This window comes from Micromonospora sp. PLK6-60, assembly GCF_019890675.1.
GTDB lineage: Bacteria > Actinomycetota > Actinomycetes > Mycobacteriales > Micromonosporaceae > Micromonospora.
On the sequence record NZ_JAIOAA010000012.1, the window covers coordinates 111,953 to 159,219 of the forward strand.

The 47,267-nt window shown below is 74.2% G+C and carries 48 protein-coding genes, 2 tRNA genes and 1 pseudogene (1 of these 51 cut by a window edge); 25 read left to right on the plus strand and 26 right to left on the minus strand.

The features are described 5' to 3' along the window. A protein-coding gene (locus tag K7640_RS21565) for a DEAD/DEAH box helicase (protein ID WP_222956685.1) crosses the window boundary here: on the plus strand, positions 1-1,093 show its 3' portion. The gene continues 290 nt to the left of window position 1, outside the view; only the last 1,093 of its 1,383 coding nucleotides appear in the window; its start codon lies off the left edge, out of view; it ends in the stop codon at positions 1,091-1,093. A 57-nt stretch (positions 1,094-1,150) separates the two neighbouring features. Here K7640_RS21565 and K7640_RS21570 read toward each other — a convergent pair whose 3' ends face one another. The 4 genes from K7640_RS21570 to K7640_RS21585 are packed head-to-tail and all read right to left on the minus strand — an operon-like array spanning position 1,151 to position 4,310. Further along, the gene (locus tag K7640_RS21570) at positions 1,151-1,597 is read right to left on the minus strand and encodes an Rrf2 family transcriptional regulator (RefSeq protein WP_222956686.1); all 447 of its coding nucleotides are present in this window, start codon (positions 1,595-1,597) and stop codon (positions 1,151-1,153) included. Between the two features lie 4 nt (positions 1,598-1,601). Further along, positions 1,602-2,486, minus strand: a complete 885-nt coding sequence (locus K7640_RS21575) for an ABC transporter permease (protein ID WP_222956687.1) — start codon at positions 2,484-2,486, stop codon at positions 1,602-1,604. Then, the gene (locus tag K7640_RS21580; protein ID WP_222956688.1) at positions 2,476-3,255 is read right to left on the minus strand and encodes an ABC transporter ATP-binding protein; all 780 of its coding nucleotides are present in this window, start codon (positions 3,253-3,255) and stop codon (positions 2,476-2,478) included. Before K7640_RS21580 ends, K7640_RS21575 begins: the two co-directional genes overlap by 11 nt. Further along, the gene (locus K7640_RS21585; protein WP_222956689.1) at positions 3,252-4,310 is read right to left on the minus strand and encodes an ABC transporter substrate-binding protein; all 1,059 of its coding nucleotides are present in this window, start codon (positions 4,308-4,310) and stop codon (positions 3,252-3,254) included. Before K7640_RS21585 ends, K7640_RS21580 begins: the two co-directional genes overlap by 4 nt. A gap of 207 nt (positions 4,311-4,517) precedes the next feature. On the opposite strand from K7640_RS21585, the gene K7640_RS21590 reads away from it, so the two are divergent. Genes K7640_RS21590 through nudC form a run of 3 tightly spaced genes read left to right on the plus strand, consistent with a single transcriptional unit; the run spans position 4,518 to position 8,112 of the window. Next, positions 4,518-5,828, plus strand: a complete 1,311-nt coding sequence (locus K7640_RS21590; protein ID WP_222956690.1) for a pitrilysin family protein — start codon at positions 4,518-4,520, stop codon at positions 5,826-5,828. After that, positions 5,825-7,156 carry a pitrilysin family protein gene (locus K7640_RS21595; RefSeq protein WP_222956691.1) on the plus strand — a complete coding sequence of 444 codons (1,332 nt, stop codon included), beginning with the start codon at positions 5,825-5,827 and terminating at the stop codon, positions 7,154-7,156. Before K7640_RS21590 ends, K7640_RS21595 begins: the two co-directional genes overlap by 4 nt. Further along, positions 7,153-8,112: an NAD(+) diphosphatase gene (gene nudC, locus K7640_RS21600; protein ID WP_222956692.1), complete on the plus strand. Its 960-nt coding sequence runs from the start codon at positions 7,153-7,155 to the stop codon at positions 8,110-8,112. The genes K7640_RS21595 and nudC overlap by 4 nt, the downstream gene beginning before the upstream one ends. Before the next feature lie 157 nt (positions 8,113-8,269). On the opposite strand, the gene K7640_RS21605 is transcribed toward nudC, so the two are convergent. From K7640_RS21605 to K7640_RS21615, 3 genes are all read right to left on the minus strand, one after another. Further along, a complete protein-coding gene (locus tag K7640_RS21605) occupies positions 8,270-8,536 on the minus strand; it encodes a hypothetical protein (protein ID WP_222956693.1) in 267 nt (88 codons plus the stop codon). A gap of 233 nt (positions 8,537-8,769) precedes the next feature. Then, entirely contained in the window at positions 8,770-9,006 is a 237-nt protein-coding gene (locus tag K7640_RS21610; RefSeq protein WP_222956694.1) for a DUF397 domain-containing protein, read from the minus strand. A 71-nt stretch (positions 9,007-9,077) separates the two neighbouring features. Continuing rightward, positions 9,078-10,055 (minus strand): helix-turn-helix transcriptional regulator, encoded by a 978-nt coding sequence (locus K7640_RS21615; protein ID WP_222956695.1) that lies wholly within the window; start codon positions 10,053-10,055, stop codon positions 9,078-9,080. A gap of 140 nt (positions 10,056-10,195) precedes the next feature. Between K7640_RS21615 and K7640_RS21620 the strand changes: the two genes are divergently transcribed. Beyond that, positions 10,196-11,485, plus strand: coding sequence for an MFS transporter (locus K7640_RS21620; protein WP_222956696.1), 1,290 nt, complete (start codon positions 10,196-10,198; stop codon positions 11,483-11,485). Between the two features lie 71 nt (positions 11,486-11,556). Here the strand turns inward: K7640_RS21620 and K7640_RS21625 are convergent, their stop codons facing one another. Beyond that, on the minus strand, positions 11,557-11,799 hold the full coding sequence (locus tag K7640_RS21625; RefSeq protein ID WP_222956697.1) for a mycoredoxin: 243 nt from the start codon (positions 11,797-11,799) through the stop codon (positions 11,557-11,559). An 88-nt stretch (positions 11,800-11,887) separates the two neighbouring features. Between K7640_RS21625 and K7640_RS21630 the strand changes: the two genes are divergently transcribed. The 3 genes from K7640_RS21630 to K7640_RS21640 all read left to right on the plus strand — a co-directional run bounded on the left by K7640_RS21630 (position 11,888) and on the right by K7640_RS21640 (position 14,939). Beyond that, positions 11,888-14,056 (plus strand): ATP-dependent DNA helicase UvrD2, encoded by a 2,169-nt coding sequence (locus K7640_RS21630; RefSeq protein ID WP_222956698.1) that lies wholly within the window; start codon positions 11,888-11,890, stop codon positions 14,054-14,056. A gap of 124 nt (positions 14,057-14,180) precedes the next feature. Then, complete coding sequence (locus tag K7640_RS21635) at positions 14,181-14,432, plus strand: hypothetical protein (protein ID WP_222956699.1); 252 nt, start codon at positions 14,181-14,183, stop codon at positions 14,430-14,432. A 141-nt stretch (positions 14,433-14,573) separates the two neighbouring features. Next, positions 14,574-14,939 (plus strand): WhiB family transcriptional regulator, encoded by a 366-nt coding sequence (locus tag K7640_RS21640; protein WP_222956700.1) that lies wholly within the window; start codon positions 14,574-14,576, stop codon positions 14,937-14,939. A 302-nt stretch (positions 14,940-15,241) separates the two neighbouring features. Here K7640_RS21640 and K7640_RS21645 read toward each other — a convergent pair whose 3' ends face one another. The 3 genes from K7640_RS21645 to K7640_RS21655 form a co-directional block, all read right to left on the minus strand. Then, a complete protein-coding gene (locus K7640_RS21645) occupies positions 15,242-16,588 on the minus strand; it encodes an AarF/ABC1/UbiB kinase family protein (protein ID WP_222956701.1) in 1,347 nt (448 codons plus the stop codon). A gap of 57 nt (positions 16,589-16,645) precedes the next feature. Continuing rightward, the gene (locus K7640_RS21650; protein WP_222956702.1) at positions 16,646-17,695 is read right to left on the minus strand and encodes a ThiF family adenylyltransferase; all 1,050 of its coding nucleotides are present in this window, start codon (positions 17,693-17,695) and stop codon (positions 16,646-16,648) included. Between the two features lie 217 nt (positions 17,696-17,912). Next, positions 17,913-18,080 (minus strand): DUF5679 domain-containing protein, encoded by a 168-nt coding sequence (locus K7640_RS21655; RefSeq protein WP_007464795.1) that lies wholly within the window; start codon positions 18,078-18,080, stop codon positions 17,913-17,915. A gap of 499 nt (positions 18,081-18,579) precedes the next feature. On the opposite strand from K7640_RS21655, the gene K7640_RS21660 reads away from it, so the two are divergent. Beyond that, positions 18,580-19,110, plus strand: a complete 531-nt coding sequence (locus K7640_RS21660) for a M48 family metallopeptidase (protein ID WP_222956703.1) — start codon at positions 18,580-18,582, stop codon at positions 19,108-19,110. A gap of 214 nt (positions 19,111-19,324) precedes the next feature. Beyond that, positions 19,325-19,927 carry a hypothetical protein gene (locus tag K7640_RS21665; RefSeq protein ID WP_222956704.1) on the plus strand — a complete coding sequence of 201 codons (603 nt, stop codon included), beginning with the start codon at positions 19,325-19,327 and terminating at the stop codon, positions 19,925-19,927. A 200-nt stretch (positions 19,928-20,127) separates the two neighbouring features. On the opposite strand, the gene K7640_RS21670 is transcribed toward K7640_RS21665, so the two are convergent. Continuing rightward, positions 20,128-21,357, minus strand: coding sequence for a zinc-dependent metalloprotease (locus K7640_RS21670; RefSeq protein ID WP_222956705.1), 1,230 nt, complete (start codon positions 21,355-21,357; stop codon positions 20,128-20,130). A 186-nt stretch (positions 21,358-21,543) separates the two neighbouring features. Between K7640_RS21670 and K7640_RS21675 the strand changes: the two genes are divergently transcribed. The 7 genes from K7640_RS21675 (at position 21,544) to K7640_RS21705 (ending at position 28,089) form a co-directional block, all read left to right on the plus strand. Beyond that, a complete protein-coding gene (locus K7640_RS21675; protein ID WP_222956706.1) occupies positions 21,544-22,557 on the plus strand; it encodes a PDZ domain-containing protein in 1,014 nt (337 codons plus the stop codon). A 125-nt stretch (positions 22,558-22,682) separates the two neighbouring features. Next, on the plus strand, positions 22,683-25,688 hold the full coding sequence (locus tag K7640_RS21680) for a UPF0182 family protein (RefSeq protein ID WP_222956707.1): 3,006 nt from the start codon (positions 22,683-22,685) through the stop codon (positions 25,686-25,688). A gap of 189 nt (positions 25,689-25,877) precedes the next feature. Then, entirely contained in the window at positions 25,878-26,387 is a 510-nt protein-coding gene (locus tag K7640_RS21685) for an RNA polymerase sigma factor (RefSeq protein ID WP_222956708.1), read from the plus strand. Continuing rightward, complete coding sequence (locus K7640_RS21690; protein WP_222956709.1) at positions 26,377-27,282, plus strand: hypothetical protein; 906 nt, start codon at positions 26,377-26,379, stop codon at positions 27,280-27,282. Before K7640_RS21685 ends, K7640_RS21690 begins: the two co-directional genes overlap by 11 nt. Before the next feature lie 106 nt (positions 27,283-27,388). Further along, positions 27,389-27,462, plus strand: a tRNA-Met gene (locus K7640_RS21695). A gap of 193 nt (positions 27,463-27,655) precedes the next feature. Beyond that, positions 27,656-27,729, plus strand: a tRNA-Met gene (locus tag K7640_RS21700). Between the two features lie 111 nt (positions 27,730-27,840). After that, the gene (locus K7640_RS21705; protein WP_222956710.1) at positions 27,841-28,089 is read left to right on the plus strand and encodes a hypothetical protein; all 249 of its coding nucleotides are present in this window, start codon (positions 27,841-27,843) and stop codon (positions 28,087-28,089) included. A 64-nt stretch (positions 28,090-28,153) separates the two neighbouring features. On the opposite strand, the gene K7640_RS21710 is transcribed toward K7640_RS21705, so the two are convergent. Further along, positions 28,154-29,482: an ABC transporter substrate-binding protein gene (locus K7640_RS21710; RefSeq protein WP_222956711.1), complete on the minus strand. Its 1,329-nt coding sequence runs from the start codon at positions 29,480-29,482 to the stop codon at positions 28,154-28,156. A 155-nt stretch (positions 29,483-29,637) separates the two neighbouring features. On the opposite strand from K7640_RS21710, the gene K7640_RS21715 reads away from it, so the two are divergent. Then, positions 29,638-30,471, plus strand: coding sequence for a phosphoribosylaminoimidazolesuccinocarboxamide synthase (locus K7640_RS21715; RefSeq protein WP_222956712.1), 834 nt, complete (start codon positions 29,638-29,640; stop codon positions 30,469-30,471). A gap of 20 nt (positions 30,472-30,491) precedes the next feature. Here K7640_RS21715 and K7640_RS21720 read toward each other — a convergent pair whose 3' ends face one another. After that, positions 30,492-31,388 carry a hypothetical protein gene (locus K7640_RS21720; protein WP_222956713.1) on the minus strand — a complete coding sequence of 299 codons (897 nt, stop codon included), beginning with the start codon at positions 31,386-31,388 and terminating at the stop codon, positions 30,492-30,494. 19 nt (positions 31,389-31,407) lie between these two features. Further along, on the minus strand, positions 31,408-31,701 hold the full coding sequence (locus K7640_RS21725) for a hypothetical protein (RefSeq protein ID WP_222956714.1): 294 nt from the start codon (positions 31,699-31,701) through the stop codon (positions 31,408-31,410). Positions 31,702-31,787: 86 nt separating this feature from the next. Between K7640_RS21725 and K7640_RS21730 the strand changes: the two genes are divergently transcribed. Then, positions 31,788-32,228, plus strand: a complete 441-nt coding sequence (locus tag K7640_RS21730) for a hypothetical protein (RefSeq protein WP_222956715.1) — start codon at positions 31,788-31,790, stop codon at positions 32,226-32,228. Between the two features lie 116 nt (positions 32,229-32,344). On the opposite strand, the gene K7640_RS21735 is transcribed toward K7640_RS21730, so the two are convergent. The 4 genes from K7640_RS21735 to K7640_RS21750 all read right to left on the minus strand — a co-directional run bounded on the left by K7640_RS21735 (position 32,345) and on the right by K7640_RS21750 (position 35,430). Beyond that, positions 32,345-32,794, minus strand: a complete 450-nt coding sequence (locus tag K7640_RS21735) for a YbaB/EbfC family nucleoid-associated protein (protein WP_222956716.1) — start codon at positions 32,792-32,794, stop codon at positions 32,345-32,347. Positions 32,795-32,877: 83 nt separating this feature from the next. After that, positions 32,878-33,297, minus strand: a complete 420-nt coding sequence (locus K7640_RS21740; protein WP_222956717.1) for a DUF3592 domain-containing protein — start codon at positions 33,295-33,297, stop codon at positions 32,878-32,880. A gap of 146 nt (positions 33,298-33,443) precedes the next feature. Continuing rightward, positions 33,444-34,928, minus strand: a complete 1,485-nt coding sequence (glpK, locus tag K7640_RS21745; RefSeq protein WP_222956718.1) for a glycerol kinase GlpK — start codon at positions 34,926-34,928, stop codon at positions 33,444-33,446. A 25-nt stretch (positions 34,929-34,953) separates the two neighbouring features. Then, entirely contained in the window at positions 34,954-35,430 is a 477-nt protein-coding gene (locus K7640_RS21750) for an ATP-binding protein (protein WP_222956719.1), read from the minus strand. Between the two features lie 117 nt (positions 35,431-35,547). Between K7640_RS21750 and macS the strand changes: the two genes are divergently transcribed. Then, positions 35,548-36,699, plus strand: a complete 1,152-nt coding sequence (macS, locus tag K7640_RS21755) for a MacS family sensor histidine kinase (RefSeq protein WP_222956720.1) — start codon at positions 35,548-35,550, stop codon at positions 36,697-36,699. A 35-nt stretch (positions 36,700-36,734) separates the two neighbouring features. Then, positions 36,735-37,376, plus strand: coding sequence for a response regulator transcription factor (locus tag K7640_RS21760; RefSeq protein ID WP_222956739.1), 642 nt, complete (start codon positions 36,735-36,737; stop codon positions 37,374-37,376). A 4-nt stretch (positions 37,377-37,380) separates the two neighbouring features. Here the strand turns inward: K7640_RS21760 and K7640_RS21765 are convergent, their stop codons facing one another. From K7640_RS21765 to K7640_RS21775, 3 genes are all read right to left on the minus strand, one after another. Further along, positions 37,381-37,953 (minus strand): DUF5709 domain-containing protein, encoded by a 573-nt coding sequence (locus tag K7640_RS21765; RefSeq protein WP_222956721.1) that lies wholly within the window; start codon positions 37,951-37,953, stop codon positions 37,381-37,383. 80 nt (positions 37,954-38,033) lie between these two features. Then, positions 38,034-38,756, minus strand: coding sequence for an ATP-binding protein (locus K7640_RS21770; RefSeq protein ID WP_255609655.1), 723 nt, complete (start codon positions 38,754-38,756; stop codon positions 38,034-38,036). A 59-nt stretch (positions 38,757-38,815) separates the two neighbouring features. After that, a complete protein-coding gene (locus K7640_RS21775) occupies positions 38,816-39,814 on the minus strand; it encodes an SDR family oxidoreductase (RefSeq protein WP_222956723.1) in 999 nt (332 codons plus the stop codon). 212 nt (positions 39,815-40,026) lie between these two features. Between K7640_RS21775 and K7640_RS21780 the strand changes: the two genes are divergently transcribed. Next, positions 40,027-41,229 carry a glycosyltransferase gene (locus K7640_RS21780; protein ID WP_222956724.1) on the plus strand — a complete coding sequence of 401 codons (1,203 nt, stop codon included), beginning with the start codon at positions 40,027-40,029 and terminating at the stop codon, positions 41,227-41,229. Here K7640_RS21780 and K7640_RS21785 read toward each other — a convergent pair. From K7640_RS21785 to aroA, 4 genes are all read right to left on the minus strand, one after another. After that, positions 41,184-42,122, minus strand: a complete 939-nt coding sequence (locus tag K7640_RS21785; RefSeq protein ID WP_222956740.1) for a hypothetical protein — start codon at positions 42,120-42,122, stop codon at positions 41,184-41,186. The genes K7640_RS21780 and K7640_RS21785 overlap by 46 nt on opposite strands. A 60-nt stretch (positions 42,123-42,182) precedes the next feature. Further along, positions 42,183-42,998: a histidinol-phosphatase gene (hisN, locus tag K7640_RS21790; protein WP_222956725.1), complete on the minus strand. Its 816-nt coding sequence runs from the start codon at positions 42,996-42,998 to the stop codon at positions 42,183-42,185. Positions 42,999-43,059: 61 nt separating this feature from the next. Continuing rightward, positions 43,060-44,184 (minus strand): ribosome small subunit-dependent GTPase A, encoded by a 1,125-nt coding sequence (gene rsgA / locus K7640_RS21795; RefSeq protein ID WP_222956726.1) that lies wholly within the window; start codon positions 44,182-44,184, stop codon positions 43,060-43,062. Then, on the minus strand, positions 44,154-45,455 hold the full coding sequence (gene aroA, locus K7640_RS21800; RefSeq protein WP_222956727.1) for a 3-phosphoshikimate 1-carboxyvinyltransferase: 1,302 nt from the start codon (positions 45,453-45,455) through the stop codon (positions 44,154-44,156). The genes rsgA and aroA overlap by 31 nt, the downstream gene beginning before the upstream one ends. A 102-nt stretch (positions 45,456-45,557) precedes the next feature. Between aroA and K7640_RS21805 the strand changes: the two genes are divergently transcribed. The 3 genes and pseudogenes from K7640_RS21805 to K7640_RS30335 all read left to right on the plus strand — a co-directional run. Then, complete coding sequence (locus K7640_RS21805) at positions 45,558-46,268, plus strand: SOS response-associated peptidase (RefSeq protein ID WP_222956728.1); 711 nt, start codon at positions 45,558-45,560, stop codon at positions 46,266-46,268. A gap of 204 nt (positions 46,269-46,472) precedes the next feature. Beyond that, entirely contained in the window at positions 46,473-46,865 is a 393-nt protein-coding gene (locus K7640_RS21810) for a WhiB family transcriptional regulator (RefSeq protein ID WP_222956729.1), read from the plus strand. 241 nt (positions 46,866-47,106) lie between these two features. Beyond that, a pseudogene (locus K7640_RS30335) lies at positions 47,107-47,267 on the plus strand (alpha/beta hydrolase); the annotation flags it as partial.

Here is a 47,267-nt window from a genome sequence, read left to right on the forward strand (position 1 = left end):
CGCCCCGTACGCCCGGGCCCTCGGGCTGCGCTGCGCCACCGTCGTCGGCGGCCTGTCGTTGCAGCGGCAGGCGGACGCGCTGCGGGCCGGCGCCGAGGTGGTCGTGGCGACCCCCGGCCGGCTGCACGACCTGATCAACCGGGGCGACGCGCGGCTCGGCGAGGTCGAGATCACCGTGCTCGACGAGGCCGACCAGATGGCCGACATGGGCTTCCTGCCGCAGGTGACCAAGCTGCTGGAGCAGGTCGCCCCGAACGGCCAGCGGATGCTCTTCTCGGCCACCCTGGACGGTGGCGTGGACCGGCTGGTCCGCCGCTTCCTCAGCAACCCGGTGTCGCACTCGGTGGACCCGGGCACCGCCACGGTCACCGCGATGACCCACCACGTGCTACACGTCGACGCGGCCGACAAGCCCGCCGCGCTCACCCAGATCGCTGCCCGCGAGGGCCGCACCATCCTGTTCATGGGCACCAAGCACCGGGCCGACCGGCTCGCCCGCCAACTGCTGTCCAAGGGGGTACGCGCCGCGGCGCTGCACGGCGGCAAGTCCCAGCCGCAGCGCACCCGGATCCTGGAGCAGTTCCGCACCGGGCAGGTGACCGCGCTGGTGGCCACCGACGTGGCGGCCCGCGGCATCCACGTCGACGGCCTGGACATGGTGGTCAACGTGGACCCGCCGACCGAGGCGAAGGACTACCTGCACCGGGGTGGGCGTACCGCCCGGGCCGGGGAGTCCGGCACCGTGGTCACCCTGGTCCTGCCCGACCAGCGCCGGGACGTGTCCCGGCTGATGAGCGTGGCCGGCATCAAGCCGCAGTCGACCCAGGTGCGGCTCGGTGATCCGGCGCTGTCCCGGGTCACCGGGGCCCGGGAGCCGTCCGGCGTGCCGGTGACCATCGCCGTCCCGCAGCCGGCGGCCGCGCGTGGCACGGCCGGCGGCGGTCGGCGCACCAGGAGCACCCCGCACCCGGCCGGCAGCCCGCGGGCCACCGGCGTGGCGCGGGCCGGGGACGGCACCGACCAGGGCGGACGGGCGTCGCACGGCGCCGCCGGCCGGTCCCGGCGTCCCCGCCGCCGCCCCCGCACCGCCTGACCGGGCTCGACCCGGAAGCCACCTGCCGGCCCCGGCCGTTCGCCGGAGCCGGCAGGGTCAGTGGCTGGCCGGGTGGTCCCGGCGGACCAGCAGGTCGGCCAGGGAGGTGCGGTCGACCACCACGCCGATCGCCCCGTCCACGGCGAGCCAGACGTCCCGCAGCCCGGCGGCCACGCCGTGGTAGCCGGCGTCCTGCGCGGGCAGGCCGCGCACGGTGGTCAGCGCGCCGCCCACGGCACGCAGCACGTCGCCGACGGTGATCTCGGCGGCGGGCCGGGTGAGCGCGTACCCGCCCTCGGTGCCGCGGTGGCTGTGCAGCAGCCCGGCCCGGCGCAGGTCGAGCAGGATGCCCTGGAGGAAGCTGAGCGGGATGTCCTGCGTCTCGGCCAGGGTGGCCGCCTTGACCAGCTCGCCACCCGAGCCGGGCTGACCGGGGTCACCACCGGCGTCGGCGACGGCGAGCATGGCCCGGACGGCGTAGTCGCTGCGCGCGGAGACGTACACGGGTTCAGTTGCCGGCCTGGTCGAGGACGCCCCACCGGCGTCGGATCGCCTTGTCGGCGGCGCCGAACGCCGCGTCGACCAGCAGACCCACCACCAGGATGACGATCATCGTGGAGAGCAGCCACGGTGCGTCGGAGAGTTCGCGGGAGTAGGTCAGCTGCGCGCCCAGCGAGGTCTGTGAGATGCCGACGACGATCAGCTCACCGGCCATCAGGCTGCGCCAGGAGAAGGCCCAGCCCTGTTTGAGGCCGGCCACGATGGCCGGCAGGGCGGCCGGCGCGACGACGTACCGGTAGAGGTTGAGGCCCCGGGCGCCGAGGTTACGGCCGGCCCGGACCAGCAGCGGCGGCACGTAGTCGACCCCGGTGATCACCCCGTTGGCGATGGACGGCGCGGCGCCGAGCACCACCACGAAGAAGATCGCCTTCTCGCTCAGCTCGAACAGCAGGATCGCCAGCGGGAACCAGGCGATCGACGGCATGGTCTGCAAGGCCGTGATCATGGAGCCGATGGCGGCGCGGAGCACCCGGAACCGGGCCACCGCGAGGCCGACCAGCAGACCGACCGCGACCGAGAAGACGTAACCGACGGCGGCCCGGCGCAGCGTCGTGACCAGACCGTCCCAGAGCTGCGGGCCGCGGATCTGGCGGAGGAGCTCCTCGCCGACGGTGACCGGCCCGGGCAACGAGTACGAGGGCTTCCAGCCGGCCCAGACCACCACCTGCCAGAGCCCGATCGCGAGCGCGAGCGCCGCGACCTTCGGCCAGGTGGCGGCCCAGATCCGGCTGGCCCGGGTGGTTGCCTTCTCCTGACCGGCGATCTCCAGCGCGTCCAGGCCGGAGATCTCCGCGTCGCTGCGCGGCGTGGTGGCGAGGGTGTCACTGGCCATGGCGGCCCACCTCCGTACGGAGCCGGTCGGTGACCTCGGCGGCGATCGCGGCGATCTCCGGGGAGTCGATGCGCCGGGGCCGGGGCACGTCGACCTCGGTGGAGTAGATGATCCGGCCGGGTCGGCTGGAGAGCAGGATGATCCGGTCGGCGAGCCGGGCCGCCTCCCGGACGTTGTGGGTCACGAAGAGCACGGTGAGCTTGCGCTCGGACCAGATGCGTTCCAACTCGTCGTGCAGGATGTCGCGGGTCATCGCGTCGAGCGCGCCGAACGGCTCGTCCATCAGCAGCACCGGGGTGTCCAGGGCGAGGGTGCGGGCCAGCGCCACCCGCTGCCGCATGCCGCCGGAGAGCTCGTGCGGGCGCTTGCGGCCGAAGTCGGCCAGGTGCACCGTACGCAGCAGTTCGGCGACCCGTTCCCGGCGGGCGGCCCGGGACAGGCCGCGCAGCTTGAGCGGCACCTCGACGTTGCCTTCGACGGTGAGCCAGGGGAAGAGCGCGGACTCCTGGAACATCAGCCCGGGGTTGACCCCCTCGCCGACGTCGATCTGCCCGCCGCTGGCCCGGTCCAGGCCGGCGACCAGGTTCAACAGCGTGCTCTTTCCGCAGCCCGAGGCGCCGACCAGGCAGACGAACTCGCCGGGCACCACGTCCAGGGAAACCCCGTCGAGGGCGAGTACGGCGTGCTCGCCGCGCCCGTACACCTTGGTCACGCCGCGCAGCGCGACCTGGCCGGTCGCGCTGCGCGGGGTCGTCGTGGTCGACGTCATGGCTGGGTGACTTCGGGCTTGCCCTGGGCCTTGAGCACCTCGTTGAGGTACGACAGGTCGTAGAGGCCGTTGAGGTCCACCGGCTCGGTGAGCTGGACGGCGACCGCGTGGTCGAGGCCCGTCTTGAGCGAGGAGGCGATCGGGTCGTTGGTGAACTCCAGCGTCGGCCACGCCTGCTTGATCAGCTTGATGTCCAGCGGCTTACCGGTGATCTTGCCGATGTGGTCGGAGATGGCCTGCTGGGACTCGTCCGACTTGGTGTTGACGAACTCGTTGGCCGCGACCTGGCCCTCGACCAGCTTCTTCACCACGTCCGGGTGGGCCTTGAGGAACTTGGTGGAGACGATCAGGTTGGTGATGACGAACTTCTTGTCCGGCCACAGGTCCCGCTCGTCGACCAGCACCTTGCCGCCGGCGTTGACCAGCCGGGAGACGAACGGCTCGGGCACCCAGGCGCCGTCGATGGTGCCGCTGGAGAAGGTCTCCACCGTCTGCGCGTTCTCCTGCGGGACGACCTTGACGTCGCCGCCGCCCTCCTTGGTGGTGGTCAGGCCCTTCTCCTTGAGCCAGTAGCGCAGCGCGACGTCCTGGGTGTTGCCGAGCTGCGGGGTGGCGATCTTCTTGCCGCGCAGCTGCTCCACCGAGGTGATCTCCGGCTTGACCACCAGCGCGACGCCGCCGGAGGCGGCGCCGGAGATGACCCGGACGGCCTCGCCCTTGGACTTGGAGAAGGCGTTCACCGTCGGGTTCGGACCGATGTACGTCGCGTCGAGCGCCCCGGAGAAGATCGCCTCGATGGCGGAGGGGCCGGCGTTGAAGGTCTTGGTCTCCAGCTTGACCCCGCTGCCGAGCTTGTCGGCGAAGATGCCCTTCTCCACGCCGACGACGGCGGGGGCGTGGGTGATGTTGGGGAAGTAGCCGAGCCGCAGCGTCACCGGCCCGGAGTCGCCGCTCGCGTCGTCCTCGCCGCAGGCGGCGGTGGTGCCGAGGGTGGCCGCGCTCACCGCGGCGAGGGTGGCCAGGGAGACCAGCCGACGGAAGGGGAGCCGTCTCATCGTCTATCCAATCCGCAGTATTCCTACTTAGTTGGTAGGAAGAGTGGGGCAGGCCGTGGCCGGCGTCAAGAATCGACCGGATGGTGGGACAGGGAGTCCCGAAATTGCCGGCAATTCCCACCGACTCGATAGGTGGGCCCGGCCGGCCCGGAACCGTCCGTGAGCGGGGCGGGGGTGCGCGGGCTGCCGACGCGCTAGGGTCGAGCCGTGGCGGCGCGGAGATCGAGAATTCCAGCGACGAAATACCCGGTCGAGCGGTTCACCCTCGACAACGGCCTACGGGTCGTCCTCACCCCCGACCGCAGCGCGCCGGTCATCGGCGTGGCCGTCGTCTACGACGTGGGCATCCGCTCCGAGCCGGAGGGCCGGACGGGCTTCGCCCACCTCTTCGAGCACCTGATGTTCCAGGGCTCGGAGAACCTGGAGAAGCTGGCCCACTTCCGGCACGTCCAGGGCGCCGGCGGCACCTTCAACGGCTCCACCCACCTGGACTACACCGACTACTTCGAGACGTTGCCGAGCAACGCGCTGGAGCGGGCCCTCTTCCTGGAGGCCGACCGGATGCGCGGGCCCCGGCTGACCGAGGAGAACCTCCGCAACCAGGTCGACGTGGTCAAGGAGGAGATCCGGGTCAACGTGCTGAACCGGCCGTACGGCGGGTTTCCCTGGCTGAAGCTGCCGCCGGTCATGTTCGACACCTTCCCCAACGCGCACGACGGCTACGGCTCCTTCGACGACCTGGAGTCGGCGACCGTCGCCGACGCGGCCGACTTCTTCCGCCGCTACTACGCCTGCGGCAACGCGGTGCTGGCGGTCAGCGGCGACGTGGACGTGGCCGAGGCGACCGGGCTGATCGAGCGGCACTTCGGCGATGTGCCGGCCCGGCCGGCGCCGGCCCGGCCCGACTTCACCGAGCCCGACCTGGCCGCCGAGCGGCGCACCGCGTACACCGACCCGCTGGCGCCGCTGCCGGCGGTGGCCTCCGCCTGGCGGGTGCCCGACCCGGTCAGCGACTTCGCCGGCTACCTGCCGTACGTGGTGCTGGCCGAGGTGCTCACCGACGGCGACGCGTCCCGGTTGGTCGAACGCCTGGTCCAGCGGGACCGGACGGTCACCGGCCTCGGCGGCTACCTGGGCTTCATGGGCGACCCGTTCGACGTGCGCGACCCCACCGCGCTGCTGCTCCAGGCGCACCTGCCGCCCGGCGGCGACGTGGACAAGGTGCTGCGCACCTTCGACGAGGAGCTGGACCGGCTGGCCACCGACGGGCTGACCGACGGCGAGCTGGCGCGTACCCAGGCCCGGATGGCCACCCACCTGCTGCGGGACACCGACGCGGTGCTGGGCCGGGCGCTGCGGATGGCGGTGCTGGAACAGCAGCGCGACGATCCGGGGCTGCTCAACGAGCTGCCCCGGCTGGTCGGTGGGGTCACCGACGAGCAGATCCGCGCCGCCGCCGCCACCCTGCGGCCGGAGCGCCGGGCGTCGGTCGAGGTCGTCGCGGGAGGAGCCCGATGAGTGTAGGGGTGCGTGAACTGCCGGCGCTGGGCCCGACCCGGCAGCTCAAGGTGCCGAAGCAGGCCGAGCGGACGCTCGGCAACGGGCTCACCGTGATCGCCGTACGCCGGCCGGCGGTCCCCCTGGTGGAGCTGCGGCTCTGGATGCCCTTCGGCCGGGCCCACCTGGCCCGGGGGGCCACGCTCGCGCAGACCATCCTGTCCGGCACGGCGACCCTCACCGCCACCCAGATCGCCGCCGAGTTGCAGAAGGTCGGCGGCGGGCTCTCCGCCGGCATCGACCCGGACCGGCTGATGCTCTCCGGGGCGGGCCTGGTCACCGGGCTGGACCGGATGCTGGAGATCCTGGCCGACGTGCTCACCGGGGCGACCTACCCGGCCGACTGGGTGCAGACCGAGCGGGAGCGCCTGGTCGACCGGATCCAGGTCGCCCAGAGCCAGCCGGCCCACCTGGCCCGGACGGCGCTGCTGAAGCGGATCTACGGCCGGCACCCGTACGCCGTGCAGACCCCCGAGCCGGACCAGGTGCGGGCGGTCCGCCCGGCCGCCCTGCGCCGGCTGCACGCCGAGCGGGTGCACCCGGCCGGCGCGGTGCTGGTGCTGGTCGGCGACGTCCAGCCGGACCGCGCCGTGGACGCCGCCGAGCGGGCCCTCGCGGGCTGGACCGGGCCGGGGCAGGAGGCCGAGCTGCCGCCCGCGCCGCCGCTGGAGACGGGGCCGCTGCTGCTGGTGGACCGGCCCGGCTCGGTGCAGTCGTCACTGCGCGTCGCGCTGCCGGCGGTGCCCCGCACCCATCCCGACCACGCCGCGCTGCAACTGGCGAACCTGCTCTTCGGCGGCTACTTCTCCTCCCGCTGGACGGAGAACATCCGGGAGGACAAGGGCTACACGTACGGGCCGCACTCGGGGATCGAGCACTCGGTGGCCGGCTCGGTGCTGGTCGCCGCCGCCGAGGTGGCCACCGAGGTGACCGGCCCGGCGCTGCTCGAGACCATGTACGAGCTGGGCCGGCTGGCGTCCCTGCCGCCGAAGCCGGACGAGCTGGAGCAGGCCCGGCAGTACGCGCTCGGCACGCTCCAGCTCGGCATGTCCACCCAGGCCGGCCTGGCCTCGCTGACCAGCGCGTACGCGGGCAACGGGCTGCGCCTGGACTTCCTGGCCGAGCACGCGGCCCGGCTGGCGAAGGCGACCGTGGACGACGTCGCCGCGGCGGCGGCCCGCTACCTGGCGCCGGCCCGGGCGGTGACCGTGCTGCTGGGCGACGCCGAGCGCGTCGAGGGGCAGTTGGCCGCGTTGACCCCGGTCCAGCGGGTGGCGGCCGGGTCGTGAGCGGCGAGTCGGTGCCACCGCTGGCCCGGTCCACCCTGGACCGGGCCGCGCACCGGCGCACCGACCCGCAGTGGCTGGCCGAGGCGTGGGAGCGGGCCCGGGTGCTGGTGCTGGACTCGACGGCCGAGGGCCGGGCCCTGGTCCGCGGCACGGCCGCCCCGCCGGAGCTGCTGCTGCTCGGCTCGGGCGAGCTGCCCGAGGTGCCCCGCTCGGTGCCGATGTTCCTCGGCGTCGAGCCGGACGGGGTGCCGGTCTTCGCGGTGGACGGCCCGCTGCCGGCCGTGCCGCAGACCCGGGCGGTGCACCTGCGGGACGTCGGCCACCTGCTGACCGACCGGGACGCCGGCCTGTTCACCACCGCGCTCGCCCTGCTGAACTGGCACCTGCGGCACGGCTACTCGACCGCGTCGGGCCGGCCGACCCAGGTGGACGAGGCCGGCTGGTCGCGGGTCGACCCGGCCGGGGTCCGGGCCTGGCCGCGTACCGATCCGGCGATGATCGTGCTGGTGCACGACGGCGGGGCCGGCCCGGACGGGCGTTGCCTGCTCGGCAACAACGCCACCTGGCCGAGCGAGCCGGGCCGGCGGCGCTACTCCTGCCTCGCCGGCTACGTCGAGCCGGGGGAGTCGGCGGAGGCGGCGGTGCTGCGCGAGGTGCGCGAGGAGGTAGGCGTCACGGTCGAGCGCATCTCGTACGCCGGCAGCCAGGCCTGGCCGTTCCCGGGCTCGTTGATGCTGGGCTTCCTGGCCCGGGCGGACGCCGACGCCCCAATACGGGTCGACCCGGCGGAGATCGCCCACGCCCGCTGGTTCACCCGGCGCGAGATCGGGGCGGCGCTGGCCGGCCGGGAGGTGGACACCGGCGACGGCGCGCTGCTGGTGCTCCCGCCGCCGTCGTCGATCGCGCTGTTCCTGGTCCACCGCTGGCTGGACGGCTGGCTGGACGGCGGGCACTGACCGCTGGCCGTCGACGACGCCGGCCGGTGTCGTACGAGGTCCCGGCCCGGACCGCCGTTGCCGCGACGGTCACGGGCCGGGACCGGGGCCGCCGTGGCGCGGTGGGCGAGGAACGCGGCGGGGGAGCCGAGCCGGCCACGGCGGACGTCCGATGAGGTCAGCCGCCCTGTCGGTAGTGGGCGTGGGGGACGGGGTCGTCGAGCGCGAGCACCTTGACCCGCTGCCGGCCGGAGCGGACCGCGCCCACCGTGGCGAGCGCCCGGGCCAGCACCAGCGCGGCCTGGCGGTCCTCGGCGTGCACCACCTGCCGGCGGGCCTCCGGCGTGCTCCGCTCGTCGCGCAGGCGGCCGCCGCCGGCCCAGGCTGCCGCGATCTCGGCGTCGGCGGCGGCGCGGATGTCGGTGCGTACGATCAGGAACCGCATGGGTTTCTCCCGATGAACCGCGACGGACGAATGCCCGCTGGAACTTCAGACTCGCTGGAACTTCCACGTCACTCTTTCGTCATGTTACGCCCCGTGGTCGTCCCAGCAAGTGAAACGCGCCTATTGGTGTGGCCCGTCGTCCGATCGGATGACGCCTGCTCAACGGGGTCGTCGGCCGGATACGCCGACGGGGCCGCCGGCGTCACGCCGACGGCCCCGTCCCGGTCGGGGGATCAGTTCAGATCGAACTGTCCGTTCTTCGCCCCGCTGATGAAGCCCAGCCAGCCGGCCCGGTTGAACAGCAGCACCGGGCCGCCGCGGTCCTTGCTGTCGCGCAGGGCGACCGCGGCCGGGCCGGTGCGCAGGGGGGCGACCTCCACGCAGTTCGAGGTCTGGCTTCTGGTGCTGGTGCGCCACGGCGCGCTGGCGAGTTCCCGGGCGAGGGCGGACGTGCGGCCGATCTCGTTCATGGTTCTGCTCCTGATGGTGACACTGCTCCGATGGGGAACGAGTGGCCCCGCACGCCCCGACGGGGCCGGGATCACCGGTCCGTCAGGCGCCCGGAGGGGCGGCGCTGGACCGGCGCCGTTGCCGAGCCGTACGCCACCGTGGACGGTGTCGCCGCTTCGGACAGCCGCCCCGCCGCCTCGAAGAGCCGGGTGATGGTGTCCTCCTCGGAGAGCGCCGCCGAGCATAGCCACTCGAACACCACTTTATAGCGATTTAGGGTGTTTACCTCGGTCGACATGACGTCGGTGAAGCCACCTTCGATCGCCAGCGTCTCCGGATCCTGTGGATCGGCGAACCGGTACAGCGAGAACGCGGTCGGCGGCAGGTAGCAGTCGGCGATCCGGGTGTCCCGGTGCAGCAGGTGCAGCGTGACGTTCGGCAGCAGGGCCAGCTCGCAGAGGTGGGCGAGCTGTTCGCGCAGCACCTCGGGCGGGCCGGCCCGGTGACCCAGGGCCGCCTCCTCCAGCACCGCGGTGTACCGCGGCGCGTCGGGGCGGGTGAGCAGCGACTGCCGGGCGAGCCGGGCCTGCACCTCGGTCTCGGCGTCCTCGACCGGCTCCGGGTCGCCGGCCCGCGCGTCCACCTGGCGGGCGGAGAGGATCCGCAGCCGGGCGTACCCGGGGGTCTGCAACAGGCCGGGCACCAGGACCGGGTTGTATTCCGAGATGGCGGCGCAGCCCGCCTCGATCTCGGCCCAGCCGCGCTGCTGCGGGGTCATCACCGGGTAGTTCTTCAGCAGCCAGCCCCGCATGTCCCCGGCCTCCTGGGCGATGCCGAGCAGCTCGTCGCGGGACTCGGCGTCCACCCCGTACAGGTCGAGCAGGATCCGCACGTCCTCCGGGTCGGGCCGGCTGCGGCCGTTCTCCAGGCGGGACAGCTTGGACGCGGAGGCCCAGCCGATCCGGTCGATGACCTGGTCCCCGGTCAGCCCGGCGAGCTCGCGGAAACGGCGCAGTTCGGTGCCCAACCGGCGACGTCGCAGGATCGGGCTGGGTACGGCAGGAGGCACCTTCGTCCTCTTCTCCGTCGACCGCCGCCGACGCGACGGTAACTGTATGAAATTCGCCCCCCACGGTCAGTATGGACGTCGCGACCGGCGTCGGAGGTTCCGGCAAGGGGCGTGTCTCGAAGAAAAGAGGAGGAACCCCCATGCGCACCGTCCTGCGCCGCCCCGACTTCCGCCTGCTCTTCGCGGCGGTGCTGGCCAGCATGGCCGCCGAGTCGATCCTGCTGCTCGCCCTGGCGATCTGGGTGAAGGACCTGACCGGCTCGGACGGGCTGGCCGGCGGCACGATCTTCGCGATCATCGCGCCGATGGTGCTCGCCCCGCTCGTCGGGTGGGTGGTCGACCGGTACCCCCGCCGGCCGTTCTTCGTGGTCGCGAACCTGACCACGGCGGCGCTGCTCACCCCGCTCTTCGCGGTCGACGACCGGGCGGACGTCTGGGTGATCTACGTGGTCGCCGGCCTGTACGGGCTCTCCTACATCACCCTCAGCGCCGCGCTCAGCGGTCTGATCCGGCAACTGGTGCCGGTCGAGCTGCTGGCCGACGCGAACGGCGTGCTGCAGACCGTCCGGCAGGGACTGCGGTTGGTCGGGCCGCTCGCCGGCGCCGCGCTCTACGCCGCCGTCGGCGGCTGGCTGCTGGTCGCCCTGGCGATGACCGGCTTCCTGACCGCCGGCGCGGTGGTCGGCGCGCTGCGGGTGGCCGAGCGGCCACCGTCGGCCGGCGCGCTGCGCTGGCCGGCCGAGCTGGGCGCCGGGCTGCGCCACCTGGCCGGCGAGCCGGCGCTGCGCCGGGCCCTGATCGGGTACGGCCTGGGCTCGCTGGTGATGGGGTTCACCGAGTCGCTGATCTTCGCGTACGTCGACCTGGGGTTGCGCCGCGACGCCGCGTTCGTCGGCGTGCTGGTGGCCGTGCAGGGGGTCGGCGGGCTGATCGGTGGGTTGCTCTCACCGGCCGTGGTGCGCCGGGTCGGCGAGGTGGGCGCGCTCGCGGCCGGGGTGACCATTTTCGGCCCGGCGGCGCTGGCCCTGGCGTACCCGCACCTGTGGCTCGGCTTCGTGGCGCTGCTGCTGGCCGGCCTCTCGCTGCCGCTGATCATGGTGGGGTTGCACACGCTGGTGCAGCGGCGCACCCCGCCCGGACTGCTCGGTCGGGTCGCCGCCGCGTCGGAGGCACTGGTCAGCGGCCCGCAGGCGGTCTCGATCGGGGCGGGCGCCCTGCTCGTCGGGGTGCTCGACTACCGGCTGCTCTTCGTGCTGGTCGGGCTGATCACCACGGCCGCCGGGGGCTACCTCTGGCACGGCCGCCGCCTCTCCGCCCCGCCCGCCCGCCGCGCGCCCACCCGACCCCCGCTCCCGACCCCCCGCCGGTCCCCGGAGAACACCGTCGATCATGAAGTTGGCGTCCCGACCCGCCGGGCGGGCCGACGCTGACCTCATGATCAACAGACGGAACGGCCGGCCCCGGGCGGGGCCGGCCGTTGCGTGCTGCGTCGGTGCGGGTGTCAGCTGGGCAGGGCGGCGAGGTGCTCCTTGACCTGCTTGATCGACGGGTTGGTCAGGGCACTGCCGTCGGCGAAGCGCAGCGTCGGCACCGTCTGGTTGCCGCCGTTGACGCTCATCACGAACTCGGCGGCCTTCGGGTCCTGCTCGATGTCGACCACCTCGTACCCGATGCCCTCCCGGTCCAGCTGCGACTTGAGCCGGTGGCAGTAGCCGCACCAGGGGGTGGAATACATCGTCAACATGCTCAGGTCCTCCAAGTGGCTCGCGCCCGGTCCGGTCAGGCCAGGCTAACCAGTGCAACGTCGGTCGAAGCTGAGATGATTCCTGGCTGTGGTGGTTCACTCAGCGGCGGAGCGGATGCTGGCCGGGCTGGATCCGGAGCAGCGGTCCGCGGTGACCGCTCCCGCCGGTCCGGTCTGCGTGCTGGCGGGGGCCGGCACCGGCAAGACCCGCGCGGTGACCTCCCGGATCGCCTACCGGTCGCTGAGCGGGGAGATCTCGCCCCGGCACGTGCTCGCGGTGACCTTCACCGCCCGCGCCGCCGCCGAGCTGCGCAGCCGGCTCACCGGCTTCGGGGTGCCCGGGGTGCAGGCGCGTACGTTCCACGCCGCCGCCCTGCGCCAGGTGCGATACTTCGCCCCCCGGCTGCTGGCCGGGCGGGCCATGCCCGAGCTGCTGGACAGCAAGGTCCGGCTGGTCACCCTCGCCGCCGCCAAGGTCGGCCTGCGGGCCGACCGGGCCGCCGCCCGGGACCTGGCCGGTGAGATCGAGTGGGCCAAGTCGTCCCTGGTCGAGCCGGGGGAATACGTGGTCGCCGCGGCCAAGGCGCTGCGCGACACCCCGCACGAGCCGGCCAAGGTGGCCGAGGTCTTCGCCGCGTACGAGCGGGCCAAGCGGGCCAACGGTGTGATCGACTTCGAGGACATGCTGCGCGCCGCCGTCTGGGGGATCGAGGAGCACCCCGACGTCGCCGAGCAGGTACGCGGCCAGTACCGGCACCTCGTCGTCGACGAGTACCAGGACGTCAACCCGCTCCAGCAGCGGCTGCTGGAGGCGTGGCTGGGCGGCCGGGACGACCTCACCGTGGTCGGCGACGCCAGCCAGACCATCTACTCGTTCACCGGCGCCAGCTCGTCGTACCTGGTCGACTTCCCGCGCCGGTACCGCACCGCCACCGTGGTCCGGCTGGTCCGCGACTACCGCTCCACGCCACAGGTGGTGGGGCTGGCCAACGCGGTCATCTCCCAGGCCCGGGGCACCGAGGCGCGGCTGCGCCTGGAGCTGGTCGGCCAGCGCCCGCCCGGCCCCGAGCCCGACCTGCGGATCTTCACCGACGAGCCGGCCGAGGCGGCGGCGGTGGCGGCCCGCTGCCGGGCCATGATCGACGCGGGCACGCCGGCCCGGGAGATCGCCGTGCTGTTCCGCACCAACGCGCAGTCCGAGGCGTACGAGAAGGCGCTCACCGAGGCCGGGGTGCCGTATGTGGTGCAGGGCGCCGAGCGCTTCTTCGAGCGGGTCGAGGTGCGCCAGGCGATGGTGGCGCTGCGCGCGGCCACCCGCTCGATCCCCGGCGAGACCCCGCTGCCGGTGGCGGTGCGGGAGGCCCTGGCCGCGGTCGGCTGGGCGCCGGACGCGCCGCCGCCGGGCGGCGCCGCCCGGGAGCGCTGGGAGGCGCTGGCCGCGCTGGTCCAGCTCGCCGAGGAACACGCCGCCAGCCCCGAGGTGACGCTCGTCGGGGAGGCCGCCGCGATCGAGCGGCCGGTGACGCTCGCCGACTTCAACGAGGAGCTGGCCCGGCGGGCCGCCCAGCAGCACGTGCCGACCGTGGACGGGGTGACCCTGGCCTCGCTGCACTCCGCCAAGGGGCTGGAGTGGGACGCGGTCTTCCTGGTCGGGCTCTCCGAGGGCACCCTGCCCACCACGTACGCGCGCACCGCCGAGCAGGTGGAGGAGGAACGCCGGCTGCTCTACGTCGGGGTGACCCGCGCCCGGCAGTGGCTCTGGCTGTCGTACGCCACCGCCCGGTCCCCGGGCGGGCGGGCCCGGCGGCCCAGCCGCTTCCTGCCCCAGCTCGACCGCTCCGGCGGCCCCGAGCGGGCCGGCGGCGCGGCGGCGCAGCGGCGGGCCGGCGGCGAGGCCCGCCGCAACCGGGTGATCTCCTGCCGGATCTGCGGCGCCACCCTGCTCGCCGGCCCGGACCGCAAGCTGGGCCGCTGCCCGACCTGCCCGTCCGACCTCGACGAGGAGCTGTACGAGCGGCTGCGGGAGTGGCGGGTCCGGGTGGCCGGCGCGCAGAAGGTGCCCTCCTACGTGGTCTTCACCGACGCCACGCTGACCGCGCTGGCCGAGCGGCGGCCCGGCCGGGTCGAGGACCTGATCGCGATCGCCGGGATCGGCCCCCGCAAACTCGGCCTCTACGGCGAGTCGGTACTGGCCTTGGTCAGGGGCGCGACCGTCGACGACGTCTGCTCACAGAAAAGTTTCGAAATCCAGCCGTAAATCGTTTGCCCTCCCCGGCGGACGAGGAATAGCCTCAGGACACACCTCGGGAGCAGCGCCATTCCGGCTGCTCACGGGGGCTGAGTCAATGACCGGCACGAGGAACGAGAGGGAGGTGGCCCCGGTGGAGATCTACACGTATGAGCGTCCGGCGGTGATGCCGGCTGCCCTCGCTCCGCTGTCGGCCGTCCGGGTGGCCCACGCCGCCCGGCCGTCGGTTCCGCAGGTGCACCAGGTCCCGGTTCAGGCCGAGCTGAACCTGACCGTTGCACCGCTGGCGGGGATCGAGGGGACCAGTGGCTTCACGGGCATGGGCATCGGCGTCAACAAGCGCACGGATGCTCGCGGCGTTCCACCTCGAGGTAGACCGGTCTGACCACCAGACCACCGGCTCACCTCGAGGCCGCGGAACCCGCACACCGGGATCCGCGGCCTCAGTTTTTTTGCACCGCACGTAGTGCCGAAGTACGTCGGAATGCGATCCACGAGATCGAAGTGAGAGAGAGGTGACCGGGCGATGAGTCTGGCGTTGGCCCCGCTCGACGTGGACGTCGAGGTGGAGGCGAACCTGCCCTGCCGGAAGTTCGACCCCGACCTGTGGTTCTCCGACTCGCCTGCCGAGCTCGAGCTGGCCAAGTCGCTCTGCGGGGACTGCCCGCTGCGCGTCGAGTGCCTCGCCGGTGCGGTGGAGCGGGCCGAGCCCTGGGGCGTCTGGGGTGGCGAGATCTTCGAGCGTGGCGCGGTCGTCCCGCGCAAGCGGCCCCGTGGCCGTCCGCGCAAGGAGGACGTCGCCCGCGACGCGCAGCTCCGGGTCGAGGCCGAGGCGCGACTGGCGGCCAGTGGGCTGTCCGAGTCGCGCAACACGGTCCGGCTGGCGGCCTGACAACTACCCGATCCGTACGTCCCCGGTGGTCCTCACCGGCCTAGAGAAAGCCGACAACGATGCTGCACCTGCCGAACGGAACCGAGATGCAACTACTCAACGAAGCGTTGTCCCGGGCTCGAATGCGCCGGCCTCAGGCCGGTCGTACCACCACGAGCACTGAGGCAGCCCGTTCCGCCCGTACCGTCGCGATGAAGAGCCGGCGTCAGTCGGCCCGCGAACTGGGCGTTCTGTAAGTCCACCCACGATCACGCCGGGGGCGGTGGCCATGGGCCACCGCCCCCGCAGTGTCTCTGCGGCGCTCAGCCCACCGGGGCGAAGCCGGGCAGCCAGCGCTCCAGGATCGCCCGGTACGGCGCCTTCGCCTCCAACTGGCAGAGCACCCCGATCGAGCCCAACGTCACCCGGTGGATCAGCAGGTACGACGGGGGCAGGTTGAGCTGCCGGCTCAGCTGGTACGCGGGCGACCGGGGGCTGGCCAGCCGGGTCGCCTCGGCGCGCAGCCAGGCCCGGGTGAACCGGAACTCCTCCTCGGCCACCGGGGCGAGCATCGGCTGGATGTACTCCAGCAGCGCCTGCGCGTCGATCGGCTCGGTGCCGCTGAGGAACCCCTCGTCGCGCAGCCCGGCCACCACCGCGTCCGCCTCCCCGCGCAGGGCCAGCCCGGCGAGCCGGCCGATCGGCTCGGGGGTGCCCTCGGGCATCCGGGCGACCGCGCCGAAGTCGATCACCCCGAGCCGGCCGTCCGGGAGCAGCCGGAAGTTGCCCGGGTGCGGGTCGGCGTGCAGCAGCCCGGCCCGCATCGGCGCGGAGAGGTGCAGCTCGGCCATCAACCGGCCGGCCTCGTCGCGCTGCTCCTCGGTGCCGGCTCGGATGATCTCCGACAGCGGGGTGCCCTCGATCCATTCGGTGATCAGCACCCGGGGCGACGAGTCGAGCACCTCCGGGATGAAGATGTCCGGATCGTCGGCGTACGCGGCGGCGAAGGCGCGCTGCGACTCCGCCTCCAGCTCGTAGTCGAGCTCCTCGGTGATCCGCTCGCGCAGCTCGGCCAGGAGCGGCTTGACGTCCAGCCCGGGCTGGATCGCGCGGAACATCCCGCCGAGCCGGGAGAGCTGCTTCAGGTCGGCGAGCAGCGCCTCGCCCGCGCCCGGGTACTGGATCTTGACCGCGACGTCCCGGTGGTTCGGGCCGCCGTTCGGGCCGTATCCCGGGTCGCGCCAGACCGCGCGGTGCACCTGGCCGATGCTGGCCGCCGCGGCCGGGGTGTCGTCGAACTCGACGAACCGGTCCCGCCAGTCCGGCCCGAGCTGCTCGGCCAGCACCTTGTGCACGCTCGCGACGGGCAGCGGCGGCGCGGCCTCCTGGAGCTTGGTCAACGCCTGCCGGTAGGGGGCCGCGACCTCCTCCGGCAGCGCCGCCTCGAAGACCGACAGCGCCTGGCCGAACTTCATCGCCCCGCCCTTGAGCTGGCCGAGCACGCTGAACAGCTGCTCGGCGGTGCGCTGCTGGATCTCCGCCGAGATCACCTCGGAGGCGAGGCCGGTGACCCGCTTGCCCATGCCGAGGACGGTCCGACCGGCGAAGCCGAGCGGAAGAGCGGCGAGCTTGGCGGTCCGGGACACCGCCCGGCGCGGGATGTCGGTCACCCGGCCATTGTTACCGACGCGCGGCCTCCGCGGCTGCTCGGCAGCCGGGCCGGGCCCTCATCGGCGGCCGGAGCACCCGCAGGAGGGATGCGGCGGCCAGGTGCGGCGCCGGAAGCGGCCGGCAGCGCCGACCCGGACCGCGCAGCCGAGCGTCTCCGGGTTGCCGCCGTCCAGGTGGGCCAGCACCTCGGCGGCGGCGTAGGCGACGGCGGCGAGCAGGGTCGCCGCCGCGCAGTCCTGGTCGGGGCCGGCGGCGGCGAGTTGGGCGGCGAGCGCCGGCCAGCCCGGGTCGCGGTCGCCGCGGTGCAGGTCCAGGCAGTTCAGGCAGGGGCCGACCGGGGGACGGACCAGGGGTCCGACCACGGGTACGCCCTCGCGGAGCCCGAGCAGCAGGTGCGGCTGGCGGCGCTGGGCGTACCGGGCGGCGAGCAGGGCGGCCGGCCGGTCGGCGCCGAGCTGCACCACCAACTGGGCGCGTCCGCGCCCCACCCGGCCGGTGGCGGTGCCCGGCGCGGTGCGGGCGACGGCGTCGCGGATCGCGGCGGCCAGCGGCCGGCCGACCTCGGTGCTGGCGAGGCCGGTGCCGACCAGGTCACCGGGGCGGACCGGGCCGGCCAGGTCGGCGTCGACGTGGCCGACCCCGGCCTGGGCCAGGGCGACGGCGAGCGGACCGCCGAGCCGGCCGGCGCCGGTGAGCACCACCCGGGCGCCGCGGCGGCGGCGCAGCAGCTGGGCCGGGGTGCCGGGCAGGTCGGCCGCGGCCAGGGCGAGGGCGCCGGCCTCGCCGGCCAGCCGGTCCCGGGCGGGGCCGGCCAGGTCGCGGGGGAGCAGGGTGTGCGCGGGTACGACCAGCCCGGCGGCGCGCAGCGCGTCGAGCAGGGTCCGCGCCTCGGCGGCGGGGACGTCGACGGCCACGGCGTGGCTCAGGATGCTGCGTTCGCTGCGGGTGCCGTCGAGCAGCTCCAGCACGCGGGCCGAGCGGGGATTGGCCACCTCCAGCAGGACGGCCCGGCCGGGTTCCAGGCCGAGCTGAAGGGTGTGCCGGTCGCGCCAGAGCCGGGTGAGCCCCGGCAGCAGGGTGGGACGGAGAAGCGCGGTACGGGTCATGACTCCGGATCGTGACCGCGTCCGTGCTCACCGTGGCTCGTTGTCCACAGGTGCGGGCCCCTGTATCCAGGGTTGTCCACAGGAAAATCGGCGATATCCACAACCGGCCGGTAACCGTGTCGGACACCCGACAGTGCTCGGCGGGTGCGGGGATCACCCGGGAGCGAACGAGGGACGGGGTGGCCGCCGGCCACCCCGTCCCTCGATCCCGGTCGAATCAGACCTTGGCCTTGCCCAGGATGCGGTTCACTGTTGTCCCGCACACCGGACACTTGCCCTTGGCCATGTTCATCCCGGTCTTCGAGACCTCCACGTGCCCCTCGAAGTCCCGCTTCTCCTTGCACTTGACGCAGTAACCGTTGTACGTCTGGGCCTGGTCGGCCACGGTGCCCTCCTCGTCTCGTCCGCCGGTCATCCCTTCCCGGCGGTGCGCCCGGCGATGGGTGCCCTCCGACCCCCACGCTGGGACTTCTCCGCGGCCACCCACGTGACCGCTGGTTGGCGGACCCTACCCAGGACTGGGCGGTTCCATGTCAGCTGTCCATCGACACTGTGAGCAAGTCGACGTCGAGAGTGTGCATGCCGGATTGGGCCGGATAAGGCAGTTTGCCGGGGACACGCCGGGTAAAGCCGTCCAGATCACCCCGTCCGGGCCCCCGAGCGGGACCGCGGCCAATGATCACCTATCGTGTTCGGCCGAGCTGTCGTCGGCCGTCGCGCCGCCACGAAGGGTGATCGCGGGCACCCGCAAGGATTTTTTTCAGGACTCTCGGTAACCAACCGTGATTTTCCGGGCGCGTGTCGTGCGGTTGACCCTTGCGGATCCCTGGTCAGTAAGCATTAGCTTTCCTTCGTGACAGGAAACCGAGGCTGAGCGCCCCGCCATGGCAGCGGTGCGGAAGCCGGTCGTCGAGGTACGGCGCAGCCAGCGTCGGCGACGCACAGTGTCCGCGTACCGGGACGGCGAGCGGGTGGTCGTGCTCATCCCCGACCAGTTCTCCCGGGCCGAGGAGTCCGAGTGGGTCGACCGGATGTTGGCCCGGCTCGCCGCGCGGGAGGGCCGGCTGGCCCGGTCCGACGCCGAACTGCTCGTCCGCGCCACCCGGCTGATCGCGCTCTATCTCGCCGATCACGGCCCGCAGGCCGTTCCGGCCAGCGTCCGGTGGGTGACCAACCAGAACGGCCGGTGGGGCTCCTGCACCCCCGCCGACCGGACCATCCGGATCTCGCACCGGCTCCAGGACATGCCGGAGTGGGTCATCGACTACGTGCTGGTGCACGAGTTGGCGCACCTTATCGTGCCCAGCCACAACGCCCGGTTCTGGGCCCTGGTCGGGCGGTACCCCAAGACCGAGCGGGCCCGGGGCTACCTGGAGGGCGTCGCGGCGGCGTCCGGCCTGCCGGACGGCGACTGACGCCCCCGGCTTGCCGCTGGCCAGCCGGGACCAGGTTGGTCCGCTGGCCGCTGTGGGTTTGGTTGGCCCGCTGGCCGCTGTGGGTCGGTCTGGCCCCCCGCTGGCCGCTGTGGGTCGGTCTGGGCCGCTGGCCGCTGTGGGTCGGGTTGGCCTGTTGGTCGCCGTCCCGGGGCCACAGCCGATGATCGACCGGGGGATGGCCTAGGGTCGGGGGATGGCCCGACGTGTGGTGGTGGCGTTGCTCGGCCCGGTCGCCTGGACACCGCCGGGGATCGACCCGCGCCGGTGGCGCACCGCGCTCGCCGAGGACGTGGTGGACCTGCTCGCCACGCTGGACGAGGTGGAGACCGCGGTGGCGGTGACCCCCGCCGACCGGTGGCTGGCCGACGCGGTGGTCTGGCCCGCCACCCCCGTGCACGAGGTGCCGACACCGACCGTCGACGCCGTCCTCGCCACGCTCACCGGGTACGACCAGGCGGCCGTCGTGGCCGCCGACGCCCCGGACGTCCCCGGCCTGACCCTCGGCAAGCTGCTCCGGCCGCTCACCAGCAGACCGGTCGCGGTGGCCCCGGCCGAGGGGACCGGCCCGGGGCTGCTCGGCGTCGCCGCCCGGCTGCCCGTACCGGACTGGCTGCCGCCGCTGGACCTGGACACCGCCGTCCCGGCCGACGTCCGCTCGGCGGCCCCACGACCCGGCGACGTGGCGGTGACCCCGGCCTGGCGCCGGCTGCGCGGGCCGGCCGACCTGGCGACCCTGGACCCGGCCTTCGAGGGCTGGGAGGCGACCCGCGCCCTGCTCTCCGCCCGCCCGACCTGACCGTCGGCTCGCGCCCCGGCCGTCCCGCCCGGCCGCGCTGGGCGCGGGGAAGCGCCGGAGCGCCGGATGCGGCATCCCGGCCTGTCCCCGGCCGGCGAGGGCACGTCATGCCGCATCCGGGCCCGTTCCCGGTCCGCGAAGGCGCGCCATGCGGCATCCCGGGCCGTCTGCGGGCCTCGGGCGGCGGTGCCGGGTCGGCGTCAGGCCTTCGCCGGACCGCCCTCGGCGTCGTCCGGGCCGTCCTGGCGGGTGCCCGGTGCCTGCTCCTCCGGGCCGCCCGGCGCGGTGAAGTCGAAGCTGTCCAGCTCGCCGAGTTCGAGCTGGGACTGCGCGAACGCCACCGGGTCGGCGAAGTCGTCGTCGGAGGGGAGCAGGTCCGGGTGGTCCCAGAGGCCGTCCCGGCCGGCGATGCCCCGGTGCTCGGTCAGTGCCGCCCAGAGCGCCGCCGCCTCACGCAGCCGGCGCGGGCGCAGCTCCAACCCGACCAGGGCGGCGAAGGTCTGCTCGGCCGGGCCGCCCGCGGCCCGCCGGCGCCGGAACGCCTCGCCCAGGCGTACGACGTTGGGCAGGCGCTCGCCCGCCGCGTTGTCCACCACGTGGCAGACCCAGCCCTCGACCAGGGCGAGCACGGTCTCCAGCCGGGCCAAAGACGCCTTCTGCGCCGGGGTGTCCTCGGGGGTGAAGATGCCCTCCAGGGCGATCGCCTGCATGGACTCGGGGTCGGTCGGGTCGACCCGACCCATCGCCTCCTCGATCGCCTCCCGGTTGACCCGGATGCCCGAGGCATAGTTTTCCACCGCGGTGAGCACGTGCCCGCGCAGCCACGGGACGTGCTGGAACAGCCGCTGGTGTGCCGCCTCGCGCAGGGCGACGTAGAGGCGTACCTCGTCCTCGGGCAACTCCAGGCCCTGGCCGTACGCGCGGATGTTGGCCGGGATCAGCGCGGCCGTGCCGGCCGGTCCGAGCGGCAGCCCGATGTCGCCGGCGGAGAGCACCTCCGCGGCGAGCGAACCGAGCGCCTGCCCGAGCTGGCCGCCGAAGAGCGCGCCGCCCAGCGTGGCGACCATCGACTGCATCGGGCCGAGCTGGGCGCGGGCCTCCGGCGGCACCAGGTCGCCCATGGCGCCGACCATCCGGCTGGCCACCGGGTCGCACAGCTTGCGCCAGACGTCGAGGGTCTTGTAGATCCACTCGTTGCGGTTCCAGGCCACCGAGGTCCGGATGCCGGTCGGCCACGCCGACGCGGGCTCCAGCCAGAGGTCGGCCAGGCGCAGCGCCTCCTCCACCGCGTGCCGCTCGTACGGAGACACCGCCGGGTCGCCGGCGGCGGCCAGCTGGCTGGCGGCCACCTGCCGGGCCAGGTCCCAGTTGACCGGCCCGCTGCCCGGCGCGGAGAGCAGGTGCTGCAACTGCGACATGAACTGCTGCATCTGCGCGGGATCGTTGGGGTCTGGTGGCTGCCCACCCGGAAGCGCGAAACCGAACGGAATATCAGGCACGACGTCTACGGTACGCGGGCCGCGCCCCAGGTCGCCCGCGTCGGCGTTGCGCTGAGGGCGAAGCGGTCGGTTCGGTCCTGCCGGGGCGGGGGCACCCCGCTCGGTACGCTCTGCCGCATGAGACGTCGCGGCGTGACCGTCCTCCTCGGTGCCCTGCTCACCGCTCTGCTCAGCATCGGGGTGCTCGGCGCGCCCATCCCGTACGTCGTGCTCGGCCCGGGACCGACCGTGAACACCCTCGGCACCGAGAACGGCAAGGAGGTCATCCAGATCTCCGGGCGGGCCACCTCGACCTCGGCCGGTCAGCTGCGGCTGACCACCGTCGGCGTGCAGCCCACGGTGCGGCTGCGGTCGGCGCTGGCCGGCTGGTTCTCCGCCGACGAGGCGGTGGTGCCGCGCGAGCTGGTGTACCCGCCGGGGGAGACCCAGCAGGAGGTCGAGAAGCGCAACGCGGAGGACTTCCAGGCGTCGCAGACCAGCGCGGAGACGGCAGCCCTGCGCAAGCTGGGCTACCCGGTCCAGGTGGCGGTCAAGTCGGTGGTCCCGGGCGGGCCGGCGGCCGGCGTGCTCAAGGTCGGCGACGTGGTCACCGCGGTCGACGGGGCGCCGGTGACCAGCGCCGCGAAGCTGACCGAGCTGATCCGGGCCAAGCCCGCCGGCACCGTACTCAAGATCGGCTACAGCCGCGGCGGGGCCGCCGCCAGCGCCGACCTCACCAGCCGCGAGCAGGACGGCCGGCCGCGGATCGGGATCGAGATCGACCAGCGGCAGCCGCACCCCTTCACGCTGAGCATCGACCTCGGCGACATCGGCGGGCCGAGCGCCGGGCTGATGTTCGCCCTCGGCATCATCGACAAGCTGGAGCCGGCCGACCTCACCGGCGGCAAGATCATCGCCGGCACCGGCACGATCGACGACGAGGGCCAGGTCGGCCCGATCGGTGGCATCGCCCAGAAGCTGGTCGGCGCCAAGGAGGCCGGGGCGAAGGTGTTCCTGGTGCCCGCGGACAACTGCGCCGAGGCCGTCCGCAACCCCCAGCCCGATCTGCCGTTGCTCCGGGTGGGGTCGCTGGACGAGGCGCTGAAGGCACTGGACACGCTGCGCGCCGGGGGCCAGCCGACCCGGTGCTGACCGGCCGCCCCGGCCGCCCACGGTGATCGTGACGCGACCTTGACCGATCGTGTTCAGGAACACCCCGTACTCTTGGTGCCTGGTCAAAGCCGATCACATCGAGCGTGCGGAGCCAAATAGTGGTAATGCGTAGCAGCCCCATGCCCAGGATGAGCCGGCGCGGGCGCGTCACCATCGGTGTCCTGGTGGGTGTCTTCCTGCTCTTCACCCTGCTCGGGTGGGGGGTCCAGGCGTGGACGGACTGGCTCTGGTTCGACGAGGTCCGGTACACGGAGGTCTTCACCGGGGTGCTGGTCACCCGGCTGCTGCTGTTCCTGGTGATCGGGCTCGCCGTGGCGCTGGTCGTCGGGGGCAACCTGTGGCTGGCCCACCGGCTGCGGCCCAAGCTGCACCCGCACTCCCTGGAGCAGGCTGCCCTGGAGCGCTACCGGATGCTGCTCAGCCCCCGGCTGGGCACCTGGATCGCGCTGGCCGCCGCGGTGATCGGGCTGTTCGCGGGGCTCTCCGCGCAGAGCCGGTGGAGCCAGTGGATGTTGTTCCGCAACGGCGGCAACTTCGGGGTGAAGGATCCCGAGTTCGGGGTCGACGTCGGCTTCTACGTCTTCCAGCTGCCGTTCTGGCGCTACCTGCTCGGGGTGGGCTTCACCGCGGTGGTGCTCGCGCTGCTCGGCGCGCTGGCCGTGCACTACGTCTTCGGCGGGGTGCGCCTGCAGGGCGTCGGGGACCGGATGACGAACGCCGCCCGCGCCCACCTGAGCTCGCTCGTCGCCGTCTTCGTGCTGCTCAAGGCCGTCGCCTACGTGCTCGACCGGCGCACCATGCTGCTGGAGTACAACTCGGGCGGCAACTTCTACGGGGCCGGCTACGCCGACGTCAACGCGTTGCTGCCGGCCAAGGAGATCCTCGCCTACATCTCGATCGTGGTGGCGATCGCGATCATCGTGTTCTCCAACGCGGTGATGCGGAACCTGGTCTGGCCGGGCATCTCGCTGGCCCTGCTCGGCGTCTCGGCGGTGGCGATCGGCGGCATCTACCCGTGGGCGGTGCAGACCTTCGAGGTCAAGCCGAGCGCCCGGGACAAGGAGGCGCCGTACATCGCCCGCAGCATCGAGGCCACCCGGTCCGCGTTCGGCCTGACCGGCACCAAGACCTCCGGGTACGCGGCGGGCAACCTTGTCCCACCGGCCAGCCTGGCCACCGACACCGCGGTGGTGGGCAACGCCCGGCTGCTCGACCCGCAACTGGTCTCCGAGACGTACACCCAGTTGCAGCAGGTGCGTGGCTTCTACGACTTCGGGCCGAAACTGGACATCGACCGGTACACGGTGGCCGACAAGACCTCCGACTACGTGGTCGGCGTCCGTGAGATCAACTACGGCGAGCTGACCGACCAGCAGCGCAACTGGATCAACAAGCACACCGTCTACACCCACGGGTACGGCCTGGTCGCCGCCCCGGCCAACCAGATCTGCAACGGCCTTCCGTATTTCGTCTCCGGGTTCCTCGGCGACGCGGGCAAGGACGCCCAGGGCTGCGCGTCCTCCACCGACCAGATCCCGGCGAAGCAGCCCCGGATCTACTACGGCGAGCGGATGGGCCCGGACGACTACGCGATCGTCGGGCAGACCGGCGAGCGCAACGTCGAGTTCGACCGGCCCACCTCGACCGGTGGCGAGCAGTACTACACCTACACCGGCTCCGGCGGCGTCGACGTCGGCTCGTTCACCCGCCGGCTGCTCTTCGCGATCAAGGAGCAGGAGTCGAACTTCCTGCTCTCCGAGGCGGTCAACGACAACTCGAAGCTGTTGTACGTGCGTAACCCGCGGGACCGGGTGGAGAAGGTCGCGCCGTTCCTCACCGTCGACGGCGACCCGTACCCGGCGGTGGTGGACGGCCGGGTCCAGTGGATCGTGGACGGCTACACCACGGCCGCGACCTACCCGTACGCCGAGCGGATCAACCTCCAGTCGGAGACCACCGACGAGCTGACCAACCGGGGCACCTTCCAGCTGGCCCGGGAGAACGTCAACTACATGCGCAACTCGGTGAAGGCCACCGTCGACGCGTACGACGGCACGGTCCGGCTGTACGAGTTCGACGAGTCCGACCCGGTGCTCAAGGCCTGGAACAAGGCCTTCGGCGGGAACCTGGTGCTGCCGAAGTCGGACACCCCGGCCGAGCTGGCGGAGCACTTCCGCTACCCGGCCGACATGTTCAAGGTGCAGCGGAACCTGCTCACCAAGTTCCACGTCACCGACCCCGGCGACTTCTATTCCGGCCAGGACTTCTGGCAGGTGCCGAACGTGCCGGACGCCCCGGACAGCGGCCAGAAGCAGCCGCCGTACTACCTCTTCACCCAGTTCCCCGAGCAGGACGCGCCGCGCTTCCAGCTCACCTCCGCGGTCACCCCGAACGGCCGGCAGAACCTCGCCGCGCTGATCTCCGGGTCGTACGTCGACGGGGAGCCGAGACTGGAGGTGCTGGAGCTGCCGGACCAGACCCGGGTCGGCGGTCCGGTGCAGGTGCACCAGCAGATGACAAACATCGGCGACATCCGGCAGCAGCTCAACCTGCTCTCCTCCAACCAGGCCCAGGTGCAGTACGGCAACCTGCTCTCGCTGCCGTTCGCCGACGGGATGCTCTACGTCGAGCCGGTCTACGTGAAGAGCAACAGCCAGGACGCCTTCCCACTGCTGCAGCGGGTGCTCGTCTCGTACGGCGACGGCGGCTCGTACGTGGTGCTGGCGAACAACCTCGCCGACGGCATCAAGCAACTGGTCGAGCAGGGCAAGAAGGCGCAGGCCGGCAACCCACCGCCCACCGGCGGCGGCACCGAACCGCCGAGCGGGGGCGAAACGCCGTCCCCGAGCCCGAGCGCGACACCACCGACCACGGGCGGCACCCAGCCGCCGGCGCTCACCGGTGAGCTGGCCGCCGCCGCCGAGCGGGTCGAGCAGGCGATCGGCGAGGTCAAGGCCGCGCAGACCTCCGGCGACTTCGAGCGGTACGGCCGGGCGCTGAAGACGCTGGACGACGCGATGAACGCCTTCCAGCAGGCCCAGCAGGCAGCGGGGGGATCGGCGCCGGGCGGCGGTTCCGCCCCGTCGCCGGAGCCGTCGCCGAACGGCTGATCCGGGCGCGTACTCCCGGCGTGGAGCCCGTGGTAGCGGACCTTGCGGTCCCGCCGCGGGCTCCGCGCCGTTTTCCGGTGGTTGTCGGGCAGCCGACCGGGGCGGCCCGGGTCAGGTGCAACCCGGCAGCCCCGTCGTCCGTCCTCCTTGCATGACGTCGGGCAGCACCGGGGGAGAAGTGACGAGGACATGAGGGACGCGCCGAGCTTCGACGAGTTCTACCGCAGCACCTCGCGACGGATGGTGCGGTACGGCTACGCGGTCGTCGGGGACCACAACGAGGTCCAGGACCTCGTCCAGGAGGCCTACGCCCGCGCGTGGCGGCACTGGGGCACGCTGGCCGACCACCCGGCGCCCGAGGCGTGGCTGCGGGTGGTGATGGCCCGGCTGGCCGCGGACCGCTGGCGCCGGCTGCGCGGCTGGCGCGGGGTGCTGAGCCGGACCGGACCACCGGACGCGGTCAGCCCGCCGGGCGAGGACAGCGTGGTGCTGGTGGCCGCGCTCCGGCAGTTGCCGATCAACCAACGGCAGGCGCTCGCCCTGCACTACCTCTACGACATGCCGGTGGAGGACATCGCCGGGGAGATGCGGGTGCCCGCGGGCACGGTGAAGTCCTGGTTGTCCCGCGGGCGGACCCGACTGGTGGCGCTGCTGCCCGGCGTCGCCGAGCCGGAACTGGAGGTGAATGATGTCGCGTGACCTGGCAGTGTTCTACCGCTCGCTGGCCTCGGAGGCCGACGGGCAGCGGCTGGACCCGCCGAACTCGGTGCGGACGTGGGCCGACCGGCGGGCCCGGCGGCGGGCGGCGACCGGCGCGCTGGGCGTGGCCCTGCTGGTCGCCGGGGTCGGTGTCGGCGTGTCGATGGCCCTCGCTCCCGCCGAGCGGGACCCGATCAGCCCACCGGCGGCCACCGCCGGGCCGACCGGGTCGCCGGTCCCGTCGCCGAGCGCGGCACCGTCGGGCAGTCCGTCGGCCGTGTCGCCGCCCCCGTCGCCGTCGGGCGGGCCGTCGTCGGGCACCCCGCCGAAGCCGCCCACCCGGATTCCCGACGGGGCCTTCTTCACCCAGCCGGCCGGTACGGCGGCGGAGCCGCCCCGGTTCGTCGAGGGCGAGCGGGCGCTGCCGGATCTGTGCGGCGCGCGCCTGGACGAGCCGGTGCGCAGCCGGACCCGACTGCTCGTCCACTACCTCCGGCCGCACACCGAGGCGGGGTGGGTGCCGGACGGGACCTACCTGCACACCGTCGCCGTGCACCGGTCCGGTGCCGCGGCGGGCTGGCTGGAGCAGCTGCGCCAGGCGGTGCGGGACTGCCCGGAGCAGGCCGGGGGGTCGGGCCCGACCTACCGGGTGCGGCTGCTGACCGGCGGCGGCTACGGGGACGGCTCGGTGCTGTTCGAGATGCGGACCCGGGCCACCGACGGCCAGGGCGCCCCGGCCGGCGGGGACGAGGTCCGACTGATCCGGGCGATCCGGGTCGGCGACGTGGTGACGGTGCTCTGGGAACGGGGCTGGGAGAACGGCTCCAGCGACCGGGCGAACCTGGACGACTACAGCCGGCGGGCGGTCCGGGCGATCGAGGACTGGCTGGGCTGACCGCCGCTCGCCCCGCCGGCCAGCGCTCGGCCGGCGGGGCGACCGGAGCGGCCCGCACGGCCGTTTTGCGGTTCGGGGTCCCGGTGCGCTACGGTTCAGGGGCCGACGCGGGGTGGAGCAGCTCGGTAGCTCGCTGGGCTCATAACCCAGAGGTCGCAGGTTCAAATCCTGTCCCCGCTACTCGTCACGAAGGCCCCGGAGTGATCTCCGGGGCCTTCGTCGTGCCGGCGGTCGGCGAGCCGGGGCGTGCCGCCCGGGAAGGGTCGGCACCCGGCCCGGTCGGCACCCGAGTTCGGTCGGCCATCCGGGTTCGGGCGGATGCAGGGACCCGGCTGATCTCTCTCGGGCGGATGGGGTAGGCTGTACATACCGACGCGGGGTGGAGCAGCTCGGTAGCTCGCTGGGCTCATAACCCAGAGGTCGCAGGTTCAAATCCTGTCCCCGCTACTTGTTTGACGAAGGCCCCGGAGTGATCTCCGGGGCCTTCGTCGTGCCCGCCGACGGGACACGTCCGGTCGGCGACGTGCCGACGTTGCGGCACTCGGCAAGGATGGGCACATGTCTGTGGTGAACAAGTGGTGGGGCCGGCTGAGCGCGGTCCTCGGCGCGGTCGTGCTCTCCGTCTTCGTTCCGGTCGCCGCCTGGGCGTCCACCGGGACGGGTGAGCTGGTGGTGGAGGCGGCCCGGCGCCGCTCCCGCGGTGGTTTCGGCCTGATCGGGCTGCTCTGCTGCCTGGTGGTGGTCGTCGGGATCGTCCTGCTGATCCTGCGGCTGATGCGGGGTCGCCGGGGCGGCCCGCCGCGCTGACCGCGCCGGGCGCCCGCCGGCGACGGCGGGCGCCCCGCGGCGGCGTGAACGCGGCGGCCGGCCCTCAGCCGGCCAGCGCCGCGTTCGCCCGGGCCATGAACGTCGAGGTCGCCGCGCGTGCCCCGGACCGGCCGGAGCGGATGCTCTCGGCGGCGGCGACGAGCAGCGTACGGACGGCGCGGTGCCCCTCCGCCGGGGGTTCGGGAGCCGGGCCGAGCAGGCTGGACACCGCCTCGTCGAGCGCGGCGACCTGCTTCAGCTCCCGGTCGGTGAGGGTGGCGCGGACCGCGGCGCGGACCGACAGGTTCGGGTTGAGGCCGCGCTCCTGCCCGAGGATCCGGCCGGCCTCCGGGTCGTTGGTCAGAAAGTCGATCACGTCGGCCACGGTGTCCGGGTGCCGCGTCCCCTGGAAGCCGGCCCAGAACATCGAGGCCCGCGGCCACTGGGCCGCGACGGGGCCGGGCACCCCCGTCACCACCAGCCGGTCGGCGGTGTGGCGCTGGAGTTCCGGGAGCTGGTGCGACCAGGCGAACGAGGCGGCGGTGTGTCCGGTCACCACGGCCTGCCGGGACAGGTCGCCGCTGTCCGACTGGTCGGCCAGGGCGGCGCCCGGGGTGGCCCGGTCGGCCCGGGCGCGTTGCCACAGCTCGAACCAGTCGAGCAGTTCGCCGGAGCCGAAGCCGAGCTGACGGTCCTGGTACAACCGCCCGCCACGGCCGCGCAGCCAGAGCCAGAACGCCCGGTAGTCGCCGGACGGGTCCACGGTCCCGGCCACCCGGCCGCCGGCGGCGCGGGTCACCCGGGCCGCCCAGGCGATGTAGTCGGCCCAGGACATCCCGCTCGTCGGCGCCGACACGCCGAGCCGGCGCAGCAGCTGGTGATTGTGTACGAGCACCGGCAGGCTCTGTCCCGCCGCGACCGCCACCGTCCGCCCCTCGACCTGCCCGTACCGGGCCAGGTTGGCGGGTAGCCCGGTCAGGTCCAGCCGCCGGTCCTCGACATGGCGGCTGAGGTCGAGGACGATCCGGCGCCGGGCGTACTCGGCCAGCACGGTGTCGTCGATCTGGAACAGGTCCGGCACGTTGCCGCCGGCGGCCTGGGTGGCCAGCCGGTCGTAGTAGCCGGTCAGGCCCTGCCAGGTGATCCGGAAGCTGACCCGGGGGTTGCGCTGCGAGTAGCGGCGCAGCGTCCGTTCGGTCGCCTGGGCCCGTGTCGTCCCACCCCACCAGAAGACCGACAGCTCGATCGGCCCGTCGTCGACCCGGGCCGCCGGCTCGTTCGTACAGCCGGGCAGGCCGCCGGCGAGCACGGGCAGGCCGACCAGCGCGCCGAGGAGCCGGCGCCGGCCGACACCGGCGGCGGCGTGGGACGGCGCGGGCCGGGGTACGGGCAACGCGGGCTCCTCCGGGGTACGGGTGACGCGGTCGGATCATTTACACAGGTGGCCCGGGCGGGTGTCAACGTGGCACCGGGTGATCCGTACCGGTCCGGGCGATCGGCCGGGTGGCCGCGCCGACCCGCGGTACGCCCCGTGGTGTACTAGGGCGCGTGGAACTTCTGCACTCGGGCAAGGTCCGGGACGTCTACGCCGACGGTGCCGACCTGATCCTGGTCGCCTCGGACCGCATCTCCGTCTACGACGTGGTGCTCCCGACGCCGATCCCGGACAAGGGCCGGCTGCTGACCGCCCTGTCGGTCTGGTGGTTCGAGCAGCTCGCCGACCTGGTGCCGAACCACGTCCTGTCGACCACCGACGTGCCGGCCGAGTTCGCCGGCCGGGCGATCCGGTGCCGGCGGCTGGACATGGTGCCGGTGGAGTGCGTCGCCCGGGGCTACCTGACCGGCGGCGGGCTGACGGAATACCAGCGCACCGGCGCCGTCTCCGGGGTCGAGCTGCCCCGTGGCCTGGTCGAGGCGTCCATCCTGCCCGAGCCGATCTTCACCCCGTCGACCAAGGCGCCGGTCGGCGAGCACGACGAGCCGATCACCTTCGCCGAGGTGGTGGACAAGGTCGGCGCGGAGACCGCCGAGCGGCTGCGCCAGATCACCCTCGACGTCTACCGGCGGGGCGCCGAGATCGCCGCCGACCGGGGGATCCTGGTCGCCGACACGAAGATCGAGCTGGGCTGGGCGCCGGACGGCACCCTGATGCTCGGCGACGAGCTGCTCACCTCGGACTCGTCGCGCTACTGGCCGGCCGAGTCCTACCAGCCGGGCCGCGCGCAGTTCTCCTACGACAAGCAGTACGTCCGGGACTGGGCCACCGCCAGCGGCTGGGACAAGCAGGGCCCGGCGCCCGAGGTGCCGGCCGAGGTGGTCGAGGCGACCCGGGCCCGCTACGTCGAGGTCTACGAGAAGCTCACCGGCGGCCGCTGGCACTGACCACCGGTGCGCGCGGCGGGTCAGTGGTTCCAGGCGTCGCCGCCGAAGACCCGCCCCCAGAGGTTGTCCACCACACCACCGGTGCCGTAGACGTTGTCACCGTCGCCGTCCTTGCCGGCCGGTGCGACCTGCGTCGACCCGCCGTACATCAGGTAGCCCGGCCCGTTCGGCGGGCCCGCGGCGTGCCGGGCGCTGCTGTGGATGCCGTAGCCGACGAAGTCCCGCTCCCACTTGGAGAGGAACCCGGCGGCCACATTGTCCAGCCCGTCGACGGTGGCCTGGACGAGGTCCTTCAGCACGTCGGTGTTGCCGCTGCCGAGCTGCATCCCGACGTCGAAGGCACCGGCCCCCGCGATGGCCGCCGCGCCGCCGGCGGCGACGGCCTCGGCCATCGCCTCGATGCCGCGCAGCACCCCGCCCGCCGAGGCGGCGAAGGAGTTCGCGGTCGCCTCCGCCGAGGCGGCGGCGGGGGCGCCGACGACCGTGGCGGCGGCCGCGACGATGAACACGGCGAAGGCGGCCAGCACGGTGGAGATCACCACGTACGCCACGACCAGGCAGAACAGCACCATGCCCACGCAGATCATGGTGACCCCGACGGTCACCGCCAGCACCTGGGTGCCGATGACCTGCACGTCGTACGCCTGGATGTGCTTGCCGAACGCCGCGCGGTCGTCGCCGCTCCACTCCTCGGCCGTGATCGTCCCCACGGCCGACTCCAGCTGGTCGCGGGTCACCCCGAGCTGCTCGGACAGCTCCAACCAGGTGCCCCCGGTCGTGATCATGGTCTGCGGGTCGCACTGGTTGAAGTAGACGATCTGGGCGATCGGCCAGGCGGCCGGGATCACCGCCGCCGCCACCGAGATCTCCACCATCGCGATCTTGGCGGCCGCCGCCGCCTCCGTCACCTCGGCCACGCCGGCCCCCCGATCGTCGTCATCGCGTCTTGATGGTGCTGGCCTCGTCGGCGGCCGCCCAGTTGTCGGCCGTCCGGCCCAACCGGGAGCGGATCTCCCCGAGGTGCTCGCGCTTGCTGCGCAGCTGCTCTTCGACGAACTCCACCGCTCCGACGTAGGCGACCGCGAGGACGGGCACCACCGCGGTGAAGTTGCTGTGCTCGATGCCCCGGGTGGCGGTCAGCCGCTCCGCGGCGCCGTCGAGGCTCGGCCCCACCTGGCTCTCGATCGTCTCACCGAGGCGACGGATCGCCTTCGGGTCGGCATGGATCATCGGCCCCTCCCCGTGCCGTCGGTCGTTGCGCCGACAGCCTACTAAGATCAGCGATCACGGACGGCCCCGCCTGATAGCCTGCCGCCATGGCAGACCCGCCGGCCGTCCACAGTGGCAGCTACGTGGCCCGGGCGGCCGGCTGGCCGCGCTGGCTGCGGCTGCTGGTGCCGCTTGCCCTGTTCGTCGCCCTGGTGGGCGCGGTGGTCGTCACCGGGGCGCGGGTGGTCTCCGCCGAGCGGGTGACCGTCCGGGTCGAGTCCTGCGATCTCAGTGGACCGAAGGCCACCCAGCGGTGCCGGGGCAGTTGGCGGCTGGCCGACGGTTCCGTGGTCAGCGGTGGCGTGGGCGGCGACGTCCTGCGCCCCGGGCAGCAGGTCTCCGGTTGGGCCCACGGCACCAGCGCCACCACCAGCCTGACCAGCTGGCTGATCGCGCCGGTCGCCTTCGGACTGGTCCTGCTGGCCGGCTTCGGCGGGGTCGCCCTGGTCTGGCTGCGGCTCCGCCGCCGGTCCCGCCGAGCCGGCTGAGCCGTCCCCGCCGCACCGACGCGCCTTCCGGGACGTCGCGCTGTCCCCGGGCGGTGACGCCCCGAGCTGCGGGATGCGGGGGTGCGCCGGGCGGCGGACGGCCGCGCTGACCGGGGTCAGACGCCGAGCTGGCGGCGCATCCGCTCCAGCATCTGGACGCTGTCCCGGACCGGCCCGGAGACCAGCTCGTTGAGCTGCGCCAGCTTGGCCTGCGCCGCCGCCGGATCGTGCACCAGTGACTGCGGGCCGGCGCCGCCGCCCAGCTCGCGCAGCGCCTCGTCGGTCTGCCGGCGCAGGTCGGTCCGGGCCTCGCGGAGCAGCTCCTGGAGCAGTTCCGCCAGCTCCTCGCTGGGCCGGCGCAGGGCGCGGGGGTCGAGGTGCAGCTCGTGGGCCGGGTCGTCGGCGGTGCAGGTCACCGCGACCAGCCCGTCCGGGCTCTCCGCCCGGCCGGTGAGCCCGGCCAGCCGGCTGCGCAGCTCGTCGCCGCGCCGCAACTCCTCGCGCATCCGCGCCATCATCTGGGCCATCACGTCGGCCGCCTGATCACCCTGGCGCGGCTCGGTCATTGTGGGTCACCCTCCCCGGTCCGGTTTCCGTGCCCGACCCTAGTGGCTCCCGCGCGACGTCCAGGATGGAGGGTGCCGGGCGCTCAGCTGAGGGAGGTGTAGGCGACGATCCCGGCGGCCAACACGATCACGCTCACGCCGAGCAGTGTCACGAACGGCACCACCACCGACGAGGTGCCGATCCCGGGGGCCTCGACCAGGATCCGGGTCGGGCGGGCCGGGTCGAGCACCACGGTCACCGGCCCCGGGGCGCCCGACAACGGGGTCTGCCGCCAGCGTCCGGGCGTCGCGGTCAGGTCCCGGCCGTCCGGCGTCCGGTAGCGCACCACCGGATAGTACGTCCGGGGGCCGTGCCCCAGGGTGACCGGTCGCAGGTCGACCACCTCGCCCGGCACCCGGGTGCCCCGGGCGAGCAGGCGCAGGTCGCGCCGCAGCCGGATGACCGCGTACGCGGCGCCGGCCAGCGCCAGCACGGTCATGATCGTCAGCAGCACGGTCGGCATGGCTCTCCTGTCCGGCACCCGTCGCGGCGCCCGGTCACCCAAGGTCCCGGCGCTGTCGGCGGCCCGCGTGGGCGGCGGCCGGACGCCGCCGGGTCACCGCAGCACCGTACCGAAGGGACGCCCGTGGGACCGACCCGCCCGGACGGTCAGTCGACCCAGTCCAGGGTGCGCTGCACGGCCTTGCGCCACTGGCGCAACTCCCGCTCCCGCTCGGCCGGGTCCATCGCCGGCTGCCACTGGGCGTCGGACCGCCACTGCTCCCGCAGCGTGGCCAGGTCGGGCCAGAAGCCGACCGCCAGGCCGGCGGCGTACGCGGCGCCGAGGCAGGTGGTCTCGGTGATCCGGGACCGGACGACCGGCACGTCCAGCACGTCGGCGAGAAACTGCATCAGCAGCTCGTTGGCGGTCATCCCGCCGTCCACCCGCAGCCGGCGCAGCGCCACGTCCGAGTCGGCGTCCATCGCGTCGACCACCTCGCGGGTCTGCCAGGCGGACGCCTCCAGCACCGCCCGGGCCAGGTGTCCCTTGGTGATGTAGCCGGTCAGCCCGGCGATCACACCCCGCGCGTCGCTGCGCCAGTGCGGCGCGAACAGCCCCGAGAAGGCCGGTACGACGTAGCAGCCGCCGTTGTCGTCGACGGTGCGGGCCAGCTCCTCGACCTCCGGCGCGGTGGAGATCAGGCCGAGGTTGTCCCGCAGCCACTGCACCAGCGAGCCGGTGACCGCGATCGCCCCCTCCAGGGCGTACGCGGCGGGCTGGCCGGCGATCCGGTAGGCGACGGTGGTGAGCAGGCCGTGTGCGGAGGTGACCGGGCTGGCCCCGGTGTTGAGCAGCAGGAAGCTGCCGGTGCCGTAGGTGCACTTCGCCTCGCCGGGCTGGAAGCAGGTCTGCCCGAACAGCGCCGCCTGCTGGTCGCCGAGGGCACTGGCCACCGGCACCCCGGCGAGCGGGCCCCCGGCGGTGCCGTACACCTCGGCCGAGGAGCGGATCTCCGGCAGCATCGCCGCGGGCACCCGCAGCGCCGCCAGCAGCTCCGGATCCCAGTCCAGGGTGCGCAGGTCCATCAGCATGGTCCGGCTGGCGTTTGTCACGTCGGTGACGTGCCGCCCGGTCAGCTTCCAGATCAGCCAGCTGTCCATGGTGCCGAAGAGCACCTCGCCCCGCTCGGCGCGCTCCCGCAGGCCGTCGACGTGGTCGAGCAGCCAGCGCAGTTTCGGTCCGGCGAAGTAGGTGGCCAGGGTCAGCCCGGTCCGCTCGCGCAGCCGCTGCTCGCCGTACGACTCGGCCAGCTCGCGCAGCTGCGGCCCGGTCCGGGTGTCCTGCCAGACGACGGCGTTGGCGACCGGGCGGCCGGTGGCCCGGTCCCAGACCACGGTGGTCTCCCGCTGGTTGGTGATGCCGACCGCGGCGAGCCGTTCGGGGCCGACGTCGGCGCCGGCCAGCGCCTCGCCCACCACCCGCTGGACGTTGCGCCAGATCTCCTCGGCGTCGTGCTCGACCCAGCCGGGCCGGGGGAAGATCTGCCGGTGCTCGCGCTGGGCCACGGAGACGATCTCGCCGGCCCGGTCGAAGAGGATGCAGCGCGACGAGGTGGTGCCCTGATCGATGGCGGCGACGTAGTCGGGGGTCACCCCGGCACCGTACCCGCCGCGGCGGTCAGGCCGGGGTGACGTCCGGGCCGGCGGTGGCCGGTGCGGGGACGATGAGCGTGGCGGTGATCCGGACGGTGGTGCCGGCGTCGCCGGTGGCCACCTCCATGGTGTCGCTCAGCTCCCGGGCCAGCCAGAGCCCCCAGCCGCCCGCCGTGTCCGGCGCCGGCCGGCTGTGGTCGGCCAGCCGCCCGGCGGTGATCCCCTGGCCGTGGTCGGCCACCTCGCAGACCACCTCCGAGGCGCTGCGCCAGAGCCGTAGCCAGCCGTGCCCACCGCCGTGCCGGACCGCGTTGGTGATCAGTTCGTTGACCGCCAGCACGAAGTCGTCGAGGCGCTGCCCGGACAGCCCGGCGGCGAGCACGCAGGACGTGACCGAGTGTCGCAGCTCGGTCACCTGGGCCTGATCGAAGGCCTCTGCGATGAGGACGGAGGAGTCGATGGGCACAACCGTACGCGGTGCGCGCGGTTCTGCGTTCGTCATGGCCCCGTCCGACAACTGGATCCCTGGTCTTTCGCGACATTTCCACCGTACGCCAGGTTTTTCCCCGCCGCACCGGGCCCCGACCGCCGATTGGCCCCGCTGTGGCATCGTGGCGCCATGCCGACGCCCCCCGGAGGGCTGGAGGGCCCGCTGTGGCGGGCGATCGCCGTCTTCCGCTTCGCCTCCCTCGGCTACGTCGGGCTGCTGGCCGTGCGCAACGGCGACCGGTACGCGCATCCGCTGGCGGCCGGCGGCGTGCTGCTGCTGATGCTGGCCTGGACCGGGGTGAGCGTCGCCGGGTACGCCCGCCCGGCCGGCCGCCGGTGGCCGCTGCTCCTGGCCGACCTCGGCGCGGTGCTGGCCGTCATGGCGGTCACCCCGTGGGTGATCGGCCGGACCGCGCTCGCCGCCGGGGTACCCACCCTCACCGTGGCCTGGCTGGCCGGGCCGGTGCTCGCCTGGGCCGTCTCCGGCGGGCGGCGGCGCGGCGCGGTGGCCGCCCTGCTGCTCGGCGGGGCGGACCTGGCCACCCGGGAACGGATCGGCCAGTCCTCGCTCACCGGGGTGATCCTGCTGCTGCTCGCCGGCGTCGTGGTCGGGCACGTGGCCCGGCTCGCGGTCACCGCCGAGGAGCGGCTGCAACGGGCGGTCGAGCTGGAGGCGGCGACCCGGGAGCGGGAACGGCTGGCCCGGGGCATCCACGACTCGGTGCTCCAGGTGCTGGCGATGGTGCAGCGCCGCGGCGCCCACCTGGACGGGGAGGCGGGCGAGTTGGCCCGGCTGGCCGGCGAGCAGGAGGCCGCGCTGCGCGCGCTGATCGCCGGCACCGTACGCCCGGCGGGCTTCCCCGTGACCGCCGCGGGCGACCATGCGGACGGCGGCGAACTCGACCTGCGCGCCCTGCTCGGCCCGTACGCCTCGGCGCTCGTCTCGGTGGCCACGCCGGCCACTCCCGTCCCGCTGCCCGCGGCGGTGGCCCGGGAACTGGTGGCCGCCACCGCCGCGGCGCTGGACAACGCGGCCCGGCACGCCGGCGGCCGGGCCTGGGTGCTGGTCGAGGACGAGGGGGAGACGGTGACCGTCTCGATCCGCGACGCCGGGCCGGGGATCCCGGCCGGCCGGCTCGCGGAGGCCGCCGCGCAGGGCCGGCTCGGCGTGGCGCAGTCCATCCGGGGCCGGGTGAGCGACCTGGGCGGCACGGTACGGATCGAGGCCGGCCCCGGCGCCGGCACCGAAATCGAGCTGACCGTCCCCCGGCGACCGGGTTGAGCGGTGGGAGAGGAGTGCACGACGTGGTACGGGTGATGGTGGTCGACGACCACCCGATGTGGCGCGAGGGGGTGGCCCGGGACCTCGCCGAGGCCGGTCACCAGGTGGTGGCCACCAGCGGGGAGGGACGGCAGGCGGTCCGGGTGGCCCCCGCCGCGCGCCCCGACGTGGTGGTGCTGGACCTCCAGTTGCCGGACATCTCCGGGGTGGAGGTGATCCGGGGCCTGCGGGCCGCCCTGCCGCAGGTGCGGGTGCTGATGCTCTCCGCGAGCGGCGAGCAGGAGAGCGTGCTGGAGGCGGTGAAGGCGGGGGCCACCGGCTACCTGGTCAAGTCGGCCGCCCCGGCGGAGTTCCTGGACGCGGTGCGGCGGACGGCGGCGGGCGAGCCGGTCTTCACCCCGGGCCTGGCCGGGCTGGTGCTGGGGGAGTTCCGCCGGCTGGCGGCCGGTGGCGGGGACCGGTCGGTGGCCCGACCCGACGCGGCACCCCGGCTCACCGATCGGGAGACCGAGGTGCTGCGGCTGGTGGCGAAGGGGCTGTCCTACCGGCAGATCGCCGAGCGGCTGGAGCTGTCCCACCGGACGGTGCAGAACCACGTGCAGAACACGCTGGGCAAGCTCCAGCTGCACAACCGGGTCGAGCTGACCCGGTACGCGATCGAGCGCGGGCTGGACTGAGGCGTCAGCTCGCCTCGGGCGGCCGGGTCTCGTGCACGGCCAGCTCCTCGGCGGTCGCGCCGCCGCCGGCCGCGCCCGCGTCGAAGGCGACGTTGTCGGTCTCCTGGTCGGTGTGCGCCCCCTCGTCCGGCTCCACCAGCCGGCCGACCTGGTGGTCGGCCACCGTGCCGAGCTGGCCGTGGTCGTAGACGGAGACCGGGGAGTGCGGGTCCGAGGTGGGTCCCGGGTCGATCACGTCGGCGTCGAGCTGGGCCTGGGCGGCGGCCTCCTCGCTGTCCGCCTCGGCGGCGATGTCCGGGTCGACCGGGCCGGCCAGCGGGTCGTCCGCCGGCCGCTCGTACTGCTCGCGGTCGAGCTTGTAGTCCAGCGACTCGCCGTCGAGCTGCTCGTCCGCCGTGGTGCCGAAGCGGTCCACCGCCACCGGAGTGCGGTCGCCGGGCAGCTGCGCCGGCTTCGGCCCGTCCGCCTCGCGACCGGTCAGCACGTCGTCGTGGGCGGACGAGTCGTCGTCGGCGGTGTCGGGCAGGCCATCCGCCTCAGGGTCGGCAATGGGGGTCGGGAACTCGTCGTCGCGCATGTCTGATCACTACCCACTGCCCCTCGCGGGTAACCGGGGCGGCCCGTGGCCATCGGGAGCAAAGCGGAGGAAAGCGGCGATCAGCGGCGGAAGCTGGCCTCGTCCTCGGCGTACAGGACGCACCAGACCACCTTGCCGTCCGGCACCGCGCTGCTGCCCCAACGCCGGGCCACCGTGTCGATCAGCAGCAGGCCGCGCCCGCCCGCGGTGTCCACCGGGGCGAGGCCCGAGAACGTCGGGCGCTCGGGCGAGTGGTCCCGGACCGCCAGGTGCAGGGTGCCGGCCCGGGGCGCCAGCCAGACCGTCATCGGGGTGCCCGCGTGCGCGACCACGTTGTTGACCAGCTCGGTGACCGCGATGCAGGCCGGCTCGGCCAGCTCCGGCAGGCCCCAGCGGCGACAGCCCTCGGTGACCAGCTCCCGGGCCAGCCGGGCGGAGCCCACCACCGGCGGGAGGTCGACCTGGGCGAACTCGGGGCGGGGCGCGGCGGCCAGCGCCGCGTCCAGGGTCGGGCAGACCAGCGCCCCGACGCCCGCGGTGGCCCCGCTCGGATCGCAGACCACCAGGCCGGCGGCCGGCCAGTCGGCCACCGCCGCGAGCACCTCGGCGAGCACCCGACGGGTGGCCGGCCCGCCCGGCGGCAGCCGGGAGAGATCGACGACGACCGGACCGGGCCGTTCACTGAGCCGGGCGAGCAGCGCGTCGCGGACCGCCGGCACCCCGGCCGGACCGAGCGCCCCGGTCAGGTGCAGGACGGGCGACGACCCGTCGGTCTCCACCAGGCAGGGCACGTCCGTCGGCATGATCGTCCTATTGTGCATGCCGGCCCCGGGCCGCGCACCCGGCCGGTTCGCCCCGTCCATCACCGCTCCGTCCGGGATCGTCGGGCGATCGCCGCCACCGTCCCGGCCGCGGTCCCCGCCGCCGCCAGGCCGAACGCGGCGCTCATCCGGACCAGCTGCCGGCGCCGGCCGGGCCAGCCCCCGCCGGTCCGCGCCGTCCCGCGCGGACCGAACACGTTGCCGGTGGTCTCCGGTCGGGCCGTCGGGCCGAACTGGGTCCGGTGCACGTACCAGCCGAGCGCCCGCTCGGCCAGCGCCGGGGCGAGCCGCCACTGGAGGCCGATCAGGCGGGCCGCCCCGCCCGCGTACGCCTCCCGGCGCGGCCGGCACAGCAGCCGCACGATCGTCTCCGCGACCACCTCCGGCGGGTAGACCGGCGGTGGTGGCACCAGCTCCCGGCCGCTGTGGTTGGCCGCGTGCCGGAAGAACGGGGTGTCGATGGTGGCGGGCAGGACGGTGCAGACCGAGATGCTGGAGCGTCCGGTCACCCGCAGCTCCTGCCGGACCGTGTCGGCCAGCCCACGGATGCCGTGTTTCGCCGCGTTGTACGCCGACTGGTAGGGCATCGCCACCTCGGCCAGCACCGAGGCGTTGTTGACCAGCACCCCGCCGCCCGCCGCGGCCAGGTGGGGCAGCGCGGCCCGCACGCCGTACGCGGTGCCCAGCAGGTTGACCTCCACCACCCGGCGGAACTCCGCCACCGGGATCTCGTCGAAGAGGCCGACGGCGCTCACCGCGGCGTTGTTCACCCAGCCGTCGATCCGGCCGAAGGCGGTCGCCGCGCGCTCCGCGAGCCGGTCGACCGCGGCCGGGTCGGTCACGTCGGTCGGCACCACCAGGGCGCGCCCGCCCAGCTCGTGGCACCGCTGCGCGACCACGTGCAGCGCCGCCTCGCTCCGGGCCGCCAGCACCACGTCGGCGCCCCGGTCGGCCAGGGCGTACGCGGTGGCGGCGCCGATGCCACCGGAGGCGCCGGTGACGACCACGGTGGCGTCGGCGAGACTGCGGGTGAGCGGCATTGGAATCCGGTACCCCCGGCACCGGGAGGTCATGCCGACGGGACCCGACGGATCGGCGACGGAATCCGGGCGGCCGGTGGTGACCCCACGATCGGAAGTGCCGGACGCCACCAGGTCCCTCCCGAGTTGTCATGTTTCGGCTCGACGGACCTGGGTTAATGGGACGCTCTGACCGGGGAGACCACCGCTCGTCAATGGCATGGAGGTGCACCATGCGCGTCGGCCTAGTGTGCGCGCACGCCGGCCGTTCCAGGCCCGCTGACGGCCCGGCCGTCGGCACCCGTCAGCACGTCGCGCGGGTCGCGGCGGAGCTGGCCGAGCGCGGGCACGAGGTGCGGGTGTACGAGCGGCTCGACGAGCCGGGGCTGCCCGCGCGGGCCGAGCTGGACGGCTACCGCCTGGAGCGGGCGCCGATCGGACCGGCCGCCCCGACCGCCACCGCCGAGCTGGTGCCGTACATGGCGGAGTTCGGTCGCTGGCTGGCCGACCGCTGGGCCGACGACTGGATGCCCGAGGTGGTGCACGGGCACTACTGGGTGGGTGGCCTGGCCGCCGCGCACGCCGTCCGGGAGACCGACATCCCGATCGTGCAGACGTTCCACTCCCTCGGCGTCGAGCAGCTGCGTCACCTCGGCCCCGGGTACGGCGGGCCGGGGGAGCGGATCCCGCTGGAGCGGGCGCTCAGCCGGGCGGTGGACGTGGCGGTCGCCCAGTGCAACGACGAGGTCGACGAGCTGACCCGGATGGGCCTGCAACGCACCTCGGTGGCGATGGTGCCGACCGGCGTGGACACCGACCAGTTCCACCCCGACGGCGAGGCGGCGCCCCGGGACCAGCGGCACCGCATCCTGGCCGTCGGCGGCCTCGCGCCCGGCCACGGGCACGAGGACCTGATCCGGGCGATGCGGCTGGTCGGGGACGCCGAGCTGGTGATCGCCGGCGGCCCGCCGGCCGCCGGGCTGGCCGGGCACGCCGAGGCGCGCCGGCTGCGCGAGCTGGCCGAGCTGGCCGGGGTCGCCGACCAGGTCAGCCTGGTCGGTGAGGTCCCGCACGACCAGCTGGCCACCTGGTACCGCTCGGCCGACGTGGTGGCCTGCACCCCGCACTACGCCGCCGCCGGGCGGGTGTCGCTGGAGGCGATGGCGTGCGGGGTGCCGGTGGTCGGTTACGCGGTGGGTGGCATCGCCGACGCGGTGGTCGACGAGGTCACCGGACGGCTGGTCACCCCGGGCGACGTCCGCACGCTGGGCGTCACGCTGCGCCGGCTGCTGGCCGACAACGCCGGCCGGTTCGCGTACGGGCACGCCGCGGTGGACCGGGTGCGGTGCAGCTACACCTGGGAACGGACCGCCGGCGCGCTGGAGCGGCTCTACGAGCGGGTGGTCGGCCGGCGCAAGCCGGTCGAGGCGGCCTGATCCAGCGGCGCGGCCTGCTCGCCCAGCGGGGCGGGCGGCAGCGCGGCGGTGCCGACCCCGACCATCGCGCGTTCCCGCTCCCGGGTCGAGGTGTGGTGGTGTTGCGGCTCGGCGTACCGGGTCAACCCGATCACCGCGAGCAGGGTGACCAGGAAACCGACGCCGGCCAGCCACTCGCGGCCCGGCCAGATCCGGTCACCAAGCAGCAGCAGGCCGACGACCGCCGCGGGCACCGCGCCGGCGGCGTCCATCGCCGCCACCGCCGCCGTGGTGGAGCCCCGCTGCATGGCCAGCCCGAGGAGCAACTGCCCGACGAGCGAGTGGGCGATCAGCAGGTAGAGCAGCGGGTCGCGGAGGAACGCCTCCGCCGAGGCCGCCGCGGCGAGCGGCCGGGCGGCCACCGCGGCGGCGGAGAACGCCATCCCGGCCAGCGAGCCGAGCACCACCGAACCCAGGGCGCCGTGCAGCCGTACCGCGAAGAACCCGCAGACCGCGATCACGCCCAGCGCCGCGCCCAGGGCCACCAGGCCGGCGAAGCCGAGCGGCCGGGACTGCGCCGGCTCGGCGGCGAGCACCAGCGCGGTGATCCCGGCGAAGAGCAGGGCCAGCAGCGCCACCTCGGCCATCGGTAATCGCCACTTCAGCACCACCACGCCGAGGATCGCGGTGACCCCCAGCCCGGCCGCCACGCTGGCCTGGACCAGGAACAACGGCAGGTCGCGGCGGGCCAGGAAGGCCAGCACGAAGCCGGCCACCTGGCACAGCAGCCCGACCAGGTACGTGCGGTGCCCGGCCAGCCGCAGCAGCAGGCCCGGGTCGAAGGTGTGGTGCACCGTGGTGCGCGCGGCGGCGACCGACTGGAGGAGGTTGGCGACGCCGTACGCGACGATCATGGCCGCGAGGAAGCACCACCCGGAGGACACCACCTGGCGAGGATAGAGGGTGCCCGGGGCTCACCGCGCGGTCGGCCGACCGAGCCGGCGCAGGATGTCGGCGTGCAACGCCCCGTTGCTGGCCACCGCGCTGTGCGCGCCGGAGGCGCCCCCAACTGGGGCGGGACGGCCGGCCAGGTCGGTGATCGTGCCCCCCGCCTCGGTGACGATCGGCACCAGCGCCGCCACGTCCCACAGCGACAGCTCCGGCTCCACCATCACGTCCAGTGCCCCCTCGGCCAGCAGCACGTAGCCGTAGAAGTCGCCGTACGCCCGGCTGCGCCAGGCGTCCCGCATGATCCCGAGCATCCCGTCCAGCCGACCGGCCGCTGCCCAGCCGGTCAGCGACGAGTAGCAGAAACTGGCGTCGGCCAGCTCCCGGACCGCGGAGACCCGGATCGGCTCGCCGTGCTCCCGGTCCGGCCCGGCGTACGCCCCGGCGCCCCGGGCCGCCCACCAGCGGCGGCCCAGCGCCGGCGCGGAGACCAGCCCGAGGACCGGGCGGTCGGCCTCCAGCAGGGCGATCAGGGTGGCCCAGACCGGCACTCCCCGGACGAAGTTCTTCGTGCCGTCGATCGGGTCGACGATCCAGCGCCGCCCGTTCGGCCCGGCCGGCTGCTCGCCGTACTCCTCGCCGAGCAGCCCGTCGTCGGGCCGGTGCTCGGCGAGCAGGGCGCGGATCTCCCGCTCGACCGCGGTGTCCGCGTCGGAGACCGGGGTGAGGTCCGGCTTCGACTCGACCCGCAGGTCGAGCGCCCGGAACCGGGCCGCGGAGATGGTGTCGGCGGCGTCGGCGAGCCGGTGGGCGAGGGCGAGGTCGGCGGCGTACCCGGTCATGCCGGAAACGGTAGCGACGCCCCCGGCCGACCCTGGGAGCCGGGTCGCCACCGCCCGCCGATCAGGAACCGGCCAGGGGGTCGCCGGGGTTGCGCTCCGGCTCGCGCGGGTCGGTGTCGCCGGACCGGGAGGCCAGCAGCCGGCGGTACGAGGCCAGCCGGCGCGGGTCGGCCTTGCCGGCGGCCACCCAGGCGTCCAGCCCGCAGTCCGGCTCCTCGGCGGTGTGCGGGCAGTTAGCCGGGCAGTCCACCGTCCCCTCGACCAGGTCGGGGAAGCCGTGCAGCAGGCTGTCGGCGGAGACGTGCGCCAGCCCGAAGCTGCGCACCCCCGGGGTGTCGACGATCCAGCCCGGGTCGGTGTCCGCGCCGGGCGCCGGCGGCAGCCGCAGCGCCACCGCGCTGGTCGAAGTGTGCCGGCCGCGGCCGATCGCGCTGACCGTGCCGACCGCCCGTTCGGCGTCCGGCACCAGGCGGTTGACCAGGGTCGACTTGCCCACCCCGGAGTGGCCCACCAGCACCGACACCCGGCCGGCGAGCAGCGCCCGCAGCGCGTCCAGGTCGGAATCCGGCCGGATCAGCACGTACGGCAGCTCCAGCTCGGTGTAGTAGTCGAGCACCGCCTCCGGGCCGGCGAGGTCGGCCTTGGTCAGGCAGAGCAGCGGCTCGATGTCGGCGTCGTACGCGGCCACCAGGCAGCGGTCGACGAAGCCGGTACGCGGCGGTGGGTCGGCCAGCGCGCTGACGATCACCAGTTGGTCGGCGTTGGCCACCACCACCCGCTCCAGCCGCCCCTCGGCGGTGGTCTCGTCGTCGTCGGCGGTGCGGCGCAGCACCGAGCGGCGCTCGGCGATCCGGACGATCCGGGCCAGCGCGCCGGCCGCCCCGGAGGTGTCGCCGACCAGGGCCACCCGGTCGCCCACCACCACCGACTTGCGGCCCAGCTCCCGGGCCCGCATCGCGGTGACGGTCGGCGCGTCCGCCTCGGCGAGCACGCAGGTGTAGCGGCCCCGGTCCACCGCGATCACGAAACCGTCGACCGCGTCCGAGTGCCGGGGGCGGGTGCGGGTGCGCGGCCGGGAGGACTTCCCTGGCCGGACCCGTACGTCGTCCTCGTCGTACTCCCGCCGTTTGGTCGCCAGGGCGGCACCTCCGCACGTCAGCTCTTGCCGGTCACCATCCCTGACCATAGTGCCGGGAACTCCGGCATGGTCTTGGAGGTGCAGGCCACGTCGTCGAGCTCGACGCCCGGCACGGCCAGCCCGGCCACCGCGGCGGCGTGCGCCATCCGGTGGTCGGCGTACGTCCGGAAGGTGCCGCCGCGCAGCGGGCGGGGCCGGATCTCCAGCCCGTCGGCGGACTCGCTGATGTCGGCGCCGAGGGCGCCGAACTCGCGGGCCAGCGCGGCGATCCGGTCGGTCTCGTGCCCCCGGATGTGGCCCACCCCGGTCAGCCGGGACGGCGAGTCGGCGAGCATGGCCAGCGCGGTCAGCACCGGGGTCAGCTCGCTGACGTCGGAGAGGTCGGCGTCCAGGCCGTGCACGCTGCCGGTGCCGCGCACGGTCAGCCCGTCGGTGCCCAGCCGCACCTCGCCGCCCATCCGGTGCAGCAGCGAGCGGAGCTGCTCGACCGGCTGCATGCTGCTGCGCGGCCAGCCCTGGAGGGTGACCTCGCCGCCGGTGACCAGGGCGGCGGCGAAGAACGGCACCGCGCCGGACAGGTCCGGCTCGATCTCCCAGCCGCGCCCGCTGAGCGGGCCCGGCTCGACGGCCCACACGTCGGGGGTGCCGTCGTCGACGGCGGCGCCCGCGGCGCGCAGCATCTGCACGGTCATCCGTAGGTGCGGCGCGGACGGCACCGGCGGGCCCTGGTGCCGGACCACCAGGCCGTGGTCGAACCGGGCGGCGGCGAGCAGCAGGCCGGAGACCAGCTGGCTGGAGGCCGAGGCGTCGATCACCACCTCGCCGCCGGTGACCCGGCCGGCGCCCTGCACGGCCAGCGGCAGGCTGCCCGGCCCGGCGGCGTCGATCCGGACGCCGAGCGAGCGCAGGGCGCCGACCAGCGGGCCGAGCGGACGGGCCCGGACGGCCGGGTCGCCGTCGAAGGTGATCCGGCCCTCGGCCAGGCCGGCGACCGGCGGCAGGAACCGCATCACGGTGCCGGCCAGCCCGACGTCCACGTGGGCCGGGCCGACCAGCCGGTGCGGCCGGACCAGCCACCGCTCGTCGTCGGCGGTCGAGATGTGCGGGCCTAGGGCGCGCAGCCCGCCGGCCATCAGCTCGGTGTCCCGCGCGCGCAGCGGCCCGGCCAGCGTCGACGGGCCGTTGGCCAGGGCGCTGAGCACCAGGGCGCGGGCGGTCATCGACTTCGAGCCGGGCAGGCGCAGGGTCGCCGCGACGGGGTCGGAGGCGGTCGGGGCGGTCCACGGTTGGACAGGTCGCGTCGCGGTCAGATGTCCCACGGTCACATTCTGCCGCGCCGACGGGCCGGTGGACCTCGACGGAGGGCGGTCTCCCGGCTGGCGGGACAGCCGGAACGGCCGGAGCCGGATAGCGTGTGCCCCATGTGCGGGAGGTACGCGACGACCCGGAGCGCGGGTGACCTGAGCGCGATCTTCGAGGCGTACGACGAGACCGGCGGCCGGCTCGGGCCCGACCACAACGTCGCGCCCACCGACCCGGTGCCGCTGGTCCGGCTCGACGCCGAGGGGCACCGCGCGCTCAGCACCGGCCGGTGGGGGCTGGTGCCGCACTGGGCCACCAGCACCGCCGGCGCCGCCCGCATGATCAACGCGCGGGCGGAGACCGTGGCGACCAGCCGGGCGTACGCGTCGTCCTTCGCCCGCCGGCGCTGCCTGATCCCGGCCGACGGCTGGTACGAATGGGTGCGCTCGCCCGCCGGCCGGCAGGCGTACTACATGACCCCGCAGGACGCCTCGGTGCTGGCCTTCGCCGGGATCTGGTCGCCCCGGCGGCTGCCCGACGGCGGTGAGCTGCTCACCTTCAGCGTGCTCACCACGGCTGCGGTGGGGGAGTTGGCCGAGGTGCACGACCGGATGCCGCTGCTGCTGCCGCCCGAGCGGCGGGCGGCCTGGCTGGCCCCGGCGGAGGACCCGGCCGCCCTGCTCGACCCGCCCCCGCCCGGCTGGCTCGCCGGGTTGGAGATCCGGCCGGTGGGCCCGGCGGTCGGCGACGTCCGCAACGACGGACCGGGGCTGATCGAGCGGGTGCCGCTGCCGGGGGAGCGGGCGGCGGAGGAAATGACGCTCTTCTGAGGCGGCCGCGCATTGTCGCGTGCTGATTTGGTGGAGTTCGGATGAATCGTGGCCGGCTTTTTGCGCCAGATTTCCGTCAAACCCTTGTCCCTGTGTCTGTCGGTGCGATAGAACACAGCGCCGGCGGAGGGTGGCATTTCGCACGGGGCGGATGACCCTCATCGATCTTCTTGATCTTGCCGGTCCCACGGGGGAGGTGGGTGGATGACACGGGCGCGTATGCCCCGACCGCACGAGGTGGCCGCCGCGCGAAGGGACCCGCGACTGTTGCGGGCCCTGCGTGATCGGCGTCAGGACGAGGCGTGGCGGACCAGAGGGACCTGTCAGAGCGTGGATCCGGAGACGTTCTTTCCGGCGCCCAACGAGCCGGCCGACGCGGCCGTTGCGCTCTGCCGCAGTTGTGACGTGCAGGGCTCCTGCCTGGCGTGGGCGTTGGAGGTGGGGGACTGTCACGGAGTCTGGGGTGGCACCACCCCGCGTGAGCGGCGGGCGATGCTGGTCGCCTGGCGCAGCGAGGTGCAGCCGGATCCGGACGCGGTCGACGACGCCGGCCCGCCGGTCCGGGACCGCCTGCTCACCCTGGTGCCGCTGAGCTGACGCTGTCGCCCGCACCGGTCGTACGCCGGTGCGGGCGACCCGTTTCCCGGGCCCGGCGACCTCCTGGCGAGCACCCGCTGGTCGGTGCCGCGGGCCGCGCGGGCTCCCGGGCCGGATGCCGGTCGGGCGCCGGTGTGTGCCGTTTTCCGGGCTGGACGCCGGTGCCGGACCGAATTCTTGATTCGGCAACTTTCCCCGGAGTCGCGGCATTCCGCGCCACCGGGCCGCGCAGAATGGGCCGGTGCGGCACCACGACGAGATCGACACCCCGCGCGGGCCGGCCCGCGTCGACACCGACGGGCCCGCCGGGCCACCCGGTGCCCTGCTCGTGCTCGGGCACGGGGCCGGCGGTGCGGTGGACGCGCCGGACCTGCTGGCGGTACGGGACGCGGTGGTCGACGC

Excerpts from the sequence above, each read along its gene's own strand:
- K7640_RS21575 (WP_222956687.1), bottom strand. The coding sequence starts at position 2,486 with ATGGCCAGTGACACCCTCGCCACCACGCCGCGCAGCGACGCGGAGATC.
- K7640_RS21580 (WP_222956688.1), bottom strand. The coding sequence starts at position 3,255 with ATGACGTCGACCACGACGACCCCGCGCAGCGCGACCGGCCAGGTCGCG.
- K7640_RS21585 (WP_222956689.1), bottom strand. The coding sequence starts at position 4,310 with ATGAGACGGCTCCCCTTCCGTCGGCTGGTCTCCCTGGCCACCCTCGCC.
- K7640_RS21595 (WP_222956691.1), top strand. The coding sequence starts at position 5,825 with ATGAGTGTAGGGGTGCGTGAACTGCCGGCGCTGGGCCCGACCCGGCAG.
- K7640_RS21605 (WP_222956693.1), bottom strand. The coding sequence starts at position 8,536 with ATGCGGTTCCTGATCGTACGCACCGACATCCGCGCCGCCGCCGACGCC.
- K7640_RS21610 (WP_222956694.1), bottom strand. The coding sequence starts at position 9,006 with ATGAACGAGATCGGCCGCACGTCCGCCCTCGCCCGGGAACTCGCCAGC.
- K7640_RS21620 (WP_222956696.1), top strand. The coding sequence starts at position 10,196 with ATGCGCACCGTCCTGCGCCGCCCCGACTTCCGCCTGCTCTTCGCGGCG.
- K7640_RS21625 (WP_222956697.1), bottom strand. The coding sequence starts at position 11,799 with ATGTTGACGATGTATTCCACCCCCTGGTGCGGCTACTGCCACCGGCTC.
- K7640_RS21640 (WP_222956700.1), top strand. The coding sequence starts at position 14,574 with ATGAGTCTGGCGTTGGCCCCGCTCGACGTGGACGTCGAGGTGGAGGCG.
- K7640_RS21650 (WP_222956702.1), bottom strand. The coding sequence starts at position 17,695 with ATGACCCGTACCGCGCTTCTCCGTCCCACCCTGCTGCCGGGGCTCACC.
- K7640_RS21660 (WP_222956703.1), top strand. The coding sequence starts at position 18,580 with ATGGCAGCGGTGCGGAAGCCGGTCGTCGAGGTACGGCGCAGCCAGCGT.
- K7640_RS21665 (WP_222956704.1), top strand. The coding sequence starts at position 19,325 with ATGGCCCGACGTGTGGTGGTGGCGTTGCTCGGCCCGGTCGCCTGGACA.
- K7640_RS21670 (WP_222956705.1), bottom strand. The coding sequence starts at position 21,357 with ATGCAGCAGTTCATGTCGCAGTTGCAGCACCTGCTCTCCGCGCCGGGC.
- K7640_RS21675 (WP_222956706.1), top strand. The coding sequence starts at position 21,544 with ATGAGACGTCGCGGCGTGACCGTCCTCCTCGGTGCCCTGCTCACCGCT.
- K7640_RS21680 (WP_222956707.1), top strand. The coding sequence starts at position 22,683 with ATGCGTAGCAGCCCCATGCCCAGGATGAGCCGGCGCGGGCGCGTCACC.
- K7640_RS21685 (WP_222956708.1), top strand. The coding sequence starts at position 25,878 with ATGAGGGACGCGCCGAGCTTCGACGAGTTCTACCGCAGCACCTCGCGA.
- K7640_RS21690 (WP_222956709.1), top strand. The coding sequence starts at position 26,377 with ATGTCGCGTGACCTGGCAGTGTTCTACCGCTCGCTGGCCTCGGAGGCC.
- K7640_RS21705 (WP_222956710.1), top strand. The coding sequence starts at position 27,841 with ATGTCTGTGGTGAACAAGTGGTGGGGCCGGCTGAGCGCGGTCCTCGGC.
- K7640_RS21725 (WP_222956714.1), bottom strand. The coding sequence starts at position 31,701 with ATGATCCATGCCGACCCGAAGGCGATCCGTCGCCTCGGTGAGACGATC.
- K7640_RS21730 (WP_222956715.1), top strand. The coding sequence starts at position 31,788 with ATGGCAGACCCGCCGGCCGTCCACAGTGGCAGCTACGTGGCCCGGGCG.
- K7640_RS21735 (WP_222956716.1), bottom strand. The coding sequence starts at position 32,794 with ATGACCGAGCCGCGCCAGGGTGATCAGGCGGCCGACGTGATGGCCCAG.
- K7640_RS21740 (WP_222956717.1), bottom strand. The coding sequence starts at position 33,297 with ATGCCGACCGTGCTGCTGACGATCATGACCGTGCTGGCGCTGGCCGGC.
- K7640_RS21750 (WP_222956719.1), bottom strand. The coding sequence starts at position 35,430 with ATGACGAACGCAGAACCGCGCGCACCGCGTACGGTTGTGCCCATCGAC.
- macS (WP_222956720.1), top strand. The coding sequence starts at position 35,548 with ATGCCGACGCCCCCCGGAGGGCTGGAGGGCCCGCTGTGGCGGGCGATC.
- K7640_RS21760 (WP_222956739.1), top strand. The coding sequence starts at position 36,735 with ATGGTGGTCGACGACCACCCGATGTGGCGCGAGGGGGTGGCCCGGGAC.
- K7640_RS21765 (WP_222956721.1), bottom strand. The coding sequence starts at position 37,953 with ATGCGCGACGACGAGTTCCCGACCCCCATTGCCGACCCTGAGGCGGAT.
- K7640_RS21770 (WP_255609655.1), bottom strand. The coding sequence starts at position 38,756 with ATGCCGACGGACGTGCCCTGCCTGGTGGAGACCGACGGGTCGTCGCCC.
- K7640_RS21775 (WP_222956723.1), bottom strand. The coding sequence starts at position 39,814 with ATGCCGCTCACCCGCAGTCTCGCCGACGCCACCGTGGTCGTCACCGGC.
- K7640_RS21780 (WP_222956724.1), top strand. The coding sequence starts at position 40,027 with ATGCGCGTCGGCCTAGTGTGCGCGCACGCCGGCCGTTCCAGGCCCGCT.
- K7640_RS21785 (WP_222956740.1), bottom strand. The coding sequence starts at position 42,122 with ATGATCGTCGCGTACGGCGTCGCCAACCTCCTCCAGTCGGTCGCCGCC.
- hisN (WP_222956725.1), bottom strand. The coding sequence starts at position 42,998 with ATGACCGGGTACGCCGCCGACCTCGCCCTCGCCCACCGGCTCGCCGAC.
- rsgA (WP_222956726.1), bottom strand. The coding sequence starts at position 44,184 with ATGGTCAGGGATGGTGACCGGCAAGAGCTGACGTGCGGAGGTGCCGCC.
- K7640_RS21805 (WP_222956728.1), top strand. The coding sequence starts at position 45,558 with ATGTGCGGGAGGTACGCGACGACCCGGAGCGCGGGTGACCTGAGCGCG.
- K7640_RS21810 (WP_222956729.1), top strand. The coding sequence starts at position 46,473 with ATGACACGGGCGCGTATGCCCCGACCGCACGAGGTGGCCGCCGCGCGA.